Here is a 42692-nt window from a genome sequence, read left to right as displayed (position 1 = left end):
CGCCGCTGCCCGCGCTCGGCGGCGGCGCACAGAGCGATCTGCTGCTGCAAAGCGTCGCCGACGCCAGCGGGCTGAGCCTCTTCCGCCCCGAGGGCGCCACCAGCGGCCCCTCTCTTGGCGCGGCAAAGCTGGCCGCGCTGGCCACCGGCACGCTGTCGCGCAGCGACCTGGCCCGTCGCCCCGAGGCGCGCGAGGTCTTCAGCCCCCCGCGCCTCGGCGGCGCTGCAGGATCGTCTGGAAACCTGGCGCGCGCTCTACCGCGCGCTGAAGCCGCTCGCGGCCCCGCGCTGATCAGGCGCGCTTCAGCCGGTCCTCGATCGCCTGCGCGTAGTCTGCCATGCGCACCCGGAACTTCTTCTCGAGGTTGGCCCGAGCCAGTTTCAGCGATTGCACCATGAGCCGGGCCGAGAGCGTCTTGGGCTTCAGCTCGAGGTCCATCGCCACCCGCGTGCGACTGCGCGAGAGAGCCACGAACTCTATCCGTGTCATCACCTCGAGCCCGTCGGTCACGCTGCGGTAGACCAGCAGGTTCGGCGCATCCTCCTCGACCAACGTGATATCGGCCGAGCGTGCCTTGCCGCGGAAGTTGAACACCGCATGCCAGGCATGGCTGCCTGCCCCCTGCGGGTTCACCCGCCGCAGCTCGATCCCGCGCCGCATGATCTGCCGCTCGAGATGCTCGAAATTCGTCGCCTCCGCGTAGACCCGCTCGACCGGAACCGCGATGTCTTCCTTGGTGGAGATGTCCATGACCTGCCTCGTTACCCCGTTCTTACTCGTTGCCGCCGCATCTTGGCCTAATCGAGGCGGTCCGCAAGCCAGTTGCGCAGCAGGTGGTTGGCAATCGAGCCGCGCCGCGCCGGCAGGATGCCCGGCTCGAGCCCGGCAAAGGCGTCTGCAAGCCGCTCGCGGCTGACCCATTGCGCATGCTCGATCTCGACCGGGTCGATGGTGATCTCTTCGCTCAGCGCCTCACCGCTGCAGCCGAGCATAAGCGAGGACGGCCAGGGCCAGGGCTGGCTGGTGAGCAGCGCCACGCGGCCGACCTCGACCCCGGTCTCCTCCATCACCTCGCGCCGCACCGCCGCCTCGACCGTCTCGCCGGGCTCGATGAAGCCGGCAAGGCAGGAATACATCCCCTCGGGCCAGCCCGGCGAGCGCCCGAGCAGGCAGGCATTGCCGCGGGTGATCAGCATGATGACCACCGGGTCGGTGCGCGGGAAATGCTGCCCGCCGCAGGACCGGCAGACCCGCTGCCAGCCCGCCTGCGTCACGTCCGAAGCGACGCCGCAGCGCGAGCAGAACCCATGCGTGTCATGCCAGCCGAGAATGGCTTTGGCGGTCGCGGCCAGCTCGGCGTCGCGCGGGGTGAGCGCCATGAGCAGCGTCCGCAGCTCGACGAAGCGCGCGCCCGCGGGCGCATCGGGGTGGACCTGCACGCTCGGGTCTACAAACCCCTCTTCCTGCGGCGCATCGGGCTCCCAGGCAGAGATGTCATAGGCCAGCACCACCTCGCCGTCCTCGCGTCCGAGCAGCACCGGCCGCGCCCGTGCCGCGCCAAGCAGCGGGTGATCGAGCGGCAGCCGCAGCAGCCCGGCGCAGGTCTCGCCACGCGCCGCGTCATCGGCAATGAGAGGCTTGCCCCGCCAGAACGCCACGCCGCGCGCGCCGGGGCGCTGCATCAGCGCCGCAAGCCCCGGGATGTCGCCGCGCAGCTCCGCCGCCCGGTCGAGCCCCGATCCGCCGAATGTCACCTCTTCCGCCTGCCGCATGCCGTGCCTCCTGCTGGACCCGGCAAGGGATGGCACGGCGCGGCCAGAGTGGCAACCGATGCGCCGGCGAGGGGCGCTGCCCCTCGCGCTCCCCGGGATATTTGACCCTAGAAGAAAGGGCGGCGGGCCCTGGTTTCTTCTAGGTGGAAATATCCCGGGGGAGCGCGGCCCGCGGGCCGCGCGGGGGCAGAGCCCCATGGTCCCTCCCCGCCCGCACAGAGCTGCGGCGCATGGCGCAACGTCATCCGCCGCTGCCCGGCCCTCCGACAGGCAAGCGTTGCAAGACCGTCTTGAAGCTGCACTATTCCCGCAGCGACGACACTCGAAGGAGAGCAAGATGCGCAATCTTCCCCAACCCCCGATCAGCCGCCGAGGCTTTCTCGCCGGCAGCGCCGCAACCGGCGCGCTGATCGCGCTGCACCCCTATTCAGCCCGGGCCGCGGCCAACCAGGCGCACCTGCGCATCATGGAAACCACCGACCTGCACGTGCACGTCTTCCCCTACGACTATTATGCCGACAAGCCGGTCGACACCGTCGGCCTTGCGCGCACCGCCTCGATCATCGAGGGCATCCGCGCCGAGGCCACCAACACGCTGCTCGTCGACAATGGCGACTTCCTGCAGGGCAACCCTCTGGGAGATTACATCGCCTACGAACGCGGCATGAAGGACGGTGACATGCACCCCGTCATCACCGCGATGAACACGCTTGGCTACGACGCCGGCACCATCGGCAACCACGAGTTCAACTACGGGCTCGGTTTCCTCGAGAAATCCGCCGCGGGCGCGAACTTCCCGATCGTGCTGGCCAATATCGCCAAGAAGCAGGGCGCAAACCCGCGCGAAGACGAGACGCTGTTCAAGCCCTACGTGATCCTCGACCGCGAGATCACCGACGGCGCCGGCACCACCCATCCGATCCGCGTCGGCATCATCGGCTTCACCCCGCCGCAGGTGATGAACTGGGACCGCAAGCACCTCGAGGGCAACGTCGAGGCGCGCGACATCGTCACCACCGCCGAGGCCTGGGTGCCGCAGATGAAGGAAGAGGGCGCCGAGATCATCATCGCGCTGTCGCACTCCGGCATCGGCGCGGCGCAGCACGAGGACGGGATGGAGAACGCCTCGGTGCCGCTCGCCGCAGTGGATGGCATCGACGCGCTGATGACCGGTCACAGCCACCTCGTCTTCCCCTCCGCCGATTACGACGGGCGCGACGCCATCGACCTGACCGCCGGCACGATCCACGGCAAGCCCGCGGTCATGGGCGGCTTCTGGGGCTCGCACATGGGTCTCATCGACCTTCTGCTCGAGCGCGACGGCAATGAATGGAAGGTGGTCTCGACGACCTCCGAGGCGCGCCCGATCTACCAGCGCGGCGAGGACCGCAAGGTCACCGCGCTGGTCGAGGACGACGCGGAGGTGCTCGACTCGATCCGCCCCGAGCACGAGGCAACGCTGGACTACGTGCGCCGCGCCGTGGGCGAAACCTCGGCGCCGCTCTATTCCTACTTCGCGCTGGTGGCCGATGATCCTTCGGTGCAGATCGTCTCGATCGCGCAGAGCTGGTACATCGAACAGATGATGAAGGGCACCGAGTACGAGGGGCTGCCGATCCTCTCGGCGGCGGCGCCCTTCAAGGCCGGCGGCCGCGGCGGTCCGGAGTATTATACCGACGTGCCCGCGGGCCCGGTGGCGATCAAGAATGTCGCCGACCTCTACCTCTATCCCAACACGGTGCGCGCGGTGAAGGTGACCGGCGCGCAAATCAAGGGCTGGCTGGAGCGCTCGGCGGGCATGTTCAACCAGATCGAGCCCGGGAGCGCCGATGCGCCGCTGCTCAACCCCGACTTCCCGAGCTACAACTTCGACGTGATCGACGGGGTGACTTACCAGATCGACCTGTCGCAGCCGGCGATGTTCGACCGCGACGGCAACGTGGTGAACGAAGGCACCAACCGGATCGTCAACTTGGCCTACGAGGGCAAGCCGATCGACCCCACGGCCGAGTTCATCATCGCCACGAACAACTACCGCGCCTCGGGTGGCGGCAGCTTCCCGGGCACCGGCGATACCATCGTCTTCGAGGCACCGGACACCAACCGCGACGTCATCGTGCGCTATATCATCGAGCAGGGCACCATCAACCCGAGCGCCGACGACAACTGGAGCTTTGCGCCGATGGAGGGCACCACGGTGCTCTTCGAGACCGGCCCCAAGGCGCGTGACTACATGGACAGCGTGGCGCTCGACATCGAGGACGCGGGCGACAACGCGGACGGCTACGCGCAGTTCCGCATCAAGCTCTGACGGCCGAGCCAGAGACCCATGGGGGCGCCTCGGGGCGCCCCCTTTTTAACCGCCTGAGCGCCGGATCACCCCGTCTTCGACCAGCTCGTAGTGGCGGATCAGCCGGCTCTCGACCAGATCCTCCTCCGCCGGGTCGACGTGCGGTCGGGTGTAATCCTCGTCGGCGAAAGCCTTGAGCGAGGCGAGATCGCGCCAGATCATGACCACCGAGAACTCGCGCGGGCTCTCGGGCCGCGCCGCTCCCGGCAGCACCTCGACGATCCCCTCGGTGCGCCGCAGCAGCGGGATCGCGATCTTGTGGAAGAACTCGGAAAATTCCTCTTCCTTGCCTGGCCGGGTCACGACCTGGAAGACGCGCATGATCATCGAACCACCCTCCTTGATACGCGAGGTTTCCGGGGCGCCCGCCTGCCTCAGGGGCAGACAGCATAGCACGAAACCGCGGCCTCGACATTCCCCCACGCGATGGGTCACATGGCCGCGCCCGATGCAGAAAGGCCCGCCATGATCACTTCGCTCCCCTTCTCCGCCGTCATCTTCGATCTCGACGGCACGCTCGTGGACAGTGAGCGGGTGGCGCTCGAGGCCGGCCGGCGCGCCTTCCTGCGCTTCGGCGAGACTGTCGCGCCGGGGTTTCTCGAGGGGCTGATCGGCCGCGATCGCAACGCCGTGGCACACGCCCTGCGCGACACTTACGGGCATCTCGACCAACCGATGCTGCTGCAGGCGATCCGCGAGGAAAGCATCGCGCTGCGCGAGGCCCGCGGCCTGCCGCTGAAGCCCGGCGTGGTGCTGCTCATCGAGGAGATTGCCGCGCTCGGCCTGCCCATGGCGGTGGCCACCAGCTCGGGTGTCGAGGAAGCCGAGCGCAAGCTCACCCTTGCCGGGCTGCGCGCACATTTCACCGCGGTGATCGCCTTCGACCACGTCGAGAACCCCAAGCCCGCACCCGATCCCTACCTCCTGGCCGCCGAGGCGCTTGGTCATGCGCCGGAGCTCTGCCTTGCCTTCGAGGACAGCGACACCGGCGCCGCCAGCGCCCGCGCCGCGGGCATGCGCGTGGTGCAGGTGCCCGACATGCTGCCCAGCGACGGGGCCCATGCGCACCACCTCGCGACCTCGCTGATCGAGGGCGCGCTGGCCGCCGGCCTGCCCCTGCGCAAGAGCGCCGAGGACTCCTCCGCCTAAATTTTGATCAATCGGTCAAAATGTAGCAGGGCTGGCGCGCGGCTTCTTCCGATCAGGTCTTCCCACCGCCGTATTTCCGGTCAAGCTCGCCGCAAGACGTGAGCAACACGCCGGAAATCTTGGCGGCAAGGCCGCCACAACACGGAGGAAGACCCATGTATCCCCGCGCCCTCGCGCTGGCCGCCAGCCTCATGGCCGCCACCACCGCTGCCCAGGCCGAAACCGCCCTGCCCTTCGCGCTCGACTGGAAATTCGAGGGCCCCTCGGCGCCCTATTTCGTCGCGATCGACAAGGGGTACTTCGCCGACGCCGGCCTCGACGTCGAGGTGACCGCGGGCTCCGGCTCGCTCGACGCCATCCCCAAGGTCGCCACAGGCGCCTTCCCCGTGGGCTTTGCCGACATCAACTCTCTGATCAAGTTCCTCGACCAGAACCCCGGCGCGCCAGTCACCGGGGTGATGATGATCTACGACAAGCCGCCCTTCGCCATCATCGGCCGCAAGTCGCTGGGCGTCGAGGCGCCGAAGGATCTCGAGGGCAAGGTGCTCGGCGCGCCGCCGCCCGATGGTGCCTGGGCACAATTCCCGATCTTCGCCGCCGAGAACGATCTCGACACCTCGAAGATCACCATCGAGCCGGTCGGCTTCCCGACCCGCGAGCCGATGCTGGCCGAAGGCAAGGTGGCCGCCGTCACCGGTTTCAGCTTCACCTCCTACCTCAACACCGCGCGTCTCGGCGTGGATGAGGCCGACATCTCGACCATCCTCATGGCCGATTACGGCGTCGATCTCTACGGCAACGCGATCATCGTCAACACCGATTGGGCGGCCGCCAACGCGGACCTGCTGAAGGGTTTCCTCGCCGCCGTTGCCGCGGGCTGGAAGGATGCCGCCGCCGATCCCGCCGGTGCGGTGGAGAGCCTGATGTCGCGCAACCCCGCCTCGGATGCCGAGCTGGAGACCCGCCGACTCGAGCTGGCGCTCGATGCCAACGTGGTCACCGACTGGACCAGGACCAACGGCTTCGGCCCGATCGACGATGCCCGCATGGCCAATTCGCTCGAGCAGATCAAGCTGACCTACGAGTTCCAGCACGAGCCCGACGCCGCGCTTTATTTCACCGGCGCCTACCTGCCCGAGGGCGGCTTCCCGCTCGAGTGATCCGCAGGCCAACACGGCAGCCGGGGGCGGCCGCGCCCGCCCCCGCGCACCCAATCAAGGCAAGACATGACAAACCTCATCGAGATCAGGGGCGTGCGCCACGCCTACAAGACCGCCCGCGGCCCGCTGCCGGTGCTGGACGGGCTCGAGCTTTCGGTGCCCGAGGGCGGCTTCGTCGCCGTCGTGGGCCCCTCCGGCTGCGGCAAGTCCACGCTGACCAAGCTGGTCGCCGGACTGCTGAAACCCGACGAGGGCGAGGTCTGGCTGCACGGCGAAAAGGTGAAGAGCCCGCGTTCGACCGTCGGAATGGCCTTCCAGAACCCGGTGATGCTGGAATGGCGAACGATCCTGAAGAACGTCATGCTGCCGCTCGAGATCGTGCCCACCAAGCTCAGCAGGAAGCAGCAGGAGGAGCGCGCCCGCTATCTGCTCGCCCTCGTCGGCCTCGAGGGCTTCGAGGACAAGCGCCCTTCAGAGCTCTCGGGTGGCATGCGCCAGCGCGCCTCGCTCTGCCGCGCGCTCGTACATTCCCCCGAGGTGCTGATCCTTGACGAGCCTTTCGGCGCGCTCGACGCCTTTACCCGCGAGGACCTGTGGCAGATCATGCACCAGGTGAAGGAGAAGGAGCCCTTCACCGGCGTGCTGATCACCCACGATCTGCGCGAGTCGATCTACCTCGCCGACCAGGTGGTGGTGCTCTCGGGCCGCCCGGCCCGCACCCGGTTCACCCTCGACACCGGGATCACCGGCGCCCGCGATATCGAACACCTCTACACCCCGCAGGCCGCCGAGATGCTGGCCACGCTGCGCCACCAGATCGAGATTGCCCAGGGCCGCGCCCCCGCCGAGGTGGCGCCCGCCTGATGCCCCTCCCCGCTTCTTCTCTTTCCAAATACGCATATCCCGCCGCCTCGACCCGTGCCCCCGCCGGTCAGGCCGCCCAGCGGAGCCCGAGATGACCTTCCGCCAGATCGCCGTCCCCTGCCTTGCCATCGTGATCTTCCTCGCGCTTTGGGAAGCGCTGGTCTGGGTGATGGGCTGGCCCAACTACAAGATGGCTTCGCCCTCGGACCTTGTGCCCGCCTACGAGCGCTACTGGAGCCTGTTCCTCACCATGGGCTGGCAGACGCTCTGGCGCACCGTGGTGGGGCTCTTGATCGCCGTCATCTTTGGCACCGCGCTCGGCATGGTGATGGGCTTTTCGCGCACCATGCGCGATGCGCTCTACCCGCTGCTGGTGGGGTTCAACGCCATCCCCAAGGCCACCGTCGTGCCGATCGTGGCGCTGATGTTCGTCGGCATGCACGATTTCAACACCGTGCTCATCGCCTTCATGATCTCCTTCTTCCCGATTGCCGTCTCGGTCTCGATCGGCCTGTCGACGCTGGAGCCCGAGTACCGCGACATCCTGCGCTCGCTCGGGGCCAGCCAGTCGACAATCTTCTGGAAGATCGCCCTGCCCAAGACCCTGCCGGAGTTCTTCGGTGCGCTGAAGGTGGCGGTGACGCTGGCCTTCATCGGCACCAACCTGATGGAGATCGTCAGCCCGCACGGCCGCGGCCTCGGCGCGCTGTTCGACAGCGGCAAGACCAACTCCGACTACCCGCTGATGTTCGCGGTGCTGATCGCCTTGGCCTTCCTCGGCATCGTGCTCTACTACGTGGTGGTCGCGCTCGAGAAGGTTTTCGCCGGCTGGGCCGAACGCCCGCAGGGCTGAACCGGGTTCAGCCCTTCTCCATCCGCGCCAGCAGCCAGTCCCGCATATCGGGGTCCTCGAGCGCGTAGCGCCCGCGCCCCGGGCGCCAGACCAGCTGCCTGTCGCGCAGCGCGTCCAGCGCCTTCTGCACCGCCTGCGCCGAGGTCTTGCGCCCGGCGATGCCAGCGATGCGTTGTACCGTCTTCTCGTGGAACGGCGCGAAGTCCGAGCCGTCGCGGATCAGCACCTCGAGCACCGCGCGCTGCAGCACCGTCAGCCCGTCGAAATCCGAGCCGTACTGGTCCCAGACCCGCGCCCGCAGCTCGTCCGCCCGTTCCTGCAAGGTGCGCTTCAGCCCGGCGCTGCCCGGCAACCAGGCGGCGTGTTGCTGCACCACCTCCACCAGTTTCTCGGGTCGGTGCCCCAGCAGGCGGAAGGCCTGCGCCACATCCTCGGGGTCGAGCTTGTTGTCCTCGGCCAGCCGCGGATTGATCGCCGCCACCAGCGCCTCGACATAGGGCCGCCCGAGGGTCGGGAAATCCTCGACCCGTGCACCGTAGAAAGGCTGCTGGTTGGTTGACAGCAGCCCGGCAAGACCGTCGCGGTTGGACCCGGTGCAGAGCACGAAGAGCCGCGCGCCCTCGGGGCGCTGGTTCATCGCGTCGCGCGCCGCCTTGAGCGCGAACATTGCGTCCAGCCCGGCCTCGGACGTCACCGCCTGTTGCGCCTCGTCGATGATGAAGACCACATCCGCCTTCGCCCGGTCGCCGATCTCGAGCAGCGCATCGGTGAGGGTGAGGTTGCGCCCCTCGGCGACTCCTCCGATCTCCGCACTCAGCCCACCAATGCTGATCGACCGAATCGGCAGCGCGCGTGCTGCCCGCTCGATCGGGCTGGGCATGGCGGCGATCTCTGCCGCCAAGGCGTCGGCGATGAGCTGGCCGGGGTCGGCCTTGCGGTCGGACCAGAGGTCGACCAGCACCGGGTGATCGCCGCGGGCCTTGAGCACCGGCAGAAGATCGCGCCGCAGGAAGGTGCTCTTGCCGGTCCGCCGCGGCGCAGCCAGCATCAGCCCCGAAGGGCTGCCCATCAACGGATCGAGCGACAGCCGCCCGGCAATGACCTCTGCCAACTCCCTGCGCGGGACGTAGAAGGCGCCGCGGTTGCTGCTGTCGGTCATCTGTGGATCTCCCGTGCGTGGGTTTGGCAGCATCTTTATAGTTACGCCGATAAAGCAAGGTAGAGTGCGGATGCTCCGAGGCAAGGCCCGGCCATATGCCGACTTTATACCGACCAAGGTAAACTTTGGGAAAACTCTGAGAGACTGCGGTCAAAAAATCTCTGCCCTGCCCCCCTTGCAGTCCTGCCACGGGGCAGCCTATATCACCCCTCGAGAGGTTGGCGCGGGCGAGCGCCTCGCCAACCCGGTCAGGTCCGGAAGGAAGCAGCCGTAACGAGCCCCGCTTGGGTCGTTGTCCAGCCTCTCACCTATCTCCCTACAAGATCACCACGCACCGCGCCCGCGCACCGTCGCTGGGTGCGCGTGACCCTTTGACGCCCCACTGCAGGGCCGGCGCCTGGACGGCTGCCAAAGCGTCAGAATGGCCGCGGCGCGTAAAACGCTTCCCCGACCTCCCAATTGCCGAAAAATAGCAAAACCCGGATCCCCGCCTGAGGGACCCGGGTAGATGCAGGATATCTGGTCAGGACGTGGCCGGTGCTCAGCTGGCCTCGGGCAAAGGCGCCCTCCGGAACTCGAGCCCGCATTGCTTCAGGTCGCTGGCACTCTTCAGCGCATCCATCTGTCCCTTGAGACGCGCAAGTTCATTGGCGTTCTCGCCGTTGCCGCTCACGAAGAAGGCCGCAGGCCAGAAGAGCACGATCGCGACGCCGGTCGCGACAGCGTCGGTGCTTGCCGTCTTGTTCTGAACACGCACCGCACGAGCCGAGTACTCGGACACGCGCTGCGCTTCCTCGGTGATCTGGCTACAGGAGTAGGATTGGAACTGCATTGGGGAAACATATTGCGCTGGGATGTCTTGGGATTTCTTTGCACAACCAGAAATTGCAATACTCGTTACAAGCCCAAAGGCAATAATCTTAAGACTCATATCAATATTCCTTAAAAAAAAATGCATCGCACAAAATGAAGGCGGCTCAATACCCACCTTTTCAAGGTCTTGCGAGTCGATCATATGCCGTCTTTGCCATAAATGCACCCCAATTTCGGCCACACGCCCGGGTGCAGCGCGACGGCGCACCGGAATAAAGCCGGTTGGCGGGTACTCTGATCATCCCTTTTGGCCAAAAAAAAACGCGCCGGAAAGCCCGGCGCGCCTCTAGCGGAATTCAAATATGGCGGGGGCCGCTCAGAACAGGCCGGCTTCCTTGGCCAGCAGTGCCGCCTGTGTGCGGTTCGAGGCGCCGATCTTGCGGTAGAGCGTCTTAACGTGCAGCTTGACCGTCGGTTCGCGAATGTCGAGATCGCGGGCGATCTCCTTGTTCGACTTGCCCTGTGTCAGCCCCTCGAGCACCTCGAGCTCGCGCGGCGACAGGCGCTCGGCCATCGGGTGGCTCGGCGTGGCCTCTTCCTGGCGCATGAAGTCCAGCGGCGCGTATTGCTCGCCCATCGCCATGAAGCGCACGGCGTTGACCAGCGACTTGGCCGAGAGCGTCTTGGGCAGGAACCCTGCGGCACCGGCCTCGAGCACCTGCTCGGCGACGTCGCGGTTCGCGGTGCCGGAGATGATCGCAACGCGGTGCGAACCCTCGAGCGCGCGCATCTTGTTGAACCCCTCGAGCGCGTTCATGCCGGGCATCGAATAGTCGAGAAGCACGAGGTCGAACTGCTCGCCCGCCTTCACCAGCGCCTCGGCTTCGGAGTAGCTTGCGACACAGACCGTCTCGAAGGTGCCTTCACCTTCAAGGAAGATCTGGAGCGTGTCGCGAAGCAGGTCGTGGTCGTCAGCGATCAAAACGCGGAGCATATTGGCCGGTCTGGTTACCATCTGTGCCGCCTGCTGTGCCATCATCGTCCGTCTCCCTGCAACCTCTCGGCGAATCGCCGAACATCATTTTCTAAACAAATAGCAAAATTATCGGCGGATTGCGGTTAAATTATGGACAAAACAGGGCCTGTGGCCCGCTTGCACATACTGACCGCACGTTAGTTCTCTCGTTTTGCGGGCATCAGCGCGGCCAATGCTCGCCTTACTTTGCTTATCGCATCCCGGATCGCGCAACGGCAAGGCTGCACACGCGGCAATTCCCGCCTATTCAGGCGGCAGATCCGTCCCTACCCGGACGGATAGGGGCCCCTCCGATTGCCCCGATATCGCTTTTGTCGCGTATGTGACACTATGCGTTCAGACACCAAGGAGTCGCTTCACATGCTCGGTCTTCCCTCCCTGCGCACCCTCATCGCCCTCGCACTTCTCGTTGCGCCCGTGGCAGCGGCGGCGGCCAAGGATCTGCCGAAGCCCGAGGAACAACCCCTGCTGGTGGTCAGCGGCGCGATCTCGAACACCAATCTGGACGGCACCGCCTCCTTCGACTTCGACATGCTCGAGGGGCTGGACACGGTGACCTTCACCACCAAGACCATCTGGACCGACGGCGAGCAGACCTTCACCGGCGTGCAACTGAGCGATCTGATGGAGCTGGTGGGGGCGACCGGCAACGAGATCAAGGCGACGGCGATCAACGACTACGCGGTGAACATCCCGCGCGAGGATTGGGTGGACGGCGGGCCGATCGTCGCCTTCCTCAACCACGGCGAGAAGATGCCCGTACGCAACAAGGGTCCGCTGTGGATCGTCTACCCCTTCGACCAGAGGCCCGAGTACCAGACCGAGCAGATTTATTCCCGTGCGATCTGGCAGTTGGACCGCATCATCGTGCTTGACTAGGCCGCGCGCTTCATGCCCTTGGAAGCATGATCAATTTGAACCTGCCTGACGAAAATTCAACTCATAGCCGAGCCACACTGGTGCAGACCGGGGGCGCCGCCTCCGCGCTCCTGCTCTGCGTGGGCCTTGTTGTCTGGCTCGGCTGGTTGGTTCTGAGAGAGATCGACGACTTCTCCGTCGCCAACTCCGACAACCTCCAGTGGAGCCTCGCCCAGGCCGACGTGGAGTTCCTGCAGTTCCGGCTGGCGATGAAGGACGCGCAGGACAACCCCGCCGCAATGGAAGACGTCCGCCGGCGGTTCGACATCTTCTACAGCCGCATGGTGACGATGAGCAGCGGGCGGGTTTTCCACGCCCTGCGCGAGTCGGTGCAATCCTCCGCGCCGCGCATGCGGGTGCTCGACTTCCTCGAGAAGACCGTCCCGCTGATCGATGGGCCGGACCAAGAGTTCCTCGCCGAACTGCCTTCGCTGCTGCAGCAGTCCGAACAGGTCACCGCCGACGTCCGCTCCTTCTCGCTGGCGGCGCTGGCCGCCTTTGCCGAAGTCTCGGATTCCCGCCGCGAGGGCATCACCGAGCTGATGATCTACATCGCCGCGGTGCTTCTGGCGCTGTTCATCGGCCTGACCCTGCTGGCCTACGCGATGTTCCGGCTGTTCCGCCTGGCGCAAAAGCGCGCTGACGCTCTGCAATTTGCCAGCACCCGGATGAAGACCATCGTGCAGACCTCGCCAAACGCCATCGTCGTGACCGACGAGGTGGGCGTGGTGCGCGAGTTCAACACCGCCGCCGAGGCGCTCTTCGGATTCACCCGCGCCGAGGCCGTGGGCCGCCTGGCGCTCGAGCTCATGGTCCCGGCGGAAACCCTCGGCCGGCACCAGTTCGGCGCGCTCGCCTTTCTCGACGAGCATCGCCGACCGCGCCCCGAGGAGCAGCATTTCGAGATCACCCTGCAGACCCGCGACCTGCATCTCTTCCCGGCCGAGATCTCGGCCGACCGCGCCGAGGCCGACAACCCGCTCTACGTCTTCTACATCCGCGACATCTCGAACTGGAAAGAGGCAGAGGAGCAGCTCACCGAGGCCCGCGACCGCGCGCTGGCCGGCGAGCGCACAAAGTCCGAGTTCCTCGCGGTGATGAGCCACGAGATGCGCACCCCGCTGAACGGGCTTCTCGGCGCCATGCAGCTGATGCGCGACCACAGCCTGACCGAACGGCAGGGCGACCTGCTCGACCGCATGCAGAGCTCGGGCCGGCTTCTGCTGGAGTTGGTCAACGACGTGCTCGATCTCGCCAAGTTCGAGGCGGGCAAGATGAAGGCCGAAGAGGCCCCCTTCTCGATCAACCGCCTGCTCGACGGGCTGGTCGAGACCGCGCAACCGCTGGCGCAGACCTATGGCAACGAGCTCAACTGGCGCTGGTCCGGCCCCGAGGGCGACGGCGCCATCGGCGATGCCCGCCGGCTACGGCAGGTGCTGTTGAACCTCGTCGGCAACGCGCTGAAATTCACCCGCGACGGTAGCGTCGAGGTCGAGGTCGAATATCTGGATGCTGCACGGACCGAGGTCGAGTTCCGCGTCATCGACAATGGCATCGGCATCGCCGAGAAGGACCTCGCGCGAATTTTCCAGGACTTCGAGACGCTCGATTCCTCCTATGCGCGCGAGGCGGGCGGCACCGGCCTCGGGCTCGGCATCGCCCGGCGCTTCATGCGCCTGATGGGCGGCGAGATCGGCGCCGAGAGCGAGCCTGGCGAAGGCAGCCTGTTCTGGATCCGCGTGCCCCTGACCCCCGTCGAGGCGGTCGCCGCGGCTCCGGAAGAGCCCCGCGACCACCCCGACGCGCCGCAACGCCCGCTCGATGTGCTGCTTGTCGAGGACAACGAGATCAACCGCTTCATCGTCCGCGAGATGCTCGAAGGCGAGGGACACAAGGTTACCATCGCCGAGAACGGTCAAGCCGGGGTGGATGCCGCCGCGCTGCACCGCTACGACGTGATCCTCATGGACATCTCCATGCCGGTGATGGACGGCACCACCGCATCGGGTCACATCCGCGGCGGCACCGGCGCCTGCGCGGCGGTGCCGATTATCGCCCTCACCGCCCATGCGCTGCCCGAAGAACGCGAGCGCTTCCGCAAGGTCGGGATGACTGCCTGCCTGACGAAGCCGATCGAGCGCCCGCTGCTGCTGCGCACGCTGGCCGAGGTGACCTCGGGCGACGTCCCGGCGCTTCCGCCGGAGCCCGGCGTTGCCCCTGCCGCCGCCCCCCTCCTGACTGTGGTCCAGCCGCAGCAGGAGGTCCCGGCCGCGCCGGAGACGGAACTGCTCGACGAGGAGCGCCTCGGCGCCTTCCTGTCGGAGGTGCCGCGCCCCACGGTCGACAAGTTGCTGGAGCGATTCTACGCCGAGATGGATCGCAATATCGCCGCGCTCGCGGAAACCGCGCCCGACGATCCCGATCTCGGCCCGGTCGCGCACCAATGCGCCGGCTCCTGCGGCCCCTTCGGCGTCGAGGCGCTGCGCCGTGCGCTCGGACGTATCGAGACGCAGGTGAAACGCGGCGACCAGCCCTCCAGGGCCGAACTCGCCGCGCTGGCCGATCTCTGGCAGCAGAGCCGCAGCGCGCTGGAGAGCCGACTCGAGGCGGCCTGACCGCCTCGACCACCCTCTGAAAGCCGAGTCGCCACGGCCCTGCCGCAGCCCACTTTGGGCCTGCGCGCCGCTTTCCCGCCCCGCTTCGTCACAGTCTTGCCGCGCTCTTCCCGGGCGCGGATTAGCGCGCCTATCCGACTGGATAGGTCTCTCGCCGCTTGCCCCATCCGACTCCCCTCTGGTGCGGGCGACAGGAAAGCGGAAGCGCAGGTACACATGGTGCATCGGACGCCAAGCGCCGATCCCGTTCCCTCGTTCCTCGACCCTGTCCCCGGCAGAAAAGGATGCCCGAAGATGCCCCGCTTTTCCGTCGTCATCCCCTGCTTCAACGCCGAGGACACCCTCGCCGAGACCATCGAGAGCCTGCTGGCGCAGACCGAACAGGACTGGGAAGTGCTGATCATCGACGATGGCTCCAGCGACGACACCCGGCTGATCGCCGCCTCGATGGCCGGGATCGACATGCGCTTCCGCCTGATGAAGAGCAACGGCATCGGCCCCAGCGCGGCGCGCAACATGGCGCTCTCGGAAGCCGATGGCGAGATCATCGCCTTCCTCGACGCCGATGACACCTGGCACCCCGAAAAGCTCGAGAGGCTCGACGCCTTCTTCGAGGAGGAAAGAGCCGATGCCTGCTTCGGCCGCGTCACCCTCTCGAATGGCCGCACCGTCGGCACCCCCACCGGCCCCTTCGAGGGCACGCTGACGCTGGATGCGCTGCTCTCCGAGAACCCGGTCTGCACCATGTCGAACCTCGCGATCCGCCTCGAGAGCTTCCTTGCCAGCGGCGGCTTCAACACCGACATCACCCATAATGCCGACCTCGAGTGGCTGGTCCGCCTGATTGGCGATGGCGCCAGGGTGGTCGGCATCGACGCCCCGCTGGTCACCTACCGCATCTCCGACCGCGGCCTCTCTTCCGACCTCGAAGGCATGAAGGCCGGCCGCGCCATGGCGCTGGTCAGCGCCGCCCGCTACGGCTTCAGCGGCACCGCCCGCAGCGAGACCGCGCCTCTTCGCGCGCTCGCCGGCTTCGCCACCAGCCCCCGACGCTGGGTCTCGAATCCGCGCAATGGCAGCCGCGTGCTGAGCGCGGCGCTGCTTGCCTCTCTGCTGCCCCGCCCGTTGCGCAACGCGCTCTTCTCGCGCTGAACCCCGAGGAGCTCCATCCATGCCGCGCGCCTCGATCATCGTCGCGACACACAATTCCGCACAGCACCTGCAGGACACCCTGCAGAGCCTCTGCGCGCAGAGCTTTCCCGATTTCGAGATCATCGTGGTCGATGACGGCTCCTCCGATGGCAGCGCCGAACTGGCGGAGGCCTCCGGCGACCTGCGCGTCCGCGTGCTGCGCCAACGCACCCGCGGGCTTGCTGCCGCGCGCAACACCGGCATTGCCGCCGCGCGCGGAAGCCTGGTCGGCTTTTGCGACGCGGGAGATCTCTGGGCGCCGGGCAAGCTGGCCGAACACGTGGCACTGATGCAGGCCGCACCGAGCGTCGGCCTGAGCTTTTCAGGCTCCGAGATTCTCGGCGAGGATGGCGGCCGCTCCCGCCTGTGGAAGACACCCCGGAAGCGCCGCTTCGGCGCGGCCGCAATCTTCAAGCGCAACCCCATCGGCCCTGTCTCCACGGCGCTGTTCCGCCGCTCGGCCCTGCAGCGCATCGCCTTCCGCCCACCGCAGGAGACCGAGCGCGACTGGTGGTTCGACGAGACCTTCCGGCAGGGTGAGGCGCTGGAGCTCTGGCTGCGTTTCGCCCTGGTCAGCGACTGGGAGATCACCGGGATTCCCCGCACCCTCTGCAGCTGCCGCGACGCCGAGCCCGCCGCCTCGGTGGGCAAGCAGCTCGCCGCATGGGAGCGCATGGTGACCAAGCTCTCGGCGCAGGACCGGCATTTCTTCGGCCGGCACACCGCCGCCGCCCGCGCCTACCACCTGCGCCATCTCGCGCGCTGCGCCATCGCCGCCGGCGATGCGCCCGGCGCCGCCCAGTTGCTGCGGGGCTCGCTGGTCACCTCGCCGAAGCCGCTGGCCGAAGACCCCGGCCGGACGCTGGCGCTCTGCGCGTCCAGCCTCTTTCTGTCCCTGACCAGCATCCCGCTGCTGAGCCGGTTCTCCCGCCGGCGCGGCCGCTCGGCGTGACCCCTCGCATGGAGATTTAGCCAATGCTGCGCATAGCCCATCTTCACGACGACCGGACCGCGGGCGACCTCGCCCGCTATCTTGCATTTCTGAGCCGCGATGCCGCGCTTGGCGCCACCGCCGAGCACCGCGCGGTGAGCGTGTCGCGCTTTGCCGCGGGGGCGACTGCCCTCGAGGCCGAGGTGATCGTCTCGCACCTGCCGATGCGCCTGCAGTGCCTGCCGGGCCTCATGGCCCTGCGCGCCCGACACCCGCGCGCGACACTGATCCACGTCGAGCACCACCATTGCGAAGGCTCGGCGGCGGCGACGCGAAACCGAGGCCGGCAGCGCGCCATGCTGCGCACCGGCTATGCGCTGTTCAACCACGTCGTCGCGCTGAGCGCCTCGCAGGCACACTGGATGCGCCGCCACGCGCTGGTCGCCACGGGGCAGCTCACGGTGATTCCGGCCTGCGCCGATCTCGCGCCCTTTGCCGCCCTGCCCGACCCGCAGGGTCCGGTCCGGCACATCGGCGCGATCGGCCGCCTGCACCGGCAAAGCGGCTTCGACATGCTGATCGAGGCCTTCGGCGTCGTCTCCGACCCGGAGGCGCGGCTCGACATCTTCGGCGACGGGCCGCAGCGCGCCGAACTACGCGCCCTCGCCCGCCACGACCTGCGCATCCGCGTGCATGGCAACACCACCCGGCTGGCGGCGCTGCGCAGCGCCGAGGCCATCGCCATTCCCGCCCGCTGGCAAGCCTCCGCGCTGGCCGCGCAAGAGGCGCAGGCTGCCGGGCGCCGGGTCCTGCACTCGGGCCGCGACAGCCTTTCCGAGCTGCAGGGGCCGGGACTGGTGACCGTGGCCGACCTCTCGGTCGCCGCCTGGAGCCGGGCGCTCAGCGACGTGCTGGCAGAGAGCGCCGCCGTTCCGCGCATCTCGGTCACCGGCGCCTATGAGCCCACGGTGCAGGGATGGCAGGCGCTCCTCGGCCGGCTCACCAGCCGCAAGACCGCTGGACGCTCCACCCTCGCGGCGATCTGACAGCGCCTGTCAGCGGGTGCAGAGCGCCGCCTGCCGCCGCCCCTGCGCCACCAGCCAGTCGCGCAGCGCCCGGCCCATGGGTTTCTCGAGGCTCGCGCGGTCCCAGGCCAGCCCGTAGGGCACCGAGAGCGGCATGCGCAGATCGAAGGGCACCACCAGCCGCCCGCTCGCCAGCTCCTCGCCGATCATCGCGAGCTGACCGAGCACGAATCCCCGGCCCGCCACCGCTGCGTCTATGGCGCTGGAGGAGAGCGCGAAGCTGAGCGCCGAGCCGCCGGGGTCCGGCGGCGGCACCACGCCGCAATGCGACGCCCACTCCGCCCAGCCCGGCACCTGATGCGCGGCAAAGCTCTCCATCCACGAGATCTGCAGCAGCGGGTAGTCGAAGATCTCCTCGGGCCGTGTCAGCTCCCGCCCCTGCAGCAGCGACGGCGCGCAGGCGGGCAGGATGCAATCGGTGAAGAGCTCGGCGTAATGGCCATGCCGCGGCGCATCGTCGAAGTAGAGACGGAAATCGACGTTGTCGCGGGTCAGATCCGGCTCGATCTCGGTGCCCACCAGCCGCACCGGCGCGCCGGGGTGCTCGGCGGTCCATTCGAAGAGCCGCGGCCCCAGCCACTTGTTGGTCACCGTGGTGAGCGAGCTGATGACGAACCCCCGGCTGTTGCGCGCCCGCGCCAGCACCTCGCCCGCATGGGCGAGCTGGGCAAAGCCCTTGCTCAACTCGGCGTGGTAGACCCGGCCCCAGCTGGTCAGCTCGAGCTGCCGCCCGCGCCGCTCCAGCAGGGCGACCCCCAGGTGCTCCTCGATCCGCCGCACCTGCTGGCTGATCGCGCCTGAAGAGACGCCAAGCTCCTCGGCGGCGCGGCGCACCGAGCCGCAGCGGCCCACGGCCTCGAAGGCCTGCATGGCACGCAGATGGGGCAGTCCGGGCATGGCGGTCCTTTGCGGGGGGCAGTCGGGGTTCGCAGAGTGAACCATGCGCCCCGCCCCTTGCCAAGCGGTTGGCCGAGAGGGCCGGATCAGAGTAGGAAGTCGTCCTCGGTCAGCTCCTCGTCGGCGTGGACCAGAAGGGTCTGCGCCGCGCCGTCAATGTCGAAGCTGAGGCTGGCCGTGCCGTCGTCCTGGGTCAGCGCCGCCATCAGCGCCTCGCCATCCGCCCATTGCCCGAGCTGCGTCAGGTCGATGCGGTCGGCGCCGGCGAAATCGGTGATGGTCACATCCCCCGCCGCCGCGCTGACACCGAAGGTGTCATCGCCGTCGCCACCGGTCAGCGTGTCGTCACCGCCCCCACCCCAGAGCGTGTCGTCGCCGTCCCCGCCCTCAAGCAGCTCGTCCTCCTCGGTGCCATGAAGCTCGAGATGCGCCTCGCCCGCCTCGTCGAGCCACCAGTGACTGCCCTCCTGGGTGATGCTGACGTCGCTGATCTGCCCTCGCAGCGCGCTGTTGCCGCTGCCGCCGAGCAGGTTGGTCAGCCGGGCGCTGCCATTGGGCACCACGCCGTCGCCCTCGGCGATCTGCACGCCGTCCTTCTCGACGTACATGAAGCCGGTTTCATCCACGCCCACGGTCCAGCTCGCCGTCTCGCCTTCGGTGAGCGCATCCTCGGCCACGATGTAATGCGTGTAGCCGCCCTGGCTGACCGAGAAGACCACGGCATCGCTCGGCCCGAGCTGGCCAAAGGCGATCCGGTCCTCCCCCGCGCCGCCGAACTCGAAGACCTGCTGGTCGCGCGCATCGTCGAGATCGTCGAAGCGCAGCTCGGCCTCGAATTCGAAAGCCCCGCCGATCTGCGGCAGGTCGTCGTCGGTCAGCTCGGGCAGCACAGGATCGGACGTGCTCGCGTCGGCGTCCTCCTCCGTCTCACCGGGCTCATAGACCTGCGTGCCCGCTTCGGGCGTCCAGATCGCGTCCCCCTGTACGAGGCTGACGTCGCTCATCTCGCCCTGCAGCGTTGCCGAGCCGGAGCCGCCGAGCAGGTTCTCTAGCCGGTCGCTTCCCGCGGGCACGATCCCGTCACCCTCGGCGATCTGCACCCCGTCCTTCTCAATGTACATGAAGCCGGTCTCGTCGACACCCACGGTCCAGGTCGCCGTCTCGCCCTCGGTGATCGCGTCCTCGGCGACGATGAGCGCGGTGACCCCGTCCTGCACGATCTCGAAGAGCACCGCGTTGCTCGGGCCAAGCTGGCCAAAGGTGATCCGGTCCTCGCCAGCGCCGCCGAACTCGAAGACCCGCTGGTCGCGCGCGCCGCTGATGTCGTCGAAGCGCAGCGTGGCCTCGAACTCGAAGGCGCCGTCGATCTGCGGGATCCCGTCGCTGTCCGGATCGGGGTCGGTGGTCTCGCCGGGAACCGTCGGATCGGCAGGGTCCGTGGGATCGGTCGGACCCGTGCTGCCGCCGGTCTCCCCCTCAGTTTCCCCGCCGTCGCCGCCGGCACCCTCACCGCCGCTGCCGTCCGAGACCCAGGTGCCAGCCGCCTGGCTGATCGACACCTCCGAGATCGCGCCGACCAGCGCCGTCTCGCCGCTGCCGCCAAGCGTGTTGGTCAGCCGCTCGCTGTCGGCGGGGACGACGCCGTCGCCCTCGGCGATCTGCACGCCGTCCTTCTCGATGTACATGAAGCCGGTCTCGTCGACGCCCACGGTCCAGGTCGCGGTCTCGCCCTCGGTGATGGCATCCTCGGCGACGATGAGCCAGGTTGCCCCATCCTGAACGATCTCGAAGAGCACCGCATTGCTCGGGCCGAGCTGGCCAAAGGTCAGCCGGTCCTCGCCCGCGCCGCCGAATTCGAAGACCCTCTGTCCCTGCGCGGCGGAAAGTTCATCGAAGCGGATCGTCGCCTCGAACTCGAAGGCGCCGTCAATCTGCGGCAACGCGCCGGTGGTCTCCACCGGGTCAACAGGATCGGTCGGGTCAACCGGATCAACCGGCTCCACTGGATCGACCGGAGCGGCCTCTTCGCCGGCCGCGGGAATGCCCATCGCCTCGAGCTGCGCCGCCGAGGAGACCTCGGAAACCTGCACGCCCACCAGCGTCAGCGCCACGCCCCCGGGAAAGCTCAGCACCGCATCCCCCGTACCATCGCCGGCCGTATCGCTCACCGTGACGTCGCCCACGTCCACCGGGTTGCCCTCGGCATCGGTCAGCCCCGAGACGTCCAGCAGGTCATTGCCCGCATAGGTCCCGCCACCAAGATCGCTCGGCGCCGCGAAGCCCTGCACCGCATCGAGTCCGCCGCCATCCGCCAGCGCCAGCGTATCCACTCCGGCGCCGAGGATGATGTGCTCGACCTCGTCGTAGATCAGCGTGCTCGTGCCATCGGTGACGCTGCCGGTCTCGGGGTTGATGTCGCCCAGATCGATGCGCAGCGCGTCGGTGACCAGCGACAGGTCGAGCGTGTCGCCCAGCACCTCGTCCACGCCCTCGGCATCCACCGTGTCGTTGCCGAAGTCGTTCTCGATGTGGAAGGTATCGTCCCCCCCAGCCGCCCCAGTAACTGTCGTCGCCGGTGCCGCCCCAGAGCTCATCGTTGCCGTAGGAGCCGCGCATCCAGTCGTTGCCCGCGCCGCCGTGGATCGTGTCGCTGCCCTCGTTGCCCTCGAGCGTGTCGTCGCCCTCGCCGCCGCTGACGTAATCGTCCCCCTCCTGTCCGTAGAGCGAGTCGCTGCCAGCGCCGCCCTCCAGCCAGTCGTCCCCCTCGTTTCCGGACAGGGAATCGTCGCCCGCGCCGCCGATCACCGTGTCGGCCCCGGAGCCCGCATGCACCGTGTCGCCGCCGTCGCCGCCGTAGATCAGGTCGTCCCCGGCATAGCCGAGGAAGCTGTCATCCCCGGCTCCGCCCCAGAGCGTGTCATCGCCCTCGCCGCCGCCCAGCGTGTCGTCGCCCGCGCCGCCGGTGAGCAGGGAGAAATAGCTCCAGTCGGTGCCCGCGCCGAGCTGCGCGTCAAAGACCGCCGGGGCCGTGGTATCGCCGATCAGGAAGCTGCCGCCGTCGTGGTGGAGGAAGAGCACGAGGTTGGCCTGGTCGAATTCGACCTCCACCCCGTCCGGCAAACCCGAGAGGTCGAGCGTGTGCCCCGCGGAGCTTTCGGAGATCGCCGCCCAGAAAGCCGGATCGTTCCAGTTCTCCTGCGTCACCGCGTAGACCGTCATCGCACACACCCTGACTTACTGACCTAGACCCCCAACACCCGGGGAATCGCGCACGGGAGCTGGTCTGCGCCCCGAATTAAGACTGGATAGGGACAGGATGCGACAACTTTAAGGCGCCGGGCGCTGTCGCAGCTCTGCTTGCGAAACAGCATGCGCCTTGCGGCTGAATTGTCTCAAAATCGTCAGCAATGCCGATGGTTTGACCATCAGCACCCGCGCGTTCTTCTAGGCAGAAATATCCCGGGGGAGCCCGCAGGGCGGGGGCGGAGCCCTCACCAGAATGAAAAAAAAGGCGAGACCCCGCCCCGCCTTGCCGCGCGCTCAGACAGAAAGGCCCTTCAGGCCATGCCCTTCTTGCGCTCGAGCATCCCGCGCAGTTCCTCGGCCTCGTGCCGCGCCTCGCGCAGGCCTTCCATGGCCGCCGAGAGCTCGGCCTCGGTCTGCGCCAGTTGGTTGGTCAGCTCGGCCTCGCGCTGCTGCAGGTAGGTGATCGCCTGGTCGCGGGTCTCCTCGGCCTCGTGCAGCTCGCGGCTCATCTTCTCGAGCTGGTCGACGTCGGCCTGGGCGACGCGCTTGAAGCGGTGCACCAGCCAGTTGGCGAACCATCCCATGCAGAAGGCCACGAAGAGGATGACCGCCGTCGCGATCACGAATTCCGTCCGGTTCATTCTTCTGCCCCTTCCACGCCTGTCTCGCCAGCGCCTGCCTCATCCTGCGCCGCGTCGTCCTGCGCAGCGTCGCTTTCTTCCGGAGCGGCCGGGTCACCGGCTGCCTCGGCGCCTTCCTGCTCGATCTGCTCGAGCGCGGTCGGCTCTTCCTCGGTCGGCTCGGGGCGGATCAGCTTGAATTCGATCCGGCGGTTCGCCTCGCGTCCCTCTTCGGTACTGTTATCCGCAATCGGCAGGGTTTCGCCATAGCCTTTCACGCGATAGCTCGAGGTCAGCACCCGGCGGTTGCGCAGCGCATCGAGCACCGATTGCGCCCGGTCGCGGCTCAGTGCCTCGTTCATCGACTCGCGGCCCTGGCTGTCGGTGTGGCCCTGGATCTCGAGCGGGATGTCGCCGCAGAGCTTCAACAACTCGGCGAGCTCGTCCATTATGTCCTTGGCCGAGGCGTCGAGATTGGCCGAGCCCGGCTCGAAACTGATCTTGCGGTCGCCGATGATCTCGACGATCTGCGCCTCGCATTGCTCGGGGGTGGGGATGCCCAGCTCGGGGTCAAGCTTTTCCTGGTAGGTGACGTCGATCTCGTAGTCGGCCCCCTCGCCCAGCTTGTCCGAGAGCAGCCCGGCGATCTCGGCATTGGCGTCCTTGTTGCCGGTATTGCCCGAGACCCGCACCAGCTCGGGGGTCACCCGCAGCGCGCCGTTGCTGAGTTGCCCAAGCGCCTCGAGCCCGGTCAGCACGCGGGTCGACCAGCCGTTCGGCAGCCCCTCGGCGACGCGGGCCGCGGTATAGACGCTCTCCGAGCCGAAGAGCGCCTTGGCCAGGCTGTCCGCGGTCTCGCGCGCGAGGTCCGAGTTGATCCGGCCGCGCAGCTGCACCGAGCCCTCTGGCGAGAGTGTGGCGGTGAACTCGGGCGGGCCCTGATCGGTCTCCTGCGGCGTTTCCGGCAGCGTGGCGTGCAGGGCGAAGACCTGCGGCAACGCGGCCTCGAGCTCGCCCACCACCCGGTCGAAGAGCCCCTGGCTGGTACCTTCCAGGGCCACCAGAGCAACGTCGGCATTGGAGAAGGTTACCGAGCCGCCGCCCAGCTCCTTCACCGCCGCGATCGCCATGGCCCCGGCTTCGCCCCAGCGGCGCGAGGGCACGCCCAGCCCGAGGCGGCAGTTGGCATTGCCCTCGAAGCCGGCGTCGCTTGCGGCCTTGAGGATACGCTCGCGCGCGGCCTCGGTGTCGGCGGAACAGGCGTCGAAGCGCAGTCCTTCCTCGTCCATCAGGAAACGCAGGGTGAAGGGGGTGATCACCGGTCGCGGCGCGGACAGATCGAGCGTCAGCTCGACCCCCTTCGGCACGCGGCGGCGCAGGTTCCGCTCGATCTCGCGGCGGGCGGTCTCGCTGTCGGTCATCGCCTTGATGTGCACCCGCCCCGCCGAGACCGAGATCTTCGAGCGTGGCAGATCCTCGAGCGCGCGACCTGCGAAATCCACAGCGGCACTCCAGCCTTCGGGCTTGGGGAAATCGGCCTCTTCCAGAAGGTCGGCTATCTGCTGGTCACCTTCCGTCATCTCGGAAAGCACGCCGAGCAGCCGCTCGCGGTCGGTCTCGCCGGGCACCAGCCCGATGATCGAGATGCCGGACTCGTTGCGCAGGATCTCCATCGAGAAGCGCGGCGCCTCGATTTCCTCGGCATCGGCGACCAGCATCTGGTCTATGACCCGCGCCGAATCCACCGCCGAGCCGGCCACGGTCATCGCCCGGAAACGCGCCGCCTCGTCGGGTGCGGTGCCGATCAGGAAGACCTGCAAGCCGTTCACATCGACCTCGGCCCAGTCCTGCCCATCGCGCAGCAGCGCATCGGCGACATCCTGCCGCGAGGCGGTCTCGACCATCTGCATCGAGAAATAGGCGGTCCCGGCGCAGAGCGCCGCGGCGGCAGCAAAGGCGGTGGCCGGAAGGAGATAGCCGGAAAGGCGCATCAAAGCGTCCCTTTCTTGATCAATTTTTCATCTCTGATACGCCCGCCCCCGGGTCGGCGCAATCACGCCAAAAGCGCGGCGGCGAAAAACAGCACGGGCAGCAGGCCGGCGTCGCGGTTGGACCTGAAGAGCTTGAGCAGGACGGCATTGTCGTTCACATCCAGCTTCCGCATCTGCCACAGCATGTGCCAGCCAAAGGCCCAGGGGCCGGCGATCACGATCACCAACTGCAGGATCTCGCCGCGCGGCGCCGCCAGGACCACGGCAAGCCCCATCAAGGCGACCGAGATCACCAGGAAGCGCGCCAGCATCGACGGGGTGCGCTCGTCGCCGAACAGCCGGGCGGTGGATTTCACCCCGATGAGGGCATCGTCTTCCTTGTCCTGGTGGGCGTAGATCGTGTCGTAGAACAGCGTCCAGGCCATGCCCGAGAAGTAAAGAGCCACGGCGGCCCAGCCGAGACTGCCGCTGTGCGCCGTCCAGGCCAGCAGCGCGCCCCAGTTGAAGGCGATGCCCAGAAAGACCTGCGGCCACCAGGTGAAGCGCTTGGCAAAGGGGTAGATCGCCACCGGCGCCAGCGAGATCACCCCGAGCAGGATCGCCATCGGCGGGAAGGTCAGCAGGATGGCGCAGGAGACCAGCGCCTGGATCACCGCCCAGGCCAGCGCCTGCCTCACGCTCACCTGTCCCGAGGGGATCGGCCGCGAGGCGGTGCGGGCCACAGAGCCGTCGAAGTCGCGGTCGGTGATGTCGTTCCAGGTGCAGCCCGCGCCGCGCATCAGGAAGGCACCGATGCCGCAGCCAACGAAGATCCACAAGTCGAACCAGCGCGCCTGACCGTCTGCTACCATAGACAGCAGCAGACCCCACCAGCAGGGCAGCAGCAGCAGCCAGGTTCCGATCGGGCGGTCGGCGCGCGACAGGCGCAGATAGGGGCGGCTCCAGGCCGGGGCATGGTGATCCACCCAGTTGCCCCGGACGGCGTCGGAAACCTGTCCTTCGGGATCTGGCGCTGCGCCGGGATGGGTCATATGGTCCGCCTCATGACTGCTAAGGTACGCCTGTATGTAGACGACCCGCTGGGCGCGGGACAACCGGTCGCTCTCGAGAGGGAGCAGGCCCACTATCTCTTTTCCGTGATGCGGCTGCCGGTCGGCGCGCCGGTCGCCCTGTTCAACGGGCGCGACGGCGAATGGCTGGCCGAGGTTACCGAGGCCGGCAAGAAGGGCGGCACGCTGAGCTGCGTTGAGCAGACCCGCCCCCAGGGCACGCCGCCCGACCTCTGGCTGCTCTTTGCGCCGATCAAGAAGGCGCGCACCGATTTCATCGTCGAGAAGGCGGTGGAGCTGGGCGTGCGCCGCATCGTGCCGGTGCAGACCGCCTTCACCAACTCCGAGCGCATCCGCCAGGACCGGCTGCAGGCCCATGCGGTCGAGGCGGCCGAGCAATGCGGCGCCACCTTCGTGCCCGAGGTCGCCGAGCTGCAGAAGCTGGGGCCGCTGCTCGCCGAATGGGACTCGCGCCGTCTGCTCTTCTGCGACGAATCCTCGGTCGGGGGCGGCACCGACTATGCCGCCGCGCTGTCCGGCGATCCCGCCCCCTGGGCCGTGCTGATCGGCCCCGAGGGTGGATTCTCCGAGGCCGAGCGGAAAAAAACTGCACGGCATGGATCAGGCCACCTCCATCGCCCTCGGCCCGCGCATCCTGCGCGCCGACACCGCGGCGGTGGCGGCGCTGACGCTCTGGCAGGCGCATTGCGGGGACTGGAAGTGATCCGCCGCGCCCTGCCCGCCGATGCGGCAGCGCTCGAGGCCTTCCTGTCGCAGCACGCCGAGACCTCGATGTTCCTGCGCGGCAATATCGCCGTCGCGGGCCTTGGCGAGAGCGCCGACCGTTTTGCGACCGAGGTGTATCTCTGGTCCGAACGCGACGCGATCCGCGCGGTCTTCGGCAGAACACGGCGCGGCGACGTCATCTGCCAGGCGCAGGGCGCCCCCACAGAGGCGTTTCGTGCCTATGCCGAACTCATCGGCACCCAGCCCGTGACCGTGATCAGCGGCCCCCCCCGAGCAGACGGCTGCGCTCATCGCGGCGCTGGGATATGGTGACGCTGCCTTCAGGCTCAACCAGGTGGAGCCGCTCTACCGACTCGAGCTGGCGACGCTGCCCGACCGCGCGGATGTCATCCGCCCGCCCGGCCCAGAGGACGCATCGCTGCTGGCGGACTGGTTCTACGACTACGGGATCGACATCCAGGCGACAGCCGCCAACCAGGCGGCCCACCAGGCGGCACGCGAGCGCGCCGAATATTGCATCGCGAAGGGCTCGCTGCGTCTTCTGATCGAGCAGGGTCAACCTGTTGCGATGAGCGATTTCAATGCCGAGGTGGCGGATCTGGTTCAGCTCGGCGGGGTCTTCGTGCCGCGTGCCCTTCGTGATGGCGGGCGCGGGCGCCGGGTGGTGCAGCGCCATCTTCTTGAAGCACGGAACCGCGGCATCCGCACTGCGGTGCTCTTTGCCAACAACCCGGCGGCGGCGCGGGCCTACGAGGCCATCGGCTTCGAGCATGTCGGCGGCTACCGCGTCGCGGTGTTGCACAGCCCGCAAGCCGCAAGGACACCCGCATGAGCTTCCTGCGTCCCGAGGCAAAGGCCACTCTGATGCGCTGGCGCGAAGTGGCCGCAGGGGCCGGTATCCTGGCGCTCGGCCTCTACTGGGCGCTCTTCACCGGCGGGCTTCTGGCGCTGCTGGGCTGGGCCGTGGCGGCCCTTGGCGCGGCACTCACCTTTGCCGGGGTGCAACGCGCGCGCTTTCGCACCGGCACCGGCGGGCCGGGCATGGTCCAGGTGGTCGAGGGGCGGATCAGCTATTTCGGCCCGCTCACCGGCGGCTTTGCCGATCTGTCGAGCCTCACTGCCCTCAGCCTCGATCCCGCCGCCAAGCCGCCGCACTGGCTGCTGCGCAGCGAGGACGGCACCACGCTGGCCATCCCGCTGACCGCCGAGGGATCGGAACAGCTCTTCGACATCTTCGCGCAGCTGCCCGGACTGCAGACCGAACGGATGCTGCAGAAGATGCAGGCGGGCGGCTCCGCAGCGGTGCTCATCTGGCAGCGCGCCAGCGCACAAAAGCCCACCCTCCGTCTGCATTGACAAGGGCTTCGGTTCCGCCCATCCCTGACCCTCGACACCCAAGGCGAGCAAGATCGGAGCCCAAGCCATGTCCATCCCTCAATCCGGCGGCGGGCCGATCGAGCATCACGCGCAGCTTGGCGAGTACCTCGAAGAAGGCATCAAGCCCAAGGACGACTGGCGCATCGGCACCGAGCACGAGAAGTTCGGCTACCTGACCGATACCCACGCTCCGCTGCCCTATGACGGCGAGCGCTCGATCAAGGCGGTTCTCGAAGGCTTGCGCGACCGTCACGGCTGGGCCGAGGTCACCGAGGGCGGCAACCTCATCGGCCTGACCAAGGACGGCGCGAACGTGTCGCTGGAACCCGGCGGCGCGCTGGAGCTCTCGGGCGCCCCGCTCGAGACCATCCACCAGACCTGCGACGAGGTGAACGAGCACCTGCGCGAGGTGAAGGGCATCGCCGACGAGATCGGCGTCGGCTTCATCGGCCTCGGCGCCGCGCCCGAGTGGAAACACGAGGAAATGCCCCTCATGCCCAAGGGCCGCTACAAGCTGATGGATGCCTACATGGGCAAGGTCGGCACCACCGGCACCACCATGATGCGCCGCACCTGCACCGTGCAGGTGAACCTCGATTTCGGCTCCGAGCTCGACATGATCAAGAAGATGCGCGTGGCGCTGGCGCTACAGCCGGTCGCCACCGCGCTCTTCGCCAACTCGCCCTTCCTTGAAGGCAAGCCGAACGGTCTCAAGAGCTACCGCTCTTACGTCTGGCGGCACCTCGACGCGGCGCGCACCGGCATGCTGCCCTTCGTCTTCGACGAGAGCTTCGGCTTTGAAAGCTACGTGGAGTATGCGCTCGATGTACCGATGTATTTCGTCTACCGCGACGGCAAGTACATCGACGCGCTCGGCCAGTCCTTCCGCGACTTCATGGCCGGCCGCCTCCCCGCCCTGCCGGGCGAGAAGCCGACGCTCTCGGATTGGGCCGACCACCTGACCACGCTCTTCCCCGAGGCACGGATGAAGAAGTTCATCGAGATGCGCGGCGCCGACGGCGGCCCGTGGCGGCGGCTCTGCGCGCTGCCCGCCTTCTGGGTGGGGCTGACCTACGACCAGAGCGCGCTCGATTCAGCCTGGGACCTGGTGAAGGGCTGGGACGACGAGACCCGCGAAGGGCTGCGCGTTGCCGCCTCGGAACAGGCGCTGCAGGCCGAGGTGAACGGCATCCGCATGCACGATCTCGCCGCGCAGGTGCTCGAGATCGCCGAGGCCGGGCTCAAGTCCCGCGCCCGCCCCGGTGCGGGTGGGCTGCTGCCGGACGAGACGCATTTCCTCAACGCGCTGAAGGAAAGCATCGAGAGCGGCATGGTGCAGGCCGACGAGATGCTCGCGCATTACGCGGGCGACTGGGGCGGCGATCTGTCGAAGATCTACGGCGCCTACAGCTACTGAGGACCGCCTTTTCCCCGAGTTCCCGCTCCGCCCGGTCCGCAAGGCCGGGCGGTTCGCGTCTGTCCGCCCGCGTGTCGGCAAAGGCAGGGGTCCAGCGCCGATCCGGGCCGTGACGAAAGTGTCGATGTCGAGAAATCGCTGCGCTTGAGAGTCCTCGACGCCACGCACTGGGTGGGGGCTGAAACGGCGTGGCGCCGAGGGAAGCCATATGCAGCTACAGCTTCGTGTATCCCCCCAAAATCAGGCAAGACTAAGGTCGCTCTGAGACCATAGTGCAGCAGACCGGAGAGATTGTTCCGGATCGGCAAAAGCCCGCCCAGAGTTCTTCCGTTGCGGCAGAAAGTCGCCCATTTTCGCTGAAATTGAAGGAAGCGTCACGAGTTACCGGGGGTTGCGCGCGACGGCGCCGACGCGGCGCGCCTCGCTGAACCGGGACAGGGCACCGCAGCGGTGCGCCGCACGCGCTGCCGCCCGCCTGCCTTGGCCCGTCAACACTAGGACAAGAATGCGCTGCCATTGAGACCTCGGCTTGACCAGTCGCGCGCGTTCAGCCCCGGTCGCCTGCCGCAGGTCCGCTCTCCAGAACGAGCCGCAGGACATTTTCACCGCCGACGCGCCGGTAGCTCACCTCTGCCGCGAGACGGCGGATCAGGTACCAGCCGAAGCCACCCTCGGGCAGGTCGCCGTCGTGGCCCAGCGGCTTCAGCCGTCCCTCGGGCAGGGCCAGGTCCGGCATCGGCCGCCCCCGGTCGCGCAGCTCGAGGCGGATCGCCCCGGGCACCCCCTGCAGCCACAGCCGAATGCGCCCGGGGCCCTGACCGGCATAGGCGTGTTCGACAATGTTGTTGAGCGCCTCGGCCAGCACCAGCTCGGCGCAGTTCCGCGCGTGGGCGCAATACCCGCCGCGGCCAAGCGCCTCCGTCACCTGCCCGAGCGCCGCGCGCACCTCGGCGGTACTGCTGGACAGTTCCAGCACCAGCGCCGCGCAGCCCGGCTCCGGCGCGCCGGCCCCGGTGACCGAGCGAAGCGCCATGGCCGCCATCTCCCTTCAGCCCCCGGATCCGCCCCCGAGAGGCAGAGGTGCGACCTCCGTCGCCTCGGCCTCGACCAGCGTCGGGTAGAGCGCAAAGATCGTGTCCATCCGGGTGAGGCGGAAAAGCTTGTCCACCATCGGCGTGAGCCCGGCGAGATCGAGTCGTTGCGACGCTCCCATGGCTTTCTTCACCGCGACGACAGCACCGAGCCCGCTGGAATCGATGAACTCGACCTGCGACAAATCGAGGATCACCCGCTCCGCCTCGGGGGAGAGCATGGCGCGCATGGCGTCCTTGAACTGGATCGCCACGGCCGCGTCGATGCGCGGCTCGCCAACGGAAATGACCTGCGGCTCCGTTCCCCGGCACGTCAGCTTCATGAAGTCCTTACCTCCTGGAAGTTCTTACCTCATGGACGTCCTTGCCCTTTGGACACCCCTGTCTCTCGAACATCCCTGTCTCTCGGACGTCCTTTTCCCTGCAGGCATACGACCGGCCCGAGCCGCACATGGACCAGGACCCGGAGCAGCGCCAAAATTTCCGACGCATTGCCGAGACCCCGGCAAGCGCCCATATTCTCAGCACGCTAGACGGCAATCCTTACCATTCGGTATTCAGGTGCCGTGACCCTGGGAGGAGAGAGCATGCAGGATGTGGTGATAACCGGTGCCGCGCGCACCGCGATGGGCGGGTTCCAGGGGATGCTGTCCGATCTCAGCGCCGCGCAGCTCGGCGGCGCGGCGATCCGCGCGGCGCTGGCCGAGGCCGGGCGTCCGGCGGTCGACGAACTGCTGATGGGCTGCGTGCTGCCCGCCGGACAGGGCCAGGCCCCGGCGCGCCAGGCGGGCTTCAAGGCCGGTCTCAGCGAGGAAGTCCCCGCCACCACGCTCAACAAGATGTGCGGCTCGGGGATGAAGGCGGCGATGATGGCCTGGGACCGGCTGGCGCTCGGCCAGGTCGAGGTGATGGTCGCCGGCGGCATGGAGAGCATGACCAACGCCCCCTACCTGCTGCCGAAGATGCGCGGCGGTGCCCGGCTTGGTCACGGCGAGGTGGTCGACCACATGTTTCTCGACGGGCTCGAGGACGCCTACGACCGGGGGCGCCTCATGGGCACCTATGCCGAGGACTGCGCCGAGGCCTTCCAGTTCACCCGCGACGCGCAGGACCAATACGCGCTCGCCTCGCTGTCCAATGCGCTCGACGCCGAGCGCAGCGGCGCCTTCGAGACCGAGATCACCCCGGTCACCGTGCACGCCCGCACCGGCGAGGAGGTGATCACCCGCGACGAGCAGCCCGCGCGCGCCCGGCCCGAGAAGATCCCGCATCTGAAGCCCGCCTTCCGCACCGGCGGCACGGTGACCGCGGCCAACTCCAGCTCGATCTCCGACGGTGCCGCGGCGCTGGTGCTCACCACCCTCGCCGGTGTCGAAAGGACCGGTGCCCTGCCCCGCGCCCGCATTCTCGGCCACGCCAGCCACGCGCAGGCCCCGGGGCTCTTTCCCACCGCGCCGATTCCCGCCGCCCGCAAGCTGCTCGAGCGCATCGGCTGGAGGCTCTCGGACGTCGACCTCTGGGAGGTGAACGAGGCCTTCGCCGTGGTCCCTATGGCCTTCATGAAGGAAATGGGCCTGCCGCGCGACGTGGTGAACGTCAACGGCGGCGCCTGCGCGCTCGGCCACCCGATCGGCGCCTCGGGGGCGCGGATCATGGTCACCCTGCTGAACGCGCTGGAAACCCGCGGCCTGAAGCGCGGCGTGGCGGCAATCTGCATCGGCGGCGGCGAGGGCACGGCCATCGCCATCGAGCGGCTCTAAGCCACCTGCACGGCCTCCTGCGGCGGTGCAGCCCCTTGCGGCCGGCACCGAGCTTTGCCATGAGCAGGCCCCATGAGCGCTGATTACACTCCTCCGCAGGGCGAGATCCCGATCCTGCACGCGGACCACGAGATCCTCGTGGTCGACAAGCCCGCCGGGCTGCTCTCGGTGCCCGGCAAGGGCCCGGAACTGGCCGATTGCCTGATCGAGCGCCTCAAGCAGGCCTTCCCGCAGGTGCTGCTGGTGCACCGGCTCGACCGTGACACCTCGGGGGTCATGGTCTTTGCCCTGACGCCGCACGCGCAGCGCCACATCGGCCTGCAGTTCGAGCATCGCCGCACCAAGAAGACCTACCTCGCCCGCGTCGCCGGCAAGCTCGAGCCAAAGACCGGCCATATCGACCTGCCGCTGATCGTGGACTGGCCGAACCGTCCCAAGCAGATGGTCTGCCACGAGACCGGCAAGCCAGCGCAGACCGACTGGCGGGTGATCAAGGCCAGCGACGAGGAAAGCCGGGTGCATCTCTTGCCGCTCACCGGCCGCAGCCACCAGCTGCGGGTGCACATGCTGGCGCAGGGCCACCCGATTCTCGGCGACCCCTTCTACGCGCCCGAAACTGCGGCGAATTACCCGCGGATGATGCTGCACGCCGAAGAACTGCGCCTGCGCCATCCCGACGGCGGCCTCGGCCTCAAGTTCCGCGCCCCCGCGCCCTTCTGAGCCCAGCCTGCTGCGCTTCTTCTAGGTAAAAATATCCCCGCCGGAGGCGCAAGCCGCGCACCGGCGGCACCGGATCATTCGGCCGCCAGACGCTGCTCGCGATGCCCGATCGCGGCGACCTCGGCGATCACCCCGCGCAGCAGCCTGCGGAAGGCGTGGAAGTTGCCGTTCGGCTTGATCGCAACCTCGTCCATGTAGAGCGCCCGGTCGATCTCGATCTGGATCGCGTGCTGGCGCCGCGAGGGGCGCCCGTAGTGCATCGTGGTGAAGGCCCCGGCAAAGGGCGCATTGCGCGCCACCACGAGGCCGGCCCGGCAAAAGGCCTGCTCCACCAGCTCGACGATCTCCGGCGCCGCAGAGGCCCCGAAACGGTCGCCAAGCACGATCTGCGGCCGGGCCGCACCCCTGCGCAACACGCTGTCCACCGCCTCGTGCGGCATCGAGTGGCAATCGATCAGGATCGATTCGCCGAATTGCCCCTTGGCGGCGTCGAGCAGCGCCTGCAGCCGGCTGTGGTAGGGCTTCCAGTAGAGCCCGATTCGCCGTTCCGCCTCGGCCAGCGGCAGCTTGCCGCTGTAGATCGCCCGGCCGTTGGCGACGACTCGCGGCACCACCCCCAGCCCGCTCGCCACGCGCGGGTTGTGGCCGGTGCGGCGCACCCCCTCGATCAGCGCGGGGTCGAGTTCGTCCGACGACCGATTCAGGTCGAGAAAGGCGCGCGGCGCCCCGGCCCGAAGCAAGGGCGCGCCGAATTGCGGTGCGCAATCGAACAGGCGATCGACGAAAGCGTCCTCGGACGATCGAATCAAGGTTTCGTCGAGGATGGTCCCGCGCAGGAAGCTCCAGGGGTAATCCCGGCCCGAATGCGGAGAGGCAAAAACCACCGCCGAACTGGGCGTTTCAGGCAGATCGAGGTGATACGCGACTTTGGGCATAAGGGCTCCTTGCGAAAACAAGATAGCCGGAACCGATTTCTGCCAAAAGCCCTTGATCCCCCCTCCGACTCCTTTTATAGAGCCCTCCACCGGCGCTGCTCACCGCGGACCTCACCAGAGGGAAACGGCGCGAAAGCAAAGAAAAGCGCAGGCTATACGGGCGGTTAGCTCAGCGGTAGAGCACTACGTTGACATCGTAGTGGCCACTGGTTCGATCCCAGTACCGCCCACCATTATTCACCGCTTCGGGACATGTCCCGGGGCACAACGCAACGCCAGGCGCTCGCGCGCCGCGAAAGAGGAGAGACTTGATATGAAAGTCGCAAACTCGCTCCGCTCGCTCAAACAGCGCCATCGCGACTGCCGCGTCGTGCGTCGTAAGGGCCGCGTCTACGTGATCAACAAGACCCAGCGCCGTTTCAAGGCCCGTCAGGGCTAAACGAAGCGCAGGACTTGATCCGGCTGAGGGCCGCCCAATTGGGTGGCCTTTTTGCTGTTTGGCGGTCAGCCACAAGGCCTCCTGCCGCAACCCCGAGGAAAAGGCCCCGCGCACCGCGGGGCCTTCCTGTTTGAAGGGCGAGGCGCGCCCGTCGTCAGAATCGCGGCACCGCGGACTCGGCCCCGGCCCCGGCCGTCTGCGCGGCGCGGACAAAGGCGCGAATCAATTCCGGCGATTTCTCGCCGCGCGCGCGCTCCACGCCAGAAGATACGTCGATCTGGCGTGCCCCGGTGAGCCGCACCGCCTCGGCCACGTTCTCGGGGGTCAGCCCGCCCGCCAACATCCAGGGCACCGGCCAGCGGCGACCGGCGATAAGCCGCCAGTCAAAGGCCAGCCCGTTGCCGCCCGGCAGCACCGAATCCTTCGGCGCCTTGGCATCGACCAGAAGCTGGTCCGCCACCTTGCCATAGGCCTCCAGCGCCGGCAGGTCGACCTCCGAGGCAACCCCCACCGCCTTCATCACCGGCAGCCCGTGGCGGGCCCGGATCTGCGCCACGCGCTCGGGCGACTCGTGACCGTGGAGCTGCAGCATGTCGAGCGGCACCTCATCGACGATCTCGTCGAGCAGCGCGTCGTCCGCATCCACCACCAGGGCCACCTTGGCGAGCCCCACGGGGGCCGAGAGCGCCAGCGCGCGGGCCTCTGCCACGCTCACGGCACGGGGGCTCTTGGGGAAGAAGACGAAGCCCGCGTAGCGCGCCCCGGCCTCGGCCACGACGGCCACGTCCTCGGGCGTGCGCAGCCCGCAAATCTTCACCTGAATGTCCATATCGGCCCTCCGGCTCGCGTTGCGGTTCCAGCGCGAAAATATCCCCGGGGGGCGCGAGCGCAAGCGAAAGGGGGCACGCGGCCCCCTTCCCTTCAGACGTGCGATGTAGGGCGAGCCGCCCTCAGGCGCTCTGGTCGAGGATCGCGAGAACCTCGTCCTTGTCCTTGTCGCGTTCGTCCTGCGTCTTCTTGAGCTGGCGCTCCAGGCGCTTCACCTCGGTCTTGCGCTGCGCCGCCACGGCGCGGTGCTTGTGCTCGCGCAGCCATTCCCAGACGAAGCCGATCAGCAGGCCGGCGACGATCCCGCCAAGGATGACGATGAACACCGGCACCGTGACCGAGTACTGGAAGTTCAGCAGCTCGGCGAGCTCGGCAGGCAGCAGGTTCAGCGTCACCGGGCCGCGGTTGGCCAGCGAAACGCAGATCAGCACGACAGCCAGCACGGCCCAGAAGGCATAGCGAATGTATTTCATCGAAGTCACTTCCCGTTCAGTCGGTCCCGCAGGAGTTTGCCGGTCTTGAAGAACGGCACGCATTTCTCCTCGACGTCAACCGCTTCGCCGGTGCGGGGGTTCCGCCCCTGCCGGGCGTCCCGCTGCTTTACCGAAAACGCCCCGAAGCCGCGCAGCTCGACGCGGTTGCCATGCGCCATAGCCGAAGTGATTTCCTCGAAGATCGTGTTCACGATCCTCTCGACGTCCCGCTGGTAGAGATGCGGGTTCTCCTCCGCGATCTTCTGGATCAATTCCGATCTGATCATCCTCGCCCATCCCTGTATCGCATTTTCAGAGCCTCCCCCGTTGTACGACCTTTGCCGGGGGCGCGCCAAACACAAAGCGCGCGAATCAGAGAAAAACCCATGAAAAGCAGCATATTGCGCGGCTTCATGCCGGTCTGACCCCTCCGAACCCCACACAGATGGCCATTGCTGCATTGCGGCTAGGCCAAAGCATGCCCCGCGATTCGCCCGCCGAAAGGCTCCGGAAAGAGGCCTCGCGGGACTTCTAGCCCCCGGTAGGCCGCCCTTCCAGAGGCTAGTCCAGCGCGTCGATCTCGGCCGCCACAAGCTGCTGAAGGCGCCAGAGATTCGCATCGTGGATGCCCTGCGCGGCCAGCGCGGTCACCGTGCGGTGCAGGTACTCCGCGTTTGAGCCGGCGTGACCGCAGGCCCGCGCGATGATCGCGGCGGTCTGGTCGAGCGAAAGATCGCGGCGCAAATCCTGCCCCTTTGGCGGCGCATAGAAGGTGAGCGCCTGCACCGGCCCCTTGTCGGCCTCCACCTCGATCCAGGCGTAGGACTCGGCCAGCTCGGCAAAGGGCATCTCGCGCCGCACCAGCGCCTCCAGCGCGGGCACGACCTCCGCCTCGTCGATCTCCTGCAACAGCGCCGTGCAGTCACCGCCCGGCATCAGGGCCATCATCAGCCCCGGCGCCTCGGGGGTGCCGCGCCAGGAGGTCAGCTCGATGCAGAATGCCCGGTGCCAGCCGATCGCCCGACCGGGCCGCGAGGCCGCCGGGCGAAATTCCGGCTTCCACAGCAGCGAGCCATAGGCAAAGACCTCGATCGGCCCCTCCGGGCGCTGCGCGAGGATCTCCTGGGCCTTGGCGGCGATGCCGGCCTCGTCGAGCCGGGTCCAGCCCCAATGTGCGGCATCGTCGCCCTCAGGGACGTCTCGAAACACCCGGCTCACGTGCTCTTCGGTAAGGTGAAGCTCTTTATCCATGTCCTGCATATCGTCCCTGGGGGCAGGACTGCGCAAGAGAGCGGGGCATCCTGCACATGCCCCTGTGCGCTGCTGCGGGGCAGGCTGCCAAGGCAGCGGGCAGTCGCAGGACCGGCGCAGGACGGGCGCAGAACCGGCGGGCACAAAAGAAAAAGGCCCCGGTTTCCCGGGGCCTTCCTCAATTCAGCAAGCGCGAGGCTTACTCGCCGCGGTTCAGAGCCGCGCCGAGGATGTCGCCCAGCGATGCGCCGGAGTCGGAGGAACCGTACTGTTCCACGGCTTCCTTCTCTTCGGCGATCTCGCGTGCCTTGATCGACAGGCCCAGACGACGGGTCTTGCTGTCGATGTTGGTGACGCGGACGTCGAGCTTGTCACCGACCGAGAAGCGCTCGGGGCGCTGGTCTGCACGGTCACGCGACAGGTCGGAGCGGCGGATGAAGGACTTCATGCCTTCGTATTCCACCTCGATGCCGCCGTCTTCGATCGCGGTGACTTCGACGGTCACGATCGAGCCGCGCTTCACGCCGCCAACCGCGTCAGCGAACTTGTCGCCGCCGAGAGCCTTGATCGAGAGCGAGATACGCTCCTTGTCGGTGTCCACTTCGGTGACAACGGCCTTGACCACGTCGCCCTTGCGGTACTCCTGGATGGCTTCCTCGCCGCGCTGATCCCACGAGAGATCCGAGAGGTGCACCATGCCGTCGATCTCGCCGGGCAGGCCGATGAACAGACCGAATTCGGTGATGTTCTTGACCTCGCCCTCGACCTCGGTCCCTTCCGGGTGGGTCTCGGAGAACACTTCCCACGGGTTGCGCATGGTCTGCTTGAGGCCGAGCGACACGCGACGCTTCGCGGGGTCGATCTCGAGAACCATGACGTCGACTTCCTGCGAGGTCGACACGATCTTGCCCGGGTGGACGTTCTTCTTGGTCCAGGACATTTCCGACACGTGAACCAGGCCTTCGACGCCCGGCTCCAGCTCCACGAAGGCGCCGTAATCGGTGATGTTGGTCACGCGGCCGGTGTGCACCGAGCTCAGCGGGTACTTCACGGCCACCAGATCCCACGGATCTTCCTGCAGCTGCTTCATGCCCAGGCTGATACGGTGGGTGTCCTTGTTGATCTTGATGACCTGGACCTTGACGGTCTCGCCGATCGACAGGATCTCGGACGGGTGGTTCACACGGCGCCATGCCATGTCGGTGACGTGCAGCAGGCCGTCGACGCCGCCCAGGTCAACGAACGCACCGTATTCGGTGATGTTCTTGACCACGCCGTCGACCGTCTGGCCTTCGGTGAGGTTGGCGATGACTTCCGCACGCTGCTCGGCGCGCGATTCCTCGAGGATCGCACGGCGCGAGACAACGATGTTGCCACGGCGACGGTCCATCTTGAGGATCTGGAACGGCTGCTTGAGACCCATGAGCGGGCCGGCGTCGCGCACGGGGCGCACATCGACCTGCGAGCCCGGCAGGAAGGCCACGGCGCCGCCGAGGTCGACGGTGAAGCCACCCTTGACGCGGCCGAAGATCGCACCTTCGACGCGGGCGTCGTCGGCATAGGCCTTCTCGAGACGGTCCCATGCCTCTTCGCGGCGGGCCATCTCACGGCTGATCACGGCTTCGCCGCGGGCGTTTTCTGCTGCGCGCAGGTAAACCTCGACTTCGTCGCCGACCGAGATCTCGGGGGCTTCGCCGGGGTTTGCGAATTCCTTCAGCTCGACGCGGCCTTCCATCTTGTAGCCGACGTCGATGATGGCCTGGCCCGCTTCGATCGCGATGACCTTGCCTTTAACTACGGACCCCTCTTCGGGGGTGTCCATTTCGAAGCTTTCGGAGAGGAGGGCTTCGAACTCCTCCATGGTTGCGTTTGCCATGTGGCGTATATGTCCTTTACATCGATTTTTCTGGCCGGGTGGTTGTCTCCACCGGTCTTCGGATTGGTCTTTCGGGCGCTCCGCATATGACAAAGAGGGCCGGTTGTCCGACCCTGCCCGTCTCGATGTCCGCGGCGTTGGTTGCCTTGCTTGACGCGCGCGATATAGCCCCCCCCTGCCCCGCAGATCAAGACCGAAGGCCGGCCCCGGCGCCCCGACCCCGGCGCGCCCGCCCCTGGCCGGCCTTCGGCGGGCGTATTTGGAAAGAGAAGAAGAACAAGAGGAGGAGGGAGCCGCCCCGCCTTTCTTCTAGGTCAAAATATCCCGGGGGAGCCGCGCAGCGGCGGGGGCGGAGCCCCTCTTCCGCAGGCTGTCACGAACGCGTGGCTTGGCGCAGGGGGCGTTTGCTGTATCGTTTCCCGCCGGAGGAGACCCGCATGACCCGATCCCGGCCTTCAGCCGACCGCCACGCCGCCCGCGTCGTCGAGACGGCGACCGACCCCGCCGCCGCAGCGCGCTCGCGGCTCGCCGCCTCGTGGCGGCGCTCGCTGGCACACCACGGGCTCGACCCGGCCCGGCAGGACGGGGTGCACCGGATCACCGACCAGGCGCTTTCCGAGCGGCGCGAGCAGGCCGAGCGGCTGCTGCACATCGCCGCCCCGAAACTCGATGCGCTCTACCAGATGGTCGGCAGCTCGGGCTGCGGCGTGCTGCTGACCGATGCCGCGGGGGTGGTGCTCGACCTGCGCGCCGGCTCGGGTGACCTCGGGGTGTTCCGCGCCTGGGGGCTCTGCCCGGGCTCGGACTGGTCCGAGGCCTCGGAAGGGACCAACGGCATCGGCACCTGCATCGCCGAGGCCCGCCGGGTGGTGATCCACCGCGACGAGCATTTCCACGCCCGCAACACCGCGATGAGCTGCATGGACGCGCCGATCTTCGGACCCGAGGGCGAGCTCATCGGCGCGCTCGACGTCTCCTCCGCCCGCGCCGACCAGACCGAGGCCTTCAACCGGCTGATCGCCGCCATGGTTGCCCAGACCGCCCGGCAGATCGAGGCCGACACCTTCCGTGCCGCCTTCCCCGAGGCGCGGATCATCGTCGCCGATGCCGAGGAAGCCGAGGCCTCGGTGCTGCTTGCGGTGGACGGCGACGACCTGGTACAGGGCGCGACCCGCGCGGCGCGGCGCTCCTTCGGGCTGGAGAGCAGCGGGCCTCTGGTCGCGCGCCCGGCCAGCGACCTCTTCGGGCGCGAGGACGGGCCCTCGGGCTTCGAACGCGCCGAGCGGGCTGCCATGGTCCGCGCGCTGGCGCGCGCCAGGGGCAATGTCTCGGAGGCCGCGCGCACGCTCGGCGTCGGGCGGGCGACCTTCTACCGGCGGATGAAGAAACTCGGCTTGTCATAGCAGGCGCCGCCGCCCGCAATCTTCCCTGCCCGCACCTGTCTCACTGCCGAGACAGATCCGCCCCCCCGCGCGTCCTCCCCCGGGCTGACGCAGCCTCCGCCGCCGGACACACTCCTCGCATCCCCGGTGGAGGACCGGGCCTTGAGGAGGACAGACATGAACGAGATGACCCAGGTCGCGGCCGAGTACAAATCGCCCTTCCGCACCCGCTACGACAACTTCATCGGCGGCCGGTTCACCGCCCCGGTGAAGGGCCAGTATTTCGACAACATCACCCCGATCACCGGCGCCGTGGTCTGCGAGGTCGCCCGCTCCACCGCCGAGGACATCGAGCTGGCGCTCGACGCCGCCCATGCCGCGCGCGAGGCCTGGGGCAAGACCTCTGCTGCCGAGCGCTCGAACATCCTTCTGAAGATCGCCGACCGAATCGAGGAAAACCTCGAGTTCATCGCCACCGCCGAGACCTGGGACAACGGCAAGCCGATCCGCGAGACCATGGCCGCCGACATCCCGCTGTCGGTCGACCACTTCCGCTACTTCGCCGGCGTGCTGCGGGCGCAGGAAGGCAATATGTCCGAGATCGACCACGACACCGTGGCCTATCACTTCCACGAGCCGCTCGGCGTGGTCGGGCAGATCATCCCCTGGAACTTCTCGGTGCTGATGGCGGCCTGGAAGCTCGCCCCCGCCCTCGCCGCCGGCAACTGCGTCGTGCTGAAACCGGCCGAACAGACCCCCGCCGCGATCATGGTGCTGATGGAGTGCATCGCCGACCTGCTGCCGGACGGCGTGCTCAACATCGTCAACGGCATGGGCGCCGAGGTCGGCGCGCCGCTCGCCCGCAGCCCGCGCATCGCCAAGATCGCCTTCACCGGCTCCACCGAGACCGGGCGCAAGATCATGCAGGCGGCGACCGAGAACCTGATCCCGGTGACGCTGGAGCTCGGCGGCAAGTCCCCGAACATCTTCTTCTCGGACGTGATGGCCGAGGATGACGCCTATCTCGACAAGGCGGTCGAGGGCTTCGTGCTCTTTGCCTTCAACCAGGGCGAGGTCTGCACCTGCCCGAGCCGCGCGCTTATCCAGGAAGACATCTACGAGGAGTTCATCAAGCGCGCCATCGCCCGGGTCGAGGCGATCACCCGCGGCGATCCGCGCGACATGGCCACCATGGTCGGCGCGCAGGCGAGCCAGGAGCAGCAGGAAAAGATCCTGTCCTACCTGACCATCGGCGTCGAGGAAGGCGCCGAGGTGCTCACCGGCGGCAAGGCGGCGCAGATCGACGGTCTCGAGAACGGCTTCTACATCGAGCCGACGATCCTCAAGGGCCACAACAAGATGCGCGTCTTCCAGGAAGAGATCTTCGGCCCGGTCGTGTCTGTCACCACCTTCAAGGACGAGGCCGAGGCGCTCGCCATCGCCAATGACACCATGTACGGGCTCGGCGCCGGCGTCTGGACCCGCGACGGCACCCGCGCCTATCGCTTCGGCCGCAACATCGAGGCGGGCCGGGTCTGGGTCAACAACTACCACGCTTATCCCGCCCATGCGGCCTTCGGCGGCTACAAGCAGTCGGGCATCGGGCGCGAGACCCACAAGATGATGCTCGACCACTACCAGCAGACCAAGAACATGCTGGTCAGCTACAACCCCAACAAGCTGGGCTTCTTCTGATCGGATTTTCCCGATCCCCAGCCACCTGATCGGCGCCGGCGTATCCCACCCCTCGTGCGCGTCGATCAGGGGTCTGCCGGCCAGGCCCTCCCGCCTGGCCGGCAGTTCCTTTCCGGCGCCCAGCGCCGCGCCAGGCCATCGCTTGTCCGTCATTTTCCGCGTGCTACCCTCCGCCTCGACGCAAGACTGACGCAAGGCCCAGGAGGCACCCATGAACATCATCTGGCTCGGACACGGCTCTTTCCGCATCGAGATCGAGGACCAGGTCCTGCTGATCGACCCCTGGGTCTTCGGCAACCCGGTCTTCCCCGAGGACCGCGCGGACGAGGCGCTGGAGGGGGCAACGCAGATCCTCATCACCCACGGCCATTTCGACCACACCGCCAATGCCGTCGAGGTCTCGCAGCGCACCAAGGCGCCCGTTTCGGGCATGGTCGAGCTTGCCGGCCAGCTGCACGGCAAGGGCGCGGTCGAGGGCCATGCCTTCAACAAGGGTGGCACGATCAGTTTCGGCAAGGTTACCGTCAGCATGGTGCCCGCCTCGCACAGCTCCTCGCTGCCCACCGACGAGGGTCCGAAGTACGCGGGCATGGAGACGGGCTTCATCATCAAGGGCGAAGGCAAGACCATCTACTTCTCGGGCGACACCGCGATCATGGCCGACATGGCCTGGATCGGTCAGTACTATAAGCCCGACATCGGCATCCTGAGCTGCGGCGGCTACTACACCATGGACATGGAGCAGGCAGCCTGGGCGTCGAAGACCTACTTCGACTTCGACACGGTGATCCCCGGCCACTACCGCACCTTCCCGGCGTTGGAGCAATCGGCGGCGAAGCTGTCCGAGGGTCTGCCCGGCGTGCAGGTCATCGAGCCCGAGGTACTGCTGCCGATCACCCTCTGAGGTGCTGGCGCTGATCCGCCTGGAATGAAGGCAAGGCCGCCCGGAACGCGCTGGCCCGCCCCGGCGGGCCGGCGCTCGCCCGGCGGCCGTCGTTCCAG

General features: G+C 67.7%; 41 protein-coding genes, 1 tRNA gene, 1 other RNA gene and 1 pseudogene. 24 read left to right on the top strand and 20 right to left on the bottom strand.

Features of this window, described 5'->3' with window-relative positions:
* Window positions 1-5 precede the first annotated feature (5 nt).
* Entirely contained in the window at window positions 6-398 is a 393-nt protein-coding gene (locus tag CLG85_RS27840; RefSeq protein ID WP_375796942.1) for an FGGY-family carbohydrate kinase, read from the top strand.
* On the opposite strand, the gene CLG85_RS20830 is transcribed toward CLG85_RS27840, so the two are convergent.
* Together CLG85_RS20830 and nudC are read right to left on the bottom strand one after the other, a co-directional pair.
* Entirely contained in the window at window positions 292-750 is a 459-nt protein-coding gene (locus CLG85_RS20830) for an SRPBCC family protein (protein WP_095884373.1), read from the bottom strand. The two genes, CLG85_RS27840 and CLG85_RS20830, sit on opposite strands and share 107 nt — an antisense overlap.
* Before the next feature lie 47 nt (window positions 751-797).
* Window positions 798-1772: an NAD(+) diphosphatase gene (gene nudC, locus CLG85_RS20825; protein WP_260349942.1), complete on the bottom strand. Its 975-nt coding sequence runs from the start codon at window positions 1770-1772 to the stop codon at window positions 798-800.
* Between the two features lie 337 nt (window positions 1773-2109).
* Between nudC and CLG85_RS20820 the strand changes: the two genes are divergently transcribed.
* Complete coding sequence (locus CLG85_RS20820) at window positions 2110-4083, top strand: bifunctional 2',3'-cyclic-nucleotide 2'-phosphodiesterase/3'-nucleotidase (RefSeq protein WP_095882912.1); 1974 nt, start codon at window positions 2110-2112, stop codon at window positions 4081-4083.
* Window positions 4084-4128: 45 nt separating this feature from the next.
* On the opposite strand, the gene CLG85_RS20815 is transcribed toward CLG85_RS20820, so the two are convergent.
* Entirely contained in the window at window positions 4129-4449 is a 321-nt protein-coding gene (locus tag CLG85_RS20815; protein WP_095882911.1) for an antibiotic biosynthesis monooxygenase family protein, read from the bottom strand.
* A 138-nt stretch (window positions 4450-4587) separates the two neighbouring features.
* Here CLG85_RS20815 and CLG85_RS20810 point away from each other — a divergent pair, with 138 nt between their 5' ends.
* The 4 genes from CLG85_RS20810 to CLG85_RS20795 all read left to right on the top strand — a co-directional run bounded on the left by CLG85_RS20810 (window position 4588) and on the right by CLG85_RS20795 (window position 8148).
* Window positions 4588-5271: an HAD family hydrolase gene (locus tag CLG85_RS20810; RefSeq protein ID WP_176476629.1), complete on the top strand. Its 684-nt coding sequence runs from the start codon at window positions 4588-4590 to the stop codon at window positions 5269-5271.
* 155 nt (window positions 5272-5426) lie between these two features.
* Window positions 5427-6431: an ABC transporter substrate-binding protein gene (locus CLG85_RS20805; protein WP_095882909.1), complete on the top strand. Its 1005-nt coding sequence runs from the start codon at window positions 5427-5429 to the stop codon at window positions 6429-6431.
* Between the two features lie 66 nt (window positions 6432-6497).
* Window positions 6498-7295: an ABC transporter ATP-binding protein gene (locus CLG85_RS20800; RefSeq protein WP_095882908.1), complete on the top strand. Its 798-nt coding sequence runs from the start codon at window positions 6498-6500 to the stop codon at window positions 7293-7295.
* Window positions 7296-7386: 91 nt separating this feature from the next.
* Window positions 7387-8148 carry an ABC transporter permease gene (locus CLG85_RS20795; RefSeq protein ID WP_095882907.1) on the top strand — a complete coding sequence of 254 codons (762 nt, stop codon included), beginning with the start codon at window positions 7387-7389 and terminating at the stop codon, window positions 8146-8148.
* A gap of 7 nt (window positions 8149-8155) precedes the next feature.
* Here the strand turns inward: CLG85_RS20795 and CLG85_RS20790 are convergent, their stop codons facing one another.
* Window positions 8156-9307 carry an ATP-binding protein gene (locus CLG85_RS20790; protein WP_095882906.1) on the bottom strand — a complete coding sequence of 384 codons (1152 nt, stop codon included), beginning with the start codon at window positions 9305-9307 and terminating at the stop codon, window positions 8156-8158.
* A 212-nt stretch (window positions 9308-9519) separates the two neighbouring features.
* Here CLG85_RS20790 and ffs point away from each other — a divergent pair.
* Window positions 9520-9616: signal recognition particle sRNA small type (ffs, locus tag CLG85_RS20785), an RNA gene on the top strand.
* A gap of 232 nt (window positions 9617-9848) precedes the next feature.
* Here the strand turns inward: ffs and CLG85_RS20780 are convergent.
* Together CLG85_RS20780 and CLG85_RS20775 are read right to left on the bottom strand one after the other, a co-directional pair.
* Window positions 9849-10322: a hypothetical protein gene (locus tag CLG85_RS20780; protein WP_260349941.1), complete on the bottom strand. Its 474-nt coding sequence runs from the start codon at window positions 10320-10322 to the stop codon at window positions 9849-9851.
* A gap of 174 nt (window positions 10323-10496) precedes the next feature.
* A complete protein-coding gene (locus CLG85_RS20775) occupies window positions 10497-11159 on the bottom strand; it encodes a response regulator (protein ID WP_235865433.1) in 663 nt (220 codons plus the stop codon).
* A gap of 357 nt (window positions 11160-11516) precedes the next feature.
* On the opposite strand from CLG85_RS20775, the gene CLG85_RS20770 reads away from it, so the two are divergent.
* From CLG85_RS20770 to CLG85_RS20750, 5 genes are all read left to right on the top strand, one after another.
* Entirely contained in the window at window positions 11517-12035 is a 519-nt protein-coding gene (locus CLG85_RS20770) for a putative pterin-binding protein (RefSeq protein WP_095882904.1), read from the top strand.
* 80 nt (window positions 12036-12115) lie between these two features.
* Window positions 12116-14689: a hybrid sensor histidine kinase/response regulator gene (locus CLG85_RS20765; RefSeq protein ID WP_176476628.1), complete on the top strand. Its 2574-nt coding sequence runs from the start codon at window positions 12116-12118 to the stop codon at window positions 14687-14689.
* Window positions 14690-14983: 294 nt separating this feature from the next.
* Window positions 14984-15841 carry a glycosyltransferase family 2 protein gene (locus CLG85_RS20760; protein ID WP_095882902.1) on the top strand — a complete coding sequence of 286 codons (858 nt, stop codon included), beginning with the start codon at window positions 14984-14986 and terminating at the stop codon, window positions 15839-15841.
* A 19-nt stretch (window positions 15842-15860) separates the two neighbouring features.
* Complete coding sequence (locus CLG85_RS20755; protein ID WP_260349940.1) at window positions 15861-16832, top strand: glycosyltransferase family 2 protein; 972 nt, start codon at window positions 15861-15863, stop codon at window positions 16830-16832.
* 23 nt (window positions 16833-16855) lie between these two features.
* Window positions 16856-17857, top strand: a complete 1002-nt coding sequence (locus tag CLG85_RS20750) for a glycosyltransferase (protein WP_260349939.1) — start codon at window positions 16856-16858, stop codon at window positions 17855-17857.
* A gap of 9 nt (window positions 17858-17866) precedes the next feature.
* Here CLG85_RS20750 and CLG85_RS20745 read toward each other — a convergent pair whose 3' ends face one another.
* From CLG85_RS20745 to ubiA, 6 genes are all read right to left on the bottom strand, one after another.
* Entirely contained in the window at window positions 17867-18793 is a 927-nt protein-coding gene (locus CLG85_RS20745; protein WP_095884446.1) for a LysR family transcriptional regulator, read from the bottom strand.
* Window positions 18794-18879: 86 nt separating this feature from the next.
* Entirely contained in the window at window positions 18880-19401 is a 522-nt protein-coding gene (locus CLG85_RS27495; RefSeq protein ID WP_311735019.1) for a M10 family metallopeptidase C-terminal domain-containing protein, read from the bottom strand.
* A gap of 1624 nt (window positions 19402-21025) precedes the next feature.
* Window positions 21026-22012, bottom strand: a complete 987-nt coding sequence (locus CLG85_RS27490) for a calcium-binding protein (protein ID WP_311735018.1) — start codon at window positions 22010-22012, stop codon at window positions 21026-21028.
* Window positions 22013-22350: 338 nt separating this feature from the next.
* Window positions 22351-22680, bottom strand: a complete 330-nt coding sequence (locus CLG85_RS20725) for a hypothetical protein (RefSeq protein ID WP_095883571.1) — start codon at window positions 22678-22680, stop codon at window positions 22351-22353.
* A complete protein-coding gene (locus CLG85_RS20720; RefSeq protein ID WP_095883570.1) occupies window positions 22677-24650 on the bottom strand; it encodes an OmpA family protein in 1974 nt (657 codons plus the stop codon). Before CLG85_RS20720 ends, CLG85_RS20725 begins: the two co-directional genes overlap by 4 nt.
* Before the next feature lie 62 nt (window positions 24651-24712).
* Window positions 24713-25681: a 4-hydroxybenzoate octaprenyltransferase gene (gene ubiA, locus CLG85_RS20715; protein ID WP_095883569.1), complete on the bottom strand. Its 969-nt coding sequence runs from the start codon at window positions 25679-25681 to the stop codon at window positions 24713-24715.
* Window positions 25682-25693: 12 nt separating this feature from the next.
* On the opposite strand from ubiA, the pseudogene CLG85_RS20710 reads away from it, so the two are divergent.
* The 5 genes and pseudogenes from CLG85_RS20710 (at window position 25694) to CLG85_RS20690 (ending at window position 29240) form a co-directional block, all read left to right on the top strand.
* Window positions 25694-26423, top strand: a pseudogene (locus CLG85_RS20710) (16S rRNA (uracil(1498)-N(3))-methyltransferase).
* A complete protein-coding gene (locus CLG85_RS20705; protein WP_260349937.1) occupies window positions 26420-26758 on the top strand; it encodes a hypothetical protein in 339 nt (112 codons plus the stop codon). The pseudogene CLG85_RS20710 and the gene CLG85_RS20705 overlap by 4 nt, the downstream one beginning before the upstream one ends.
* A gap of 22 nt (window positions 26759-26780) precedes the next feature.
* A complete protein-coding gene (locus CLG85_RS20700) occupies window positions 26781-27278 on the top strand; it encodes a GNAT family N-acetyltransferase (RefSeq protein WP_260349936.1) in 498 nt (165 codons plus the stop codon).
* A complete protein-coding gene (locus tag CLG85_RS20695; protein ID WP_095883567.1) occupies window positions 27275-27802 on the top strand; it encodes a hypothetical protein in 528 nt (175 codons plus the stop codon). The genes CLG85_RS20700 and CLG85_RS20695 overlap by 4 nt, the downstream gene beginning before the upstream one ends.
* 67 nt (window positions 27803-27869) lie before the next feature.
* Window positions 27870-29240: a glutamate--cysteine ligase gene (locus CLG85_RS20690; protein WP_095883566.1), complete on the top strand. Its 1371-nt coding sequence runs from the start codon at window positions 27870-27872 to the stop codon at window positions 29238-29240.
* 547 nt (window positions 29241-29787) lie between these two features.
* On the opposite strand, the gene CLG85_RS20685 is transcribed toward CLG85_RS20690, so the two are convergent.
* A complete protein-coding gene (locus CLG85_RS20685; RefSeq protein WP_260349935.1) occupies window positions 29788-30273 on the bottom strand; it encodes an ATP-binding protein in 486 nt (161 codons plus the stop codon).
* A gap of 15 nt (window positions 30274-30288) precedes the next feature.
* A complete protein-coding gene (locus CLG85_RS20680) occupies window positions 30289-30654 on the bottom strand; it encodes an STAS domain-containing protein (protein WP_260349934.1) in 366 nt (121 codons plus the stop codon).
* A gap of 264 nt (window positions 30655-30918) precedes the next feature.
* On the opposite strand from CLG85_RS20680, the gene CLG85_RS20675 reads away from it, so the two are divergent.
* Together CLG85_RS20675 and CLG85_RS20670 are read left to right on the top strand one after the other, a co-directional pair.
* A complete protein-coding gene (locus CLG85_RS20675; protein WP_260349933.1) occupies window positions 30919-32091 on the top strand; it encodes an acetyl-CoA C-acyltransferase in 1173 nt (390 codons plus the stop codon).
* 72 nt (window positions 32092-32163) lie between these two features.
* Entirely contained in the window at window positions 32164-32811 is a 648-nt protein-coding gene (locus CLG85_RS20670) for an RluA family pseudouridine synthase (RefSeq protein WP_095882812.1), read from the top strand.
* 74 nt (window positions 32812-32885) lie between these two features.
* Here CLG85_RS20670 and CLG85_RS20665 read toward each other — a convergent pair whose 3' ends face one another.
* Window positions 32886-33746, bottom strand: a complete 861-nt coding sequence (locus tag CLG85_RS20665) for an N-formylglutamate amidohydrolase (RefSeq protein ID WP_095882811.1) — start codon at window positions 33744-33746, stop codon at window positions 32886-32888.
* Between the two features lie 158 nt (window positions 33747-33904).
* Between CLG85_RS20665 and CLG85_RS20660 the strand changes: the two genes are divergently transcribed.
* Together CLG85_RS20660 and ykgO are read left to right on the top strand one after the other, a co-directional pair.
* Window positions 33905-33979, top strand: a tRNA-Val gene (locus CLG85_RS20660).
* An 80-nt stretch (window positions 33980-34059) separates the two neighbouring features.
* Window positions 34060-34185 carry a type B 50S ribosomal protein L36 gene (gene ykgO / locus CLG85_RS20655; protein ID WP_008884645.1) on the top strand — a complete coding sequence of 42 codons (126 nt, stop codon included), beginning with the start codon at window positions 34060-34062 and terminating at the stop codon, window positions 34183-34185.
* Window positions 34186-34339: 154 nt separating this feature from the next.
* On the opposite strand, the gene CLG85_RS20650 is transcribed toward ykgO, so the two are convergent.
* From CLG85_RS20650 to rpsA, 5 genes are all read right to left on the bottom strand, one after another.
* Window positions 34340-35014, bottom strand: a complete 675-nt coding sequence (locus CLG85_RS20650; protein WP_095882810.1) for a phosphoribosylanthranilate isomerase — start codon at window positions 35012-35014, stop codon at window positions 34340-34342.
* A gap of 121 nt (window positions 35015-35135) precedes the next feature.
* The gene (locus CLG85_RS20645; RefSeq protein ID WP_095882809.1) at window positions 35136-35486 is read right to left on the bottom strand and encodes a lipopolysaccharide assembly protein LapA domain-containing protein; all 351 of its coding nucleotides are present in this window, start codon (window positions 35484-35486) and stop codon (window positions 35136-35138) included.
* Window positions 35487-35491: 5 nt separating this feature from the next.
* Window positions 35492-35773 (bottom strand): integration host factor subunit beta, encoded by a 282-nt coding sequence (gene ihfB / locus CLG85_RS20640; RefSeq protein WP_092425075.1) that lies wholly within the window; start codon window positions 35771-35773, stop codon window positions 35492-35494.
* A gap of 274 nt (window positions 35774-36047) precedes the next feature.
* Window positions 36048-36737 carry a gamma-glutamylcyclotransferase gene (locus tag CLG85_RS20635; protein WP_176476623.1) on the bottom strand — a complete coding sequence of 230 codons (690 nt, stop codon included), beginning with the start codon at window positions 36735-36737 and terminating at the stop codon, window positions 36048-36050.
* Between the two features lie 199 nt (window positions 36738-36936).
* Window positions 36937-38613 carry a 30S ribosomal protein S1 gene (gene rpsA, locus CLG85_RS20630; protein ID WP_095882807.1) on the bottom strand — a complete coding sequence of 559 codons (1677 nt, stop codon included), beginning with the start codon at window positions 38611-38613 and terminating at the stop codon, window positions 36937-36939.
* 437 nt (window positions 38614-39050) lie between these two features.
* Here rpsA and CLG85_RS20625 point away from each other — a divergent pair, with 437 nt between their 5' ends.
* From CLG85_RS20625 to CLG85_RS20615, 3 genes are all read left to right on the top strand, one after another.
* Entirely contained in the window at window positions 39051-40016 is a 966-nt protein-coding gene (locus CLG85_RS20625; protein WP_260349932.1) for a GAF domain-containing protein, read from the top strand.
* A 156-nt stretch (window positions 40017-40172) separates the two neighbouring features.
* Window positions 40173-41690, top strand: coding sequence for an aldehyde dehydrogenase (gene adh, locus CLG85_RS20620; protein WP_260349931.1), 1518 nt, complete (start codon window positions 40173-40175; stop codon window positions 41688-41690).
* Window positions 41691-41901: 211 nt separating this feature from the next.
* A complete protein-coding gene (locus tag CLG85_RS20615) occupies window positions 41902-42594 on the top strand; it encodes a metal-dependent hydrolase (RefSeq protein WP_260349930.1) in 693 nt (230 codons plus the stop codon).
* Window positions 42595-42692 lie beyond the last annotated feature (98 nt).

The sequence above is a fragment of the Alloyangia mangrovi genome, assembly GCF_002300555.2.
GTDB classification, from domain to species: domain Bacteria; phylum Pseudomonadota; class Alphaproteobacteria; order Rhodobacterales; family Rhodobacteraceae; genus Salipiger; species Salipiger mangrovi.
This window is presented reverse-complemented; position numbering and strand designations above follow the sequence as displayed.

Coding starts and splice junctions, on each gene's coding strand:
- CLG85_RS20810 (WP_176476629.1), top strand. CDS start 4,588: ATGATCACTTCGCTCCCCTTCTCCGCCGTCATCTTCGATCTCGACGGC.
- CLG85_RS20780 (WP_260349941.1), bottom strand. CDS start 10,322: ATGATCGACTCGCAAGACCTTGAAAAGGTGGGTATTGAGCCGCCTTCA.
- CLG85_RS27490 (WP_311735018.1), bottom strand. CDS start 22,012: ATGACGGTCTACGCGGTGACGCAGGAGAACTGGAACGATCCGGCTTTC.
- CLG85_RS20815 (WP_095882911.1), bottom strand. CDS start 4,449: ATGATCATGCGCGTCTTCCAGGTCGTGACCCGGCCAGGCAAGGAAGAG.
- CLG85_RS20770 (WP_095882904.1), top strand. CDS start 11,517: ATGCTCGGTCTTCCCTCCCTGCGCACCCTCATCGCCCTCGCACTTCTC.
- CLG85_RS27495 (WP_311735019.1), bottom strand. CDS start 19,401: ATGTACGTCGAGAAGGACGGCGTGCAGATCGCCGAGGGCGACGGCGTG.
- CLG85_RS20680 (WP_260349934.1), bottom strand. CDS start 30,654: ATGAAGCTGACGTGCCGGGGAACGGAGCCGCAGGTCATTTCCGTTGGC.
- CLG85_RS20675 (WP_260349933.1), top strand. CDS start 30,919: ATGCAGGATGTGGTGATAACCGGTGCCGCGCGCACCGCGATGGGCGGG.
- CLG85_RS20720 (WP_095883570.1), bottom strand. CDS start 24,650: ATGCGCCTTTCCGGCTATCTCCTTCCGGCCACCGCCTTTGCTGCCGCC.
- CLG85_RS20615 (WP_260349930.1), top strand. CDS start 41,902: ATGAACATCATCTGGCTCGGACACGGCTCTTTCCGCATCGAGATCGAG.
- CLG85_RS20750 (WP_260349939.1), top strand. CDS start 16,856: ATGCTGCGCATAGCCCATCTTCACGACGACCGGACCGCGGGCGACCTC.
- CLG85_RS20625 (WP_260349932.1), top strand. CDS start 39,051: ATGACCCGATCCCGGCCTTCAGCCGACCGCCACGCCGCCCGCGTCGTC.
- CLG85_RS20695 (WP_095883567.1), top strand. CDS start 27,275: ATGAGCTTCCTGCGTCCCGAGGCAAAGGCCACTCTGATGCGCTGGCGC.
- CLG85_RS20685 (WP_260349935.1), bottom strand. CDS start 30,273: ATGGCGCTTCGCTCGGTCACCGGGGCCGGCGCGCCGGAGCCGGGCTGC.
- CLG85_RS20645 (WP_095882809.1), bottom strand. CDS start 35,486: ATGAAATACATTCGCTATGCCTTCTGGGCCGTGCTGGCTGTCGTGCTG.
- CLG85_RS20665 (WP_095882811.1), bottom strand. CDS start 33,746: ATGCCCAAAGTCGCGTATCACCTCGATCTGCCTGAAACGCCCAGTTCG.
- CLG85_RS20830 (WP_095884373.1), bottom strand. CDS start 750: ATGGACATCTCCACCAAGGAAGACATCGCGGTTCCGGTCGAGCGGGTC.
- CLG85_RS20635 (WP_176476623.1), bottom strand. CDS start 36,737: ATGGATAAAGAGCTTCACCTTACCGAAGAGCACGTGAGCCGGGTGTTT.
- CLG85_RS20805 (WP_095882909.1), top strand. CDS start 5,427: ATGTATCCCCGCGCCCTCGCGCTGGCCGCCAGCCTCATGGCCGCCACC.
- CLG85_RS20800 (WP_095882908.1), top strand. CDS start 6,498: ATGACAAACCTCATCGAGATCAGGGGCGTGCGCCACGCCTACAAGACC.
- CLG85_RS20745 (WP_095884446.1), bottom strand. CDS start 18,793: ATGCCCGGACTGCCCCATCTGCGTGCCATGCAGGCCTTCGAGGCCGTG.
- CLG85_RS20795 (WP_095882907.1), top strand. CDS start 7,387: ATGACCTTCCGCCAGATCGCCGTCCCCTGCCTTGCCATCGTGATCTTC.
- CLG85_RS20775 (WP_235865433.1), bottom strand. CDS start 11,159: ATGATGGCACAGCAGGCGGCACAGATGGTAACCAGACCGGCCAATATG.
- CLG85_RS20725 (WP_095883571.1), bottom strand. CDS start 22,680: ATGAACCGGACGGAATTCGTGATCGCGACGGCGGTCATCCTCTTCGTG.
- CLG85_RS20690 (WP_095883566.1), top strand. CDS start 27,870: ATGTCCATCCCTCAATCCGGCGGCGGGCCGATCGAGCATCACGCGCAG.
- CLG85_RS20755 (WP_260349940.1), top strand. CDS start 15,861: ATGCCGCGCGCCTCGATCATCGTCGCGACACACAATTCCGCACAGCAC.
- CLG85_RS20650 (WP_095882810.1), bottom strand. CDS start 35,014: ATGGACATTCAGGTGAAGATTTGCGGGCTGCGCACGCCCGAGGACGTG.
- adh (WP_260349931.1), top strand. CDS start 40,173: ATGAACGAGATGACCCAGGTCGCGGCCGAGTACAAATCGCCCTTCCGC.
- CLG85_RS20820 (WP_095882912.1), top strand. CDS start 2,110: ATGCGCAATCTTCCCCAACCCCCGATCAGCCGCCGAGGCTTTCTCGCC.
- CLG85_RS20760 (WP_095882902.1), top strand. CDS start 14,984: ATGCCCCGCTTTTCCGTCGTCATCCCCTGCTTCAACGCCGAGGACACC.
- ubiA (WP_095883569.1), bottom strand. CDS start 25,681: ATGACCCATCCCGGCGCAGCGCCAGATCCCGAAGGACAGGTTTCCGAC.
- ykgO (WP_008884645.1), top strand. CDS start 34,060: ATGAAAGTCGCAAACTCGCTCCGCTCGCTCAAACAGCGCCATCGCGAC.
- nudC (WP_260349942.1), bottom strand. CDS start 1,772: ATGCGGCAGGCGGAAGAGGTGACATTCGGCGGATCGGGGCTCGACCGG.
- CLG85_RS20670 (WP_095882812.1), top strand. CDS start 32,164: ATGAGCGCTGATTACACTCCTCCGCAGGGCGAGATCCCGATCCTGCAC.
- CLG85_RS20790 (WP_095882906.1), bottom strand. CDS start 9,307: ATGACCGACAGCAGCAACCGCGGCGCCTTCTACGTCCCGCGCAGGGAG.
- rpsA (WP_095882807.1), bottom strand. CDS start 38,613: ATGGCAAACGCAACCATGGAGGAGTTCGAAGCCCTCCTCTCCGAAAGC.
- ihfB (WP_092425075.1), bottom strand. CDS start 35,773: ATGATCAGATCGGAATTGATCCAGAAGATCGCGGAGGAGAACCCGCAT.